The sequence below is a fragment of the Arthrobacter liuii genome (assembly GCF_014639275.1).
Lineage (GTDB): Bacteria > Actinomycetota > Actinomycetes > Actinomycetales > Micrococcaceae > Arthrobacter > Arthrobacter liuii.
This window is the reverse complement of record NZ_BMFW01000002.1, coordinates 338,719-394,743: the sequence shown is the minus strand read 5'-3', so window position 1 is coordinate 394,743 and position 56,025 is coordinate 338,719. Positions and strand designations below refer to the sequence as shown.

Here is a 56,025-nt window from a genome sequence, read left to right as displayed (position 1 = left end):
GGCTTTCTCATCGGCCGGTGCAGAATTGAGCCATGCCACCGACTCCGCGTTGCCCTTCACGAGGGCCTTGACGGTGTCCGGGTGGTCAGCGGCGAACTTCTGGTTCACGATCAGGATGGTGGTGGGAAACTCGCCCGGCTTGCCGGTGCCGGTTCCGTCCCAGAGGTCCTTCTCATCCACCAGCACCTTGGCTCCGGCCTGGAGCACCAGCCGTGACGCCCATGGCTCAGGCAACCACGCGCCGTCGAGCTTTCCGTCCTGGAACAGTTTCAGGGCCTGGGCGTTGTCCGTGGGGTTGATGGCGACATCGCCGCTGCCGTCCACGCTGGTCTTGTAGCCCTGCTTGGCGAGCCAGGCGCGGAGCGCTACGTCCTGGGTGCCGCCGAGCTGCGGCGTGGCCAGGGTCTTGCCCCTGAGGTCCGCTGCCGAGTTGATGCCGGGCTTGACCACCAGCTGGGCACCACCGGCAGCGGCGCCCGCAATCACGCGCACGGACTGGCCCTGGCTCTTGGCGAACGAGTTGATGGCCGGGTTGGGGCCGATGTAGGCGGCGTCGATGGCCCCGGCGTTCAGGGCTTCGATGGCGGCCGGGCCGGCGTTGAAGGTTTCGGTGCTGAGCTTGGTACTGCCCAGCGCATCCGCAAGGAAACCTTTCTTGATGCCCACCAGGGCCGGGGCGTGGGTGACGTTGCCGAAGTAGCCCAGCTTCAGCTCCGCAGCCGGGCTGGGCTCAGCGGCATGGGCCTCGCTGTTGCGGGAAATGTTCGAGGCCACAACGGCGCCGACGGCGATCAGCAGGACCAGCCCGATGGCCAGGGCAGCCTCGACGGCGCGCCTGCGCGTGGGAACCGCGCTTTCGCCTGCCACGATGCGGGTCATCCCGGGCTTGGAACTAGTCATTGTTTCACCATATGGAGTGGTCCGAACCCGTTCAATGAAGCGGAAACGGGGGGTCACGCACGTTCATCTGGCGTCACATTTGGCCGCTCTGCTGCCCGGTTCCGCAGATTCAGTTGCCTTTGACGTTGACCAACTGCCGCAGCTTGTGCCGCACGGTGACCAGGTCCGCAGCGTCCTGCATGACCTGGTCGATCGGTTTGTACGCGGCAGGAATTTCGTCGATGAAGGCCTCCGACGCCCGGAACTCGATCCCCCGCATGGCCCGCTTGAGTTCCGCCTGAGCTTCCCACGCCGCTGCCGGCTGCGGACGAATCGTTCGGAACCTTTGCGGTTAACGTGCGGCTGCCGCAACAACGCGAAATCGCCGGAACGCTGCCGGACAGCCGTAGCGTTACGGCGACCTGGCAGCGTTCCGGCGATTCCGGCGGGAACTCAGATGGAGTAGCGTTCGTCCTCGTGGTCGCCCGGGTGGTCCTTGACCAGGCCGGCGGCCAACGTGTTGCCGTCCAGCGGATCGATCACCAGGAATGCTCCGGTGCGGCGGTGGTGCAGGTAGTTCTCCAGCGGCAGCGGGGCCGCGAGTCGGAGCTGCGCGTGGCCGATGTCGTTGAGCTCCAGGCTGGAAGCGCCCTCGAGTTTGAAGGTTGCCAGGTCCAGCTTGCCGGCCACGCTGCGGACCATCGCCTGGACGGTGCGGGTGCCGTGCTTGACCAGCACCTTGGCGCCTTCGCGGAGCGGCTTGGGCGAGAGCCAGCACAGGGCCGCGTAGAGGTCGGCGGAGGCTTCGCGGACAGTGCCTGCGGCGGCGATGGTGTCACCGCGGGCGACGTCGAACTCATCTGCCAGCCGGATGGCCACAGACTGCGGCGCCGCGGCTTCCTCCATTGAGGCGCCGGCGAAATCGATGCCCACCACGGTGGTGGTCCGCGGCGACTGGCCCGGCGTCAGTACGGACACCTGGTCACCCACCTTCACGGACCCTTCGGTGATCTGGCCGGCATAGGCGCGGTAGTCGCGGTAGGCCTCCGCGTCCAGGCCAGCGGCCACGGCGTCGGGAGCAAGGGCGCCCTGCGGCCGGACGACCAGCTGCACCGGGAAGCGGAAGCTTTCCAGGTGGCTCTCAAGTTCGTCGGCGGCCGGGAGGGTTTCGAGGACCTCCAACAGCGCCGGGCCGGTGTACCAGGGGGTGCGCGCGGAGCGTTCCACCACATTGTCGCCATCCAGCGCGGAAACCGGGATGACCAGCAGGTCGGAAATGCCGTCCGAACCCAGGCCCAGCTCGCGGCCCACCTGCTGCACGTCGGCTTCGATCCCGCGGAACACGGGCTCGCTGAAGTCCACCAGGTCGATCTTGTTCACGGCCACGATCACGTGCGCCACGCGCAGCAGCTGCAGCACGGACAGGTGCCGGCGGGTCTGCTCCAGCACACCCTTGCGGGCGTCAATGAGTACGACGACGGCATCCGCGGTGGACGCACCCGTCACCGTGTTCTTGGTGTACTGAACGTGCCCGGGGCAGTCGGCCAGGATGAAGCTGCGCTGGTCGGTGGCGAAGTAGCGGTAGGCGACGTCGATGGTGATGCCCTGTTCACGCTCGGCGCGCAGGCCGTCGGTCAGGAGTGCCAGGTCGATGCCGCCCTTCTCGCCGCCGAAGCCGCGGTCCGCGGAGGTGCGGGCAACGGCGTCGAGCTGGTCAGCCAGGATGGCCTTGGAATCGTGAAGGAGGCGGCCCACCAAAGTGGACTTGCCGTCGTCGACCGATCCTGCGGTGGCGAACCGGAAAAGCGTGGTGGGCAGGGCTGTTTCCAGGTCCGCCGGGAGAACTGCTTCGGTGGTCATTAGAAATACCCGTCCTTCTTGCGGTCTTCCATGGCGGCCTCGGAGATGCGGTCATCTGCCCGGGTGGCGCCACGTTCGGTGAGGGTGGAGGCGGCGACTTCAACCACGACGTCGGACACCGTGTACGCGTTGGACTCCACGGCGCCCGTGCAGGACATGTCGCCTACGGTGCGGTAGCGGACAGTCTTGGTGATGACGTCCTCGCCCTCGCGCGGCTGGGAAACCTCGCCCACTGCACGCCACATGCCGTCGCGGGCGAAGACCTCGCGCTCGTGGGCGTAGTACAGGCCGGGCAGCTCGATGTTCTCGCGCTCGATGTAGCGCCAGATGTCCAGTTCGGTCCAGTTGCTGATGGGGAACGCGCGGACGTGCTGGCCCACCGTGTGGCGGCCGTTGTACAGGTTCCACAGTTCGGGGCGCTGGTTGCGCGGATCCCACTGTCCGAATTCGTCACGCAGGCTCAGGATGCGCTCCTTTGCGCGTGCCTTGTCCTCGTCGCGGCGGCCGCCACCGAACACGGCATCGAACTTGTTGGACTGGATGGCGTCCAGCAGCGGAACGGTCTGCAGCGGGTTACGGGTACCGTCGGCACGCTCGGCCAGCTCGCCGCGGTCGATGAACTCCTGCACTGAGCCGACAACCAGCTTCAGGCCCAGTCGCTCCACCGTGCGGTCACGGAAGTCGATGACCTCGGGGAAGTTGTGGCCGGTGTCCACGTGCAGCACGGGGAACGGAACCTTCCCCGGCCAGAAGGCCTTGGTGGCCAGGTGCAGCATCACCACGGAGTCCTTGCCGCCGGAGAACAGCAGCGCAGGCTTCTCGAACTCGGCCACGACCTCGCGGATGATGTGGATGGCCTCGGACTCGAGGGTGTCCAGCGACGAAAGGCGCGTTGAGATGGCGGACTCAGTCACCTGGGTCTCCTCGGTTAGTGAAGTGCTCATACGTGTAGCCCGCATTCTGTCTTGTCGGATCCTGCCCAGCGGCCGGCGCGGGGGTCTTCGCCGGGCGCCACCTTTCGGGTGCAGGGCTGGCAGCCAATCGAGGGGTAGCCCTGGGAAAGCAGCGGGTTGACGGGCAGGAGGTTGTCATCGGAGTACTGGACCAGCTGGTCGAACGTCCAGGCAGCCATCGGGTTGACCTTGACCAGGCCGTTCTTCTCGTCCCAGGTCACCAGCGGGGTGTTGGTCCGCGTGGGGGCTTCATCGCGGCGGACGCCGGTGAACCAGAGTTCGTAGCCGGCCAGCGTGCGCTGCAGCGGGGCCACCTTTCGCAGGGCGCAGCACTGGGCGGCGTCTCGGGCGAAGAGGTCCTTGCCGAGGAGCCGGTCCTGCTGCTCCACGGTGTTCTCGGGGAGCACGTCCACCACGTTGACGCGGAGGTTCGCGGCCACCTCGTCGCGCGTGGCGTAGGTCTCCGGGAAGTGGTAGCCGGTCTCCAGGAACAGGACGTCGACGCCAGGAATCTGGTCCGCGACCAGGGCCGGCAGGACGGCGTCGGCCATGGAGCAGGCGACGGCGACCGCGGGCAGCTCGAAGTTCCGCTCCACCCACGCGATGACGTCGCGGGCGGGAGCGTCCCAGCCGAGCTCGGCGGCGCCGGCTTCAGCGAGGGCCTTCAGCTCGTCCTTGGGGCGGATGGCAGGTACGGGCGCGGCGTGCTTACTCACTGGAGTGCCTCCTCGTCTGCTGCGTGGGCCCACTCGGCGAAGGTCTGGCCCTCGGCGCGGTCGGCAACGAACCGGCGGACCACGCGCTCCACGTAGTCGGGCAGGTCATCAACATAGACCTTGAGGCCGCGGACGGTGCGTCCCAGGCCCGCTTCCTCGCGGTCGTTGTTGGCCAGCCCGCCGCCCAGGTGGACCTGGAAACCCGGGGAGGGGTCGCCGTCGGGCGTTGGCAGCATCATGCCCTTGAGCCCGATGTCGGCCGTCTGGATGCGGGCGCAGGAGTTGGGGCAGCCGTTGATGTGGAGGGACAGTGCCGCGGGCAGCCGGCCCGAGTCGGCGAGGTCTGCCAGGCGGCGTTCCAGCTCGGCGACCGCACTTGCGGCGGTCATCTTGGTTTCCACGATGGCCAGCTTGCAGTACTCGATGCCGGTGCAGGCGATGGTGCCGCGGCGGAACACGGAGGGCCGGGCGGACAAGCCCAGGGCGTCCAGTTCGGCGATGAGCGGCTCCACGTGGTCCTTTTCGACGTCCAGCACCACGATCTTCTGGTGCGGGGTGGTGCGCAGCCGGTACGAGCCGCGTGCCTCCAGGGTGTCGGCGAGCTTGACCAGGCCGGAGCCGGACAGGCGGCCGCCCAGCGGGGTGGCACCGATGAAGAACTTGCCGTCCTTCTGTTCGTGCACGCCCACGTGGTCGCCGGGGGTGGCGGGCTTGGGCGCTGCGGGGCCGTCGGCCAGCTTGTAGCCCAGGTATTCGTCCTCCAGGACCTGGCGGAATTTCTCCGTGCCCCAGTCGGCCAGGAGGAATTTCAGGCGGGCCTTGGTGCGCATGCGGCGGTAACCGTAGTCGCGGAAGATGCTGGTGACGCCCAGCCACACGTCGGCGGCCTGGTCCGGCTGGACAAAGGCACCGAGGCGCTTGGCCAGCATCGGGTTGGTGGCCAGGGCGCCGCCAACCCACAGGTCGTAGCCGGCGCCCAGTTCGGGGTGGACCATCCCCACCAGGCCGAAGTCGTTGATTTCGTGGACCACGTCCTGGCTGGGGTGGCCGGTGATGGCGGTCTTGTACTTGCGCGGCAGGTTGGACAGGATCGGGTTGCCGATGAACCGTTCGCCCAGCTCTGCGATGAGCGGCGTGGGGTCGATGATCTCGTCCTTGGCGATGCCTGCCACGGGCGAGCCCAGGATCACTCGCGGAACGTCGCCGCAGGCTTCGGTGGTGGACAGGCCAACGGCTTCGAGGCGCCGCCAGATTTCGGGGACGTTCTCCACCTCGATCCAGTGCAGCTGGATGTTCTGGCGGTCGGTGACGTCGGCCGAATCGCGCGCGAAGTCCACAGAGATCTGGCCGATGACGCGCAACTGCTCCGTGGTGAGTGCGCCGCCGTCGATCCGCACGCGGAGCATGAAGTACTTGTCCTCCAGCTCATGCGGCTCAAGGGTGGCGGTCTTGCCGCCGTCGATCCCCTGTTTGCGCTGGGTGTACAGGCCCCACCAGCGGAACCGGCCGTGCAGGTCCTGGCTGGGGATGGCGTCGAAGCCTTCCTTGGCGTAGATGGACTCGATACGCTCGCGGACGTTCAGGCCGTCGTCTTCCTGCTTCCAGGTTTCGTTGGCGTTCAGCGGCGTTTTGCCGTCCACCTTCCACTGCCCGTGCGGCTTCGCGGCGGGGCGGGACGGGCGGGCGGGGCGCTTCGCGGCAGCGGAGTCCGCCGACGCTCCGGCTAGAGCTGTATCAGTCATGCATCGACTCTAGGGCGCCCCCGATTTGCGTCACAAAGGCCCGGAAACGCTAAGTCACCTAGGGAAATATTTCGTCACGAAACGCCGGACGGCCTTGAAGAACCCACCCTGCTGTGCATCGGCTGCCGCCTGCTCCCGCGCCTCGGCCGGCACTTCCGCGGGGCTTTGCGTTGGGGCCGCCCCGGGGGTTTCGTTCATCCCGGCGACGGCGGCGTCGTACCTGTCCAGCGCAATCTCCGCGAGCGTGGCCGACGGCAGCAGGGGTTCGGTGACGACGTCGGCGCCCGCCTTGGCCAGCTGGTCGTGGAAGAAGCCCGGCGCCAGGAGGTAGGAGGCAATCACCACCCGGCCGCCGACGTCGACCGCTCCCGCCGACTCCCCCGCCCCGGCACCCCCGGCGAGCTCCTCGCGAAGCATGGCGACGGCGTCGGGCACGGACGGCTGGGCGGAGGCACCATAGGCGGCCACTATCCGGTTGGACCGCAGCTCCTGCAGCTGGCCCAGCAGCTCCTCGACGCTGACGGCGGCGTTGGGGTTGGACGAGCCTGCGGCGGCCAGCACGATGACGTCATTGTCCGTGGTGCCGGCCTCGCGCAGCCGCTGGTCCAGGAGTCCTGCAAGGCGCGTGTCCGGGCCCAGCGGCGCGGCGGCGGCACTGCCCGGCCGGCTCTTCACGGCACGCGCAATGTCCACCTTCACGTGGTAGCCAACGCTCAGCAGCAGCGGGACCACCACCGCCGGCTCACCCTCCGGCAGGCCCGCCACCACGTCCACCAGATCCGGCTGCTGGACATCCACATAGGCCTCGCGGACATCAAGGCCCGGGCGCAGTTCCGCGATGGCGGCGCGCAGGGCGTTAACCTCCGCGGCCCCCTGCGCGTTGGACGTCCCATGGGCGCAGGCGATCATGATGGGGCTGTTCATAGGGGCTAGCGTAACGTTGGAGCCGCCCTGTCCGCCCTCTTTGAAATACCGGGACGCCCCATGACATTCGCCTTTGACAACTCCCCGGTGTGGCTGGACCTGTTGGGCGTTTTCTTCTTTGCGGTTTCGGGCTCGCTGCTGGCGGCGCGGAAGCAGATCGATATTGTGGGATCGCTGCTCCTCGCCTCCCTGGTGGGTCTTGGCGGCGGCGTGATCCGCGACGTCATCCTGGTTGTGGTCCCGGCGGCCTTCACCACCCCTGCCTACCTGGTTCCGCCGCTGCTGGCCACGGCGCTGGTGTACTTTCTGTTCTCCAGCGTCCAGCGCTACACGTCGCTGCTGGTCCTGTTCGACGCCGCCGGCCTGGCCCTGTTCTGTATGACGGGCACACTCAAGGCACTGGCCACGGGGTTGAATCCCGTGGCTTCGGTGCTGCTGGGGGTGACGACGGCGGTGGGCGGCGGACTGCTCCGGGACGTCACCGCCAATGAGGTTCCCGAACTCTTCAACCCCAAGGACATTTACGCGCTGCCGGCATTTTTGGGTTCCTCGCTGACAGCTGTGCTGTGGGTCCTGGGCGTGTTCAACGTGCTGACCGCAGCCGGCATCGCTGCACTGGTTTTCACATTCCGCGTCCTGGCGTGGCGGCGCTCCTGGCAGGCGCCGCTTGCCGTCCGCGGGTGGCACCGGCGGCCAAGCGATTCAGGGCTGTGACGTTGGTTTCCATGTCGTTTAGGGAGCGCCGCGATTAGCTAGGATATGAGCATGACTGACATGTTCCTCGAGAAGTTCCGCGCGCTTGTTCCGAAGTATCTCGAGGATGAATGGCAGGAAGCGGACGGCCTGACCACCGAAGAACTGGACAAGGCCCTCGCCGAGCACCAATTCGAGATCCCCCTTGTCCTGCGCGAGTTCTACCTCGCGCTGGGTGGCTGCGAGGACCTGATGGAGGCGTACCACTACTTCTGGGACCCCGAAGAGCTCGAAGTCGATGACGAGGGCTTCCTCATGTTCCTCGAGGATGAAGAAGAACAGTTCACCTGGGGCTTCCGCGTTGGCGACCTCAGCGTCCCGGACCCCATCGTGTACCGCCGCAACAATGCCCGCGGCCAGTGGAAGTCCGAGGAGGGCACCTTCTCCGAGTTCGTCTTCGACATGTTCGAGTGGGCGTTCGAGGAAGAAGAGGAAGAGTAAGCTCCCCTACTTGCTGGCGCCTCCGTGGGGCACTTTGACACGGACACGCCGTGACCCGAGCCGGTTGTCCTGTTCACGCGGCTCAAAGTGCCCCGCGACGGCGTGAATCACCTTGCGCTGAAGGCTCCACGCCTGCTCTGCTCCAGTACCGCCAAGACCTGGGCCACCATCTGCTCGGGATGATGGACCACATCCGCGTAGCCGAACCTTAGGCAGAGACGTCCGCCAACCACGGCGGCGTTGTTGCGTACGCGGTCCTTTTTGACCTGTTTTGCCTCCAAATGGGTGGTCCCGTCAGTTTCCACTACCAGGAGATCCTCGATCACGAAGTCCACCTCGCCCACGCCTTGGAGCTCCACATGCCGGCGGACATGGAGACCCGCCCTCCGGAAGTGGTAGTTGGCCAATACCTCCAGAATGGAGTCTGCCCGGACAACGACATAGTCCAGGACCGACCGGGCACGGGCGTTACGGTTCCCGGGAAGTTTGCGGCGGAGGAAGTCCACGGTGACATCTCCCCTCTGCGCCGCGCATTGCACCATGACCAGGGCCTCCAGCAGGGGCAGGCAGTGCAGGGCGTGGATCAGGACGTCCGCCAGGCCCGCTACCGGCAGCCACGGGTGGACCGGATGGACAATCCGGCCGTGGGTCAGCGTTCCCGGCACAGACTTCCTGTGTCCAGGGCTCAGGTGGACCAGGCCGGCGTTCTGCAGGGTCCCCACAACTGATAGGCGGGTGCAGCGGACAGGCAGGTCAGGAGCGCGTTGTGTCGCAGCGCCAGGCTCAGCGCGCCGGCCTCTTCCGGCAGGCTGTAGACACCCCGCCGGACCCTGACGATGCGCCCAGCGGCCAGTGCCTTGTCCAGCTGCGTCCGCGCGTGCCCGGCCTGGCGCAGGGTTGGTGTCCGGGCCATGCCTCCCCTGTGGCGGAGTAGGTTTTCGATTTCCATGGGTTCCACGGTGGCCCCACCCTTCGATGAACGGCAGGCCGGGGCTTTGTCATGTGGACAACGTGCCGCCGCCGGGCACTTCGACACGAACACGCCGTGCGATTGGCGCCGCAACCGGGAACAGTGCGGCAATGCGCCTCGCGAGTAGGCGGCCGGGACGTCGGTAAAACTGTTTGACAAGACAGCTAACAGAGGACTTGCGCATTGTGACAAATCTGTCATAAGCTATTCACGGATCCGCTAAACGCCTCCGGCGGGTCTGATGCGAACGGAGAGATAGCCCCGGTTCACAGCAGCTTCGGTTGTTGAGGACCGGGGCTATCCCGTTAACGCCAATCGATTGCTCCGTAACTGCCGTTATGGGACGTCAAAACGGCGGTTACGGAGCAATCGACTTAAGAAGGAGCCCGGCACCAAAAGGCACCGGGCTCCTGTACAAAAAGAGACTTGTCAGCTGGCGCGGTCCACCACGGCCAGGGCGAAATTGGACAGCGACTCCTTGACCACACCCTCGGGTAGCGGCGCCAGGGCAGCGATGGCCTCGTCAGCCCAGCGGCGGGCAACAATCCAGGACTCGGCGGTGACAGGGTGCTCGCGCAGCCCGGCAACAGCGGCAGCCAAGGCTTCGCCGGAGGACAAGTCACCGTCAATCAGCGTCAAAAGGTCGACGGCGGACTGGTCGCCGTCGGCGGCAGCCTTGCGCAGGAGCAGCACGGGAAGGGTGGGAACCCCTTCCCGCAGGTCCGTTCCGGGCGACTTGCCGGACTTGACCTTGACCCCGGTGACGTCAATGACGTCGTCGGCCAACTGGAAGGCCACCCCCACCTTCTCGCCGTATTCCACCAGGACGTCTTCGTACGCCTCATCGGCGCCGGAGAAGATGGCCCCGAACTGGCCGGAGGCGGCCACCAGCGAACCGGTCTTGTCGGCGATCACGGACAGGTAGTGCTCGATCGGGTCTTCGTCCGGCCTGGGGCCCACGGTCTCATGCAGCTGGCCCAGGCACAGCCGCTCGAAGGTCCGGGCCTGGATTCCCAGCGCACGGCCGCCCAGCTCGGACACCAGGATGGAGGCGCGGGCGAAGATCAGGTCGCCGGTGAGGACTGCTACGGAGTTGCCCCACACCTCGTGCGCCGTGGGGGCGCCACGGCGGAACGGGGCGGAGTCCATGACGTCGTCGTGGTACAGGGTTGCCAGGTGCGTCAGTTCCACCACGACGGCGGCCTGCACCACTGCGGGCAGGGACGCGTCACCGAGGTGCGCGCAGAGCAGGGTCAGCAGCGGCCGGATGCGCTTGCCGCCGGCCTCCACAAGGTGGCGCGACGTTGCGTCAGCCAGGGGATCCGAGTTGGCGATGGCTTCGCGGAGTTTCTTCTCCACCTTGGCAAGGTTGGTGGTGATGGCGGGGCCCAGTTCGGCGTCGCCGGCGATGGCCGCAAAGCCTGCCGGCAGCTGGAGTCCGGTGGCAATTGCCGTGGTGTTGAGGCTGGGTTCGGAGTCCGGCAGGCCGTGCCCGGCGTGCGTCCAGCTGTGGTCTGCGGATTTAGTCACGGGTTAACCCTAACTTTTTGTTGCGGATACCGCTGGTTCGGTGCTGGCGGGGCGTTGGATGTATTGGTTGTGGCCGGAACCAGCGATTCCAGGACGCGGATCACCCGGTCCTCGAAGCCCTTCGCGGCTGGGTCCGTGAGGTTGGCCAGGAGCCGGACCACGAACCGCATCAGCACGGGAATCGGCATGCCTGTGCGCAGCGCCAGTTTCATGACGGCCGGCTTCCCGATCAGCGCGGCAAATGCCCGCCCCAGGGTGAAATGCGATCCCCACTGGTCCCTCACATAGTCCGCGTACCGCGAAAGGTGCTCGTCGACGTCGTGCGTTCCGCCCGAGGAGGCAGCCCGTGAGGAGGCGTCGATGATGAACTCTGCCGCGAACCGCGCGGATTCCATCGCGTAGGAGATGCCTTCGCCGTTGAACGGGGAGACCATGCCGCCGGCGTCGCCCAGGAGCAGCAGCCCTGGAGAGTAGTGCGGGGTGCGGTTGAAGCCCATGGGCAGCGCCGCGCCGCGGATCTCGCCCACCTGGTTCTCGGGCGTGAAGCCCCATTCCGCGGGCATGCCGGCGGTCCATTCGCGCAGGACCTGCTTGTAGTCGAGCCTGCCGAATTCCTTGGAGGAGTTCAGGATGCCCAGGCCCACGTTGGAGGTGCCGTCGCCCACGCCGAAGATCCACCCGTAGCCGGGCAGCAGCTTGCCGTCGCGGCCGGGAAGCTCCAGCCAGCCCTCCATCCAGTCGTCGTCCGTGCGGGGGGAGGTGAAGTACGTGCGCACGGCCACGCCGAGGGGCCGGTCGTCGCGCTTTTGGATGCCCAGCGACACGGCGGTGCGGGTGGAGTTGCCGTCTGCGGCGAGGACGACGTCGGCGGGAAACTCGCGCGTCTCCCCCGTCTTGCGTCCGGACTCGTCAAGGAGCGCTGCGCGGACTCCGGTGACGCGGCCGTCGTCGTTCGTCAGGGCATCCGTGACGCTGTGCCGCTCGAGGACCGTGGCGCCGGCGGCCTGGGCATGCCGGGCGAGTTCCTCGTCGAAGCCCAGCCGGGTCCGGATCAGGCCGTATTGCGGGAAGTCGGACAGGTCGGGCCACGGCAACTCGATAGTGCGGCCGCCCGCGATCAAGCGCAGGCCCTTGTTCCGGCGCCAGCCGTCGTTCTCCGGGTGCGGCAGGCCGAGCTTCTGGATCTCGCGGACGGCCCGGGGCGTCAGTCCGTCGCCGCAGACCTTTTCCCGTGGAAACGACGTCTTTTCCAGGACCGTGACATCAAGGCCGGCCTTGGCGAGGTAGTACGCGGCGGTGGATCCGGCCGGACCTGCGCCGACAATCAGTACCTTCACGTGTCAGCGGACGATGTTGCGGCGCAGCTTGGCCACCGGGCCCTTGTGCGCGGCGATGGCGGCGGCGCCGTTGGATGGGGAGGCGGGCTTGAACGCCCGGTGCACCGCCACGATACCGCCGGTGAGGTTGCGGTAGGTGACCTTCTCCCAGCCGCTTTCCTGCAGCCACGCGGCCAGGTGGTCCTGGTCCGGCCACGCGCGGATTGATTCGGCCAGGTAGACGTACGCGTCCGGGTTGGAGGCGACCTTGACGGCGATGGCCGGGAGGGCCCGCATCAGGTATTCGGTGTACATGGTGCGCCAGAGCGGGACCACCGGCTGGGAGAACTCGGCGATAACCAGGCGGCCGCCGGGCTTGGTGACGCGCAGCATCTCTGCCAGCGCCTTCTTGGGCTCGTTCACGTTGCGCAGGCCGAAGGAAATGGTGGTGGCGTCGAAGGTGTTGTCAGCGAACGGCAGATTGGTGGCATCCCCTGCGATGAAGTCGATGTCCGGGCGGCGGCGCTTGCCCACCTTGAGCATTCCCAGGGAGAAATCGCAGGCCACCACATCTATGCCGGCATCGGCATATGGTTCGCTGGAGGTTCCGGTTCCGGCCGCGAGGTCGAGGACCCGCTGGCCTTTGGAGACTTCCATGGCGTCCACCACGATCTTCCGCCAGCGGCGGGTCTGCCCCATGGAGAGGACATCGTTGACGACGTCGTATTTCGGTGCGACGTCGTCAAACATCGTGGCTACTTCGTCCGGACGCTTATCCAAGGATGCTCGGTTCACCATGACATTGTCTCAAATGTTCCCGACGGTCCTGACCAGCCATGCCCTGTCTCCGCCGAAAGGTGTCCGGCGCCGAAAAAGCCCCGGGCCTACGCCGGAGTAGTGTTGTCTCATCATGACGAGCACGTTCCGCACCTTGACAGTCCCCCTGGATGGCAAAGCGTTCCCCGGGGGGCTGCCTTCGTTTCTGGTCCGGGACGACGTCCTCTGCTGGACCCGCCGTGAAGCAGGGCTGGCGGGTTTCGGCGAAATCGCACGCTTCACCGCCACCGGGCCGGACCGGTTCCTCGAGGCCGACATCTGGTGGCGGCACCTGGTCCTGGAGGCAGCTGTCACGGACTCCGTGGAGTTGCCCGGCACCGGCCCCGTGGCGTTCGGCTCCTTTGCTTTCTCCAAGACCTCAACCCACGAGTCGCGCCTGATCGTGCCGGAGATCGTGGTGGGCGTGCGGGACAACCAGGCCTGGCTCACGCAGTTGACGTTCGACGACGGCCGGCTCACCGAAGAAACAGCCCTCGCCGCGTTGGGCCGCTGGCTAAGCGGTGGTCCCGCGGGTGCCACGGGCGCGGAAGGCACGACGCCGGCCCCGGACTCCGCCGGGGACGCGTCCCTGGCTGCCGTACCCGGCTCGGGGGGTGGCGCCGTCGTCCGCCCCCTCCCCCTGGCTGCCGGCGCAACCCTGCATACCGGTTCCCTCAGCGAGGAAGCGTGGATGGACGCCGTGGCCGCCGGCGTTGCCGAGATCCGTACCGGAGCCCTGGAAAAGCTGGTGCTGGCACGGGATGTGGTTGCGACTGTTCCTTCCGGCGTACATGCAGCAGATGTGCTGCGCGAGCTGGCGGCGAGGTACCGCGAATGCTGGACCTACGGCGTGGACGGGCTGGTGGGGGCTACGCCCGAGATGCTGATCCAAGTGGAGGGGCGTACTGCCCAGGCGCGCGTGCTGGCCGGCACGCTGGACCGCCGCGACGCGCATGGCGAGGACGGACCCCCGCTTGATTACGCCACTCGGGTGCTTGCCGGATCCGAAAAGCAGCGACATGAACACGAGATCGCCATCCAGTCCCTGACCAGGCAACTGGCGCCGTTCTCGGAGGCGATGAATGCCCACGACGAGCCCTTCATCCTGGAACTGCCCAACGTCTGGCACCTGGCGTCGGACGTCAAGGCGGAGCTCACCGAGGTGGAAGGGCACGTCCCCACGTGCCTGGCGCTGATCAACGCCCTCCACCCGACGGCCGCCGTCTGCGGAACCCCGACGCTGGTGGCGGGAGAGCTGATCCGCAAGCTGGAGCACCTGGACCGCGGGCCGTATGCCGGACCGGTCGGCTGGCTGGACGCGGCCGGAAACGGCGAATGGGGCATTGCGCTGCGCGGCGCGGTCATCGAATCCCCCGAGACAGTGCGGCTTTATGCCGGCTGCGGCATAGTCGACGGCTCGCAGCCGCAGGCGGAGCTCGCCGAGACGTGGGCCAAGTTCCGCCCAATGCTGGAATCCCTGGGCATCAACAGCTGACGCCCCCTCCCCCAACTAGGTCGCAGTTAATGTCGTTTTCAGCCCCGAAAACGACATCTACTGCGACCTAGTTGGGTAGGAAGTCTGGGATGACAGACGGCCGCCGCTCGGAAAGGCTTGATTTTGCTCCCGTAATAGTTATCCAATAGTGAAACTTAGTTGCGTGTGACGTACCTCTCTTGTTGAGCGTTACACTATAAGCCGCGTTAGTACCTCATAGCCCCTGCAACAAAAGGTAAGAAATGCAGACTCCCCGTACCCTCCTGGGCACCTCCAAGCTGACCGCCGCCACTATGATCGCCATCAGCGCCCTGGCCCTCTCAGCATGCACCAATGCCTCGGAAACGGGTCCCTCCAGCGCGGCTACCTCGTCAGGCAGCGCCAGCGCCAGCTTTGATCCCACCACCGTCAAGAAGGACGACGCCCTGGCCGCCATGGTCCCGGACGCCATCAAGTCCAAGGGCACCATCACAATTGGTTCTGACACCAGCTACGCCCCGGCTGAATTCCTCGGTCCGGACGGCCAGACACCCGTGGGCTACGACGTGGACATCGCCAAGGCCATCGGCGCCACGCTGGGCCTCAAGGTCCAGGTCCAGACCGCGGAGTTCACCGGCATCCTCCCTGCCCTCGGCCCCAAGTACGACCTGGGTATCTCCTCGTTCACCATCAACCCCGAACGCCTGGGCGCGGTGAACATGGTCAGCTACTTCAACGCCGGCACCGCCTGGGCCGTGCAGAAGGGCAACCCCAAGAAGTTCTCCCTTGACGACGTCTGCGGCAAATCCATTGGCGTGCAGACCGGCACCGTCCAGGAAGATCCGGACCTTGCCGACCGCAACAAGAAGTGCGCCGCCGACGGCAAGAAGCCCATTGACATCGTCACCCTGAAGAACCAGACGGATGTCACCACCCGCCTGGTGAACGGCAGCATCGACGCCATGGCCGCCGACTCCCCCATCATCGGCTACGCACTCACGCAGACCAACGGCCAGCTCGAGAAGCTGGGCGACGTCTACGATTCCGCTCCGCAGGGCATCGCCGTGGCCAAGGCTGACACCGCCTGGGCCGACGTGATCCAGAAGACCGTCACCAAGCTGATGGCAGACGGCTCCTACAAGAAGATCCTGGACGGCTGGGGCAACTCCGAGGGCGCCATCACCAAGTCCGAGGTCAACCCGGCGGTTAAGTCTTGAGTTTTAGCGTTACCGACGACAAGTCAGGCGTGCACATGGAACACCATCAACACCCGGACGCACCGGTACTGAACAAGTCGGTGCCGGTGCGCCACCCCGGCCGGTGGATCAGCGCCATCATCATCCTCGCTTTCGTTGCGGTGTTCCTGCAGAGCCTGTTCACCAACCCCAATTTCCGCTGGGACATTGTTGGCACCTACATCCTGGACGTCAAAGTGGTCCAGGGCGTGGGCTGGACCCTGCTGCTGACCGTGGCATCGATGGTGCTGGCGATCGTCCTGGCCATCCTGCTGGCGTTCATGCGCCAGTCCGACAACCCCATATTCCGCTGGTCCAGCTGGGTGTGGGTGTGGTTCTTCCGCGGCACCCCTGTGTACACCCAGCTGGTGTTCTGGGGCCTCATTGCGGTTCTGTACCCGAAGATCAGCGCCGGTGTCCCCTTTGGGCCTGAATTCTTCAGCCTGGATACGGCTGCCATCGTCAATGCGACCGTCGCGGCAATCCTCGGCTTGGGCCTGAACGAGTCCGCCTACCTGGCGGAAATCTTCCGCGCCGGCCTCAAGTCCGTGGACAGGGGCCAGCAGGAAGCTGCCGAGGCCCTGGGCATGTCCAAGGGCAAGATCATGTGGCGCATCATCCTCCCCCAGGCCATGCGGGTCATCGTGCCACCTACGGGCAACGAAACCATCGGCATGTTGAAGACCACGTCGCTTGTCCTCGCGGTTCCGTTCACGCTGGACCTCACGTTTGCCACCAACGCGTTGGCCAACCGGACCTACTTGCCGGTGCCACTGCTGATCGTGGCCGCGATCTGGTACCTGGTGATCACCAGCATCCTGATGGTGGGCCAGCACTTCATCGAGGCGTATTACGGCAAGGGCGTGGACAACCTGGCCCCGGCAGCCGTCAACCCGGCCGCGGCCAAAGCGGCCGGCCCCGGCGCTGACGCCCAGCGGTCAATGAAGACGGACTTCCCCGAGGAGAGTGCACGATGACGGTCACCGCAGAAAAGCCGCTGGTCAAGATCGAAGGCCTGCACAAGTACTACGGGCACCACCATGTACTCCGCGGCATCGATATGACCGTCAACCAGGGCGAGGTATCGGTGGTGATCGGGCCCTCGGGGTCCGGCAAGTCCACCATGCTGCGCTGCGTGAACCTCCTGGAGAGCATCAGCGCCGGGCGGATCTCCGTGGGCGGCCAGCTGATCGGCTACCGCGAGGTCAACGGCAAGCTCCATGACCTCAAGACCAAGGAAATCGCCGCCCAGCGCCGCGAAATCGGCATGGTGTTCCAGCGGTTCAACCTGTTCCCGCACAAGACAGCACTCCAGAACGTCATGGAAGCGCCGGTGCACGTGAAGGGCCAGCCCAAGGCTGCCGCCCAGAAGTGGGCGCTTGAGCTGCTGGACCGGGTGGGGCTCGGCGACCGTGCCGGCCACTACCCGTCCCAGCTCTCCGGCGGCCAGCAGCAGCGCGTGGCCATTGCCCGGGCCCTGGCCATGGAGCCGGAGCTGATGCTCTTCGATGAGCCCACCTCTGCTTTGGACCCCGAGCTGGTGGGCGATGTCCTGAACGTGATGAAGGACCTGGCAAAGTCCGGCATGACCATGATCGTGGTGACCCACGAGATCGGCTTCGCTCGCGAGGTGGGCGATACCCTTACCTTCATGGACGGCGGTGTGGTGGTGGAATCCGGCGACCCCCGCGAGATCATCGCCAACCCCCAGCACGCCCGCACCAAAGAGTTCCTGGGCCGCGTGCTCTGAGGGACCTCTTGAAATAGCGAGTGCCGCTGCGTGGATTCACGCAGCGGCACTCGCTATTCGCGTTACCGGCATGTTTTGGTCATTGCCCGGAGAGCACGCCCTCCACGGCCGCGGACACAGCTTCCCTGATCCGGGCATGGAGCTGCCGCAGCGAGCGACGGTCCGTCCGGACTTCGACGATGGCGCGCCCCCGCACAGGCCGGCCCAGCGCCTCGGCGAGCCCCGCCGTCGTACTTACCAGTGAATGCCCGACGCCGTACGCTGCGGCAAGTGCCGCGATGTCCACGGCGTGCGGGGTGCCAAAGAGGCGTTCGACGGCATCCCCGTAGCGGCCGCCCTCCTCCACTCCCCCGTGCTCAAGGAGGCTGAAGATTGCACCGCCGGAGTCGTTCAGGACCACGATCCGCAGGTCCGGCTGTTCTTCCCCGGCGCCGAGGAGGAGGCCGCCGGCGTCGTGCAGGAAGGTGACGTCGCCCAGCAGCACGGTGGTCGCCTGCCGGCCGCCCAGGGCGATGCCGGTGGCGGTGGAAATGGTGCCGTCGATCCCGGCCAGCCCCCGGTTCGCGTATACGGTGGCGGCAGGATCATGGGCAGGAAGTCCGGCAAGGTCAACGTCCCGGATTCCGTTGGAGGAACCGAGCAGCAGCTGGCCGCGCGAGTGCTTCCAGACCAGGGCGGCCACGGACGGCCCGGTGGCGGCGGCCTCCGCGGACAGCACCTGGTCCAGCGAATGCTGCGCGGCCGAGCCGGCCAGCAGCCAGGTGTCCAGCCAGGAAGATGTCCCGCGGCCGGCAAATTCTGCGAGGTCCGTGAGGTTTTCAAGGGGCAGCTCGGTGCGGCGGCCAGGCTCGTACCAGGCAACCGGGACCGGTTGGTACAGGGCTGATTCAACATCGGCGCGGGCCAGGAGGGCAGCCACCGGGCGGGACAGAGTTGGCCGGCCGAACAGCACCACGCGCTCGATCGGCTGCGCCGAGCCGGGCCCGAAATGCTCCAGCAGCAGCCGGTAGGGGCCCACCGCGTTTGGTCCGAACCTGGAATTGGAGGACGGTTCGGCGAGCAGCGGCAGGTTGTGGGCACGGGCGAACGCCTCGGCCACCGGGCCGGCGTCGTGCCCTGCCAGCACCACGGTGCGCCGCTCCGGAAGATCCTCGGGCGCGGGCGGCAGGTTCATGACCAGCGGCTCGGCGCCCACCCGGTAGCGCTGCCGTTCCACCGGCTCCGGCAGCCCCTCCTCCGGTCCGGGAACCAGCGGGTCGCGGAACGCGAGGTTGAGCTGGACCGGTCCCGGCGGAAGGTCCGGGAACGCGCCGGTAGCAGCGGAAAGCCCGGTCTGGATGGCCCGCTGCGGGTTGCTGCCGGCGGGGATGTCCGCAGCGAACCGGACCTGCTCGCCGAACAGGTCCGGCTGGATGGTGGTCTGGTTGGCGCCGGTCCCGCGCAGCTCGTCGGGCCGGTCCGCTGACAGGACGATCAGCGGAACCGCGGCGTGGTTGGCCTCCATCACTGCGGGCATCAGGTTCCCGACGGCGGTCCCCGACGTGGTGAGGACGGCTGCGGGCGAACCGGTGGACAGGGCCAGGCCCAAAGCCGTGAACCCGGCGCACCGCTCGTCAATCCGGACCAGCAGGTCCATCCGGCCGGCAGCGGAGGCCTCGGCCAGGGCGTATGCCATGGGGGCCGACCGAGAACCGGGCGACACCACCACGTGCCGCACACCACCGTCGAACAAAACCTCGACGGCGATCCGCGCCGCAGCAAGCGCGCCCAGTTCAGGCACATCCAGCTCGGGGGTGTCAGGAGCAGATTCGTTCAGCGAAGTCACCCAACCAGTCTGCCACCCTCCAACGCCCCATCACCTCCTGCGCCAAATGAGGAAACGCCCCATCACCTCCTGCCTCGATAGGCCGAGAGGTGATGGGGCGTTTCCAAAAAGCGGGCGGAAAGTGGTGGCGCGTCCCAAGGTGAGCGGGCGTTGCGAAACTAGCCGCGGAACACCTGGACCACTGCCGGACGGGGCGCGCGCACCTGGCCGGCGACCGGCGTCGTACCTGCCGGGACGTAGTCCGGGAAGTAGGAGTGCGGCGCCTCGAAGGTGCCCTCTTCGCCCGGGTGCTGGACGGCAACGAAAACGGTGCGTTCGTCGTCGTGGATGATGGGTCCGCAGGTTTCGGCGTCGCGGGGCACGGCGAGGAACTGCTCCACCTTGCCGCGCTCGGCACCGTCAAGGGTGACCTTGAAGAGGCCGTCGTTGTAGCCGATGCCGGAGGATGCGCCGTCGGTGGAGATCCAGAGGTTGCCCACGGAGTCGAAGGCCACGTTGTCCGGGCACGAGATCGGCGAGACCTTGTCCACCGGGTAGCCGGAGAAGTAGGTGACGTCGCCCTGGGCCGGATCGCCGCAGACCATCAGGAGGGTCCAGTTGAACTTCGTGGAGATCTGATCGCCGGTTTCGGTGATTTCCACAATGTGGCCGTCACGGTTCTGGGTGCGCGGGTTGACCTCGGTGGCGCCTTCCTTGGTTCCGGTGCCGCGGTCCGAGTTGTTGGTGCAGACCACGTAGACCTTGCCGGTGTGCAGGCTGGGCTGGACGTCCTCGCAGCGGTCCATCTTGGTGGGGCCAACCTTGTCAGCGGCCAGGCGTGTGTACACCAGGACCTCTTCCACGGACATGCCCGGGACGGCCGACTTGCCGCCCACCACCAGGGGCAGCCATTCGCCGGTCCCGTCAAACGCGCCGTCAGAAGGCAGTGCTCCGGTGCCGGTGATCTCCGCGGCCGGTGAGTTGCCGGTGAACTTGGCAACGTAGAGGTCGCCCTCGGACAGCAGGTCCATGTTGTGCTTGCGGTCCCCCTCACGGTACTTCTCCGCAGAGACGAACTTGTAGAGGTAGTCGAACTTTTCGTCGTCGCCCATGTAGGCCACCACGTGGCCGGACTCGGCCACGATCACGTTGGCGCCCTCGTGCTTGAACCGGCCCATTGCGGAGCGCTTCTTGGGGGTGGAGGTGGGGTCGAACGGGTCAACCTCCACGATCCAGCCGAATCGGTTGGTCTCGTTCTCATAGCCGGCGTTGCGGGTGTCGAACCGGGGATCGTCCAGTTCCCACTTGCGTGCGGTGGGCTTGGCGGTGAGGCCATACCGCTTGTCGCTCGCGGAGGTGCCGGGAGCCACGAAGTACCCGTTGAAGTTTTCCTCGCCGGAGAGGATGGTGCCCCACGGGGTGGTGCCGCCGGAGCAGTTGCCGAACGTTCCCTTGATGGCGCGGCCGGAGGGATCGGCCACGGTTTTGACCAGTGCCGAGCCGGCAACCGGGCCGGTCAGTTCGTAGGTGGTGTCGGAGAGGTAGCGGCGGTTCAGCGGCGCGCCCTTGACGTAGCTCCACGGTTTGGTGGTGTTCTTGCGCTCGAGCTCAACCACGGCCAGGCCATGGGCGGCGCGGCCGATGGCACGAGTCTCCACCGGGTCGTAGCCAGCGGGCACCATGATGTTTTCGTTGGTGTACTCGTGGTTGGTGAACAGCACCGCGCGGCGGCCCTTGCTGCCGGGGATGTCAACGATGTCCGTGTAGTCGTTGTTGTAGCCAAACTGCCGCGCCTGCGCTGCCGCGGTCTGGTGGTTCAGGTCGAAGTCGGGGGAATCGTTGAACAGCGGGTCACCCCAGCGGATGATCGGCTGCCAGGTGAAGCCCTCCGGCACCGTGAACGCGTCAACAGCCTTGTCCACGGGCTTGATGGCGGTGAACTCCAGCTTGGAGTTGCCGAAGCCTTCCTTTGCGGCCTTGGACAAGCCCGCGGCGGAGGCGGGTTCGGCGGAAGTTACGGCGGACCCGAGGGCGACGGCGAGCGCTCCGGCGGCGCCCAGGCCCAGGGCGGCCCGGCGGGACAGGGTGGCGGAGGCTATGTCGCGGAAGTAGCTGTTGGAGCTGGTGTTGCAGACGTCGCCGGCGCAGGCGTTGTCGCATTTGAGTGCGCATGTCACAGGGCTGCGCTTGCCCTTCGTATGGCCGAGCATGGGCAGGAGGGTGAACTTGCGGGCTGTTTCAGACATGGGGAACCTTCCGAAGGAATGTCTCTGGGGTGCCCGCTCACCCTTCCAGCCCGTTCTGAAATGCCGACGGCCTGCAGATGAACCTGAGGTTAACCCGCAAAAAGGCTGAAAGAAACCTGTAAAAGACGGCCCTTCACTGGCCTCCTACGGCGTGAGGAGGGCGTGGACCCGCCGGAGGCGGCCCAGCCACCAGTCCCGGCGTTCGGCGGGAGCTGCAAAGCGCTCAAGCAGCCCCGCGTCGGCGGCCACGTCGCGGAGGCGGATGGCGCCGTCGTCGGCCACCAGGGGGTCCAGGGTGATGTCTGATTCAAAAAGCGACACCGTTCCCAGGCCGCACGCGTAGGGCAGCGCGGGCAGGGCGGCGGCGAGCGCCAGCCCCGCGCGGATCCCCACGGAGGTGTCCAGCGCGGAGCTGACGACGGCGGGGAGTCCGGCCTGTGCCACGATGTCCAGGGCGCGCCGCACTCCCCCAAGCGGCGCCACCTTAACCACCAGAAGGTCCGCCGCGCCGGCCCGGGCCACGCGGAGGGGGTCGGTTTCCTTGCGGACGCTTTCGTCGGCGGCTATGGGCACCGGCGTCCCGCCGTCCCGCAGCCGGGCCCGGACCTCTGCCAGGCCTTCGATCGAAGGCACCGGCTGCTCGGCGTACTCCAGTCCAAAGGACGCCAGCCGGGTCAACGCCTCCACGGCGCCCGGCACGTCCCAGCCGCCGTTGGCGTCCACCCGCACGGCAGCCGAAGGCAAAGCCGCGCGGACGGCGCGGACCCGGGCGGCGTCGTCGTCCAATGACTGCCCCTGCTCGGCCACTTTGACCTTCACGGCGTCCACCCGGCCGAACCGGGCCAGCACGTCCGGCACCTGGTCCGCGGGAACAGCGGGCACGGTGGCGTTGACCGGAACAGAGGCGCGCAGGGGGGCCGGGAAGCCCTGCCACCCCGCCTCGAGGGCGGCGGCCAGCCAGCGGGACGCCTCGGCGTCGCCGTACTCGGGGAAGGGGCAGAACTCGCCCCAGCCCGCGGGACCGCGGAGCAGGAGCGATTCGCGCTGCATGATGCCGCGGAACTTCACCCGCATGGGCAGGCTCACCACGTGGGCGGCGGCGAGCAGCTCCTCCAACGGCGGAACGGCCAGGCGGACATGAGCAGAGTCAGGCGAAAGGCCGGGGTTGGGCATGCCGTTTACTGTACGCGGGAGCGCAGGAGGCAAACGGCTACTCACGGACCACCCGGATGGTGCCCAGCGACGGATCCGCGGGATCGGGCAGGACCATGCCGGCCTTCAGCCCGGACTCCAGGTAGTCCAGGACGGCCTCGTTGATCCGCTCCCCCGGCACGATCACCGGGATGCCCGGCGGGTATGGGGTGATCTGCTCCGCCGCAACCCGCCCCACCGCCTCGCGTGCGGGAACATCCTCCCGCGGGCCGAAGAAGGCGTCCCGCGGAAGGGCCACCGTTTCCAGTTCCAGCCCCTGGGGTGAGGGCAGGTCCACCTTGGCAGGGGCGGGAAGCGCCGGAGCTGCTTCGATGAGGGCCTGCAGCCCGTCAAGGAGCCGCCGGGCGGAGGCGTCGTCGTCAGCCATGGACATGGTGGCCATGAGGCGGCGGTGGTCGCTGAGGCCCATGTCCAGGTGGCGGTTTTCCCGCAGCCAGTCGGCGGCCTGGTAGCCACTGATGCCCAGTCCCGTGACGTCCATCAGGATCTGCATGCGGTCCAGGTCGTGTGAGGATTCAACAGCCAGGAGCTCGTCCTCCACCACGTGGATCCCCGGGAGCGCGTCGATGTCCCGCCGCAGCCTCCGGGCGAGGTCAAGGGCGTTGCCCAGGAGCTCCGCCCCGTGCTGCACCATCTGCCGGCGCCAGCCGTCCATGGCCGAGTACAAAATGACGTTGGGGCTGGTGGTCATCAGCAGGTCCGCGCACTCGGACAGGTGCGCGGGATCCACCAGGTCGCCCTGGATGTGATAGACCGAGCCCTGCTCAAAACCGGCACCCATCTTGTGCACCGACACCACGCAGACATCGGCACCGGCACTCATCGCCCAGGTGGGGAGGCCCTCGTGGAAAGGCAGGTGTGCTCCCCATGCCTCATCCACGATGAGGGGCTTCCCCCGGTCGTGGCAGACCTTGGCGATGCCGGCGATGTCCGCGCAGGTCCCGTACGGGGTGGGGCTGACGATCAGCGCCCCCGCGGCGTCCGGGTACCGTTCCCACATCTCCTCCACGTCCGATGGCGCCGGCGGGTGCGCCAGGTGCAGCTTGGAGTCCCAGCGGGGCCGGATCCACCGCGGCTGGATGCCGGAAAACACCAGCCCGGCGGTGATGGATTTGTGGGCGTCGCGGCTGACCAGCAGGTCGCCTTTGCCGGCAGCCACCGCAATCACGGCGGCCTTCACAGACAGGGAGCTGCCGCAGGTGGAGAAGAAGGCCTGCTCCGCGCCCACAGCATCCGCCATGAGCTGCTCGGCCTTTTTCAGGTATCCGCCGGAAGACGATCGGTCATCCAGGCCCGCCGAGGCCAGGACGTCGGCGCGGAACGTATCGGCCCCGAGGATGTCCCGGACCCGCGGGTCGGCGCCGCGGCCCTGCCTGTGGCCGGGCGGGGTGAACCCGTAGCGGTCCAGCCGGTGGTACTGGTCCATGGCGTCCAGCAGGGGAGCTTCGTTGTGGTCCACGTTGTTCTCGCTCTCTCTATGGGTTGGTCAGCAGGGTCAGGGTACGGGTTTCAAAAAGCAGGGTGTACGACGCCGGCAGTACAGTCAGGTGGTCGGGCTAGCCTCCGGCTCCGGTCAGTGTGGTCCACACGCCGATGCTGCCTGCCACCACCATGACTGCCGCCGTGAACCAGCCCAGGGTGGCGGCAAGCCTGCCGTTGCGGTACTCGCCCATGATGGCCTTGTCCCGTGAAATCAGCATGGTGACCACCAGGAACGGGGCGGCGGCGATTCCGTTGACGGTGGCGCTGAAAACCAATAGCCCGATGGGGTCGGCGGAGAAGAAACTGATGAGGACGCCGGCGACCATTCCGACTCCAAGCAGCGTGTGGAACAACGGAGCGCGCCGTGGGCTGAGGTCCAGGCCCCAGTCCCTGCCGAGCAGTCCGGCCAGTCCCGCTGCGCCGGAGGCGGCGAGGACCGGGACCCCGAGGATGCCGGTGCCGATGAACCCGGCGGCGAACAGGAATGTGGCGGCCGGCCCCACAACCGGTTCCAGTGCCTTGGCCACGTCGGCAGCTGTTTCCACCTTGGTGCCGTCCCTGCCCAGGGTTGCCGCAGTGGCGGCCATGATCGAGAACATCACCAGGACGGAGAAGACCATGCCGATGAACACGTCGGCCCGGGCCTTACGGAGGGTATGGGCGGCGGCGGCCGCATCGGGCCGGTCCTTGAGCCCCACTGCCTCGTCCCCGCCGTGGTCCTCGGCGCGCAACTCCTGGACCCTGTGCGCGCTCTGCCAGAAGAACAGGTACGGCGAGATGGTGGTGCCCAGCACTGCAACGATCAAGCCAAGGTATTCCGGGGCGAAGCTGAACTTCATGCCCAGGACTCCTTCCAGGACGTCGGCCCAGTCGACGTTGGCGACGAACAGGACCGCAACATAGGCCAGGAGGGTGACGCACAGCCACTTGAAAACCTTGGCGATGACGGCAAACGAGCCGCTCATAAGCGCCACCGCGATACCGACCCCTGCAATGGCACTCCACAGGTGGTCGGGGCCGGCGCCGAGCATCTGCATGCCCTGCCCGATCGCCATCAGGTCTGCGGCGGCATTAAGGATGTTGCCCACCAGCAGGGCAACAATCAGCACCGCAATCACCACCCGTGGACGGCGGGAGAACTTGCGCCGGGCCAGCCTGCCCAGGCTTTCACCTGTGGCCAGTGCCGTGCGGTCACAGATTTCCTGGACGGCCATCATCATGGGCAGTGTCACCGGCGCAGCCCACAGCATGCCGTTGGAAAAGGTGGCACCGGCCTGCGCATAGGTGGCAATTCCTGAGGGGTCATCGTCCGCAGCACCTGTCACCAGGCCGGGGCCAAGGAGTGAACCGAAGCGGCGCAGGAGGGACTTCCGCCCAGCACCGGCCGCGTCGCCATCAATCCGGGGCCGCCCGGAAATTTCGGCCTTGCTCATCCAGTTCTCTCCACTCACCATCGACTGCTAAGCCGCCAAAGTACTAAGCAGGCTTATAATTTGTAGCCCATGGTAGGGCATGAAACTGGAAAGACCGCTTCAGGGAGAGCGGTTCAGATCCACTTGTTGTGCTTGAACGCCAGGTACAGGACCAGGCCCATCGCCACCATCAGGCCCAAGGCATAGGGGTAGCCGTAAGTCCATGCCAGCTCGGGCATATTGGTGAAGTTCATGCCGTAGATGGAGGCCACCAGCGTGGGAGCGAACAGGATGGCAGCCCACGACGAGATCCGCTTGACCTGCTCATTCTGTTCAAAGCTGGACTCCGTCATGCGCTGCATTTCATCGTTTTGCCGCTGGGCCACCAGGGCGGCGTTGACGGCGAGCGCGTTCTGGAGCAGTGCGCGGAAGGACGCCACCCGCTCGTTGAGCCGGATCACGTGGTCCAGGACGTCCCGGTAGTGGTCCCGAAGCTCAGTGGCCTGCTCATGATCCGGGGTTCCGGCGATCAAGGCCTGCAGGATACCGGCGAGTGGGCTGGTGGCGCGCTGGAACGTGATGACCTGGCGGGACAGTTCATAGATCCTGCGGGACACGTCGGGGTCCGCGCCGAACAGGTCGTCCTCGATTTCGTCAATGTCGTTTTCCAGGCCGGCCACCACCGGCTCATATTCGTCCACCACCTGGTCCAGGATCCCGTACAGCACAGCATCGGGCCCCAGCGCCAGGAACTCCGGCATGGACTCCATCCGGCGGCGGACCTTGGCCAGGTCCGGGGACTCGGCATGCCTCACGGTGACCACGTAGTCATCGCCCGCAAAGACGTGGATCTCGCCGAAGTCTACTTTCTCCACGTCATCGCGGTACCTGGCGGGCCGGAGCACCAGGAACAGGCACTCGTCATAATGCTCCAGCTTGGCCCGCTGGTGGCCGGCGAGCGCGTCCTCGATGGCCAGCCCATTGAGGTCGAACTCCTCGCCCACGGACTGCAGTTCCTCTGCGTCGGGCCGGTACAGGCCGATCCATGCCATTCCTTCCCGCTGCCGCAGCAGGAAGTACGTTTCGTCGAGGTCCGCCGGGTCCTCGGTGCGCAGCCCGTTGACGTATACCGCGTTGTCAATGATGGTCACTGCTCCGCCTCCCGTTCACGCTCCCAGTCGTCCAGCAGTGCGGGCATCCGGGAATTGAGGAACCGGTAGAACCGGGCCATCTCCCCCATCCGGGCCCGGGCCGCCGATCCTTCCGGAAGGGTTTCCGCCGTCGCATCGGTCAGGGCCGCAAGCTTTTCGTAGACCGGGCTGTTCCGCATGGACACCACGTACCACTCGTCCTTGTGCAGTGCGTAGAGGTCCCGGCGGCTGCCGGGCTGGGAGACCCGGTGCACGAAGCCCACGGTCTGCAGGTACCGCACCGCCCCGGAAACAGCCGCGGCACTGGCACCCAGCCGTTCCGCGAGCTCCGCAGCGGTGAGACTGCCCTGCTCCGATGACACGAGGGCCAGCAGCGTCCGTGCCGGCATCTTGGGGAACCCGGCCGCGGCGAAGGCGGCCGCAGTCCTTTCGGCAGCGGCTGCCGTCACGCCGTCGGGAACAACGACACCAGCAGGAACAACGACGCCGGCAGGGGCTGAAACCGAGGCATCGGCACTCATGCCGAGCCCACCTCCCTCCGTCGCATCACGGCAACGGCCAACCCGCCCGCAGCGGCGGCAATGGCAAGCATCCACCAGGCGCCGCTCCAGTCGGTGTCCGCTCCGTGCGGAACCGGCGTGTGGGTGAACGGGGACAGATTGCGCAGGCTCTGGTCCATGCCGAGCATGCCGCCGAAAATGCCCAGCATCACCCCCACTGCCAGCAACGCCCAGCTCGCGGCGATGGTCGCGGGAGGCCAGAGGACAAACACCAAGGCGGGAACGGCCAGATAGATCAGTGCCGCCGGCAGCTGGGCCAGGGCCGTTTGCCAGAGCGCATCCGCAGGCATGGACGCATCACCGGATCCGGTGAGCGTCACCCAAGCTCCCACTCCTGCCAGTCCGACCACCAGCACCACAGCCGCCGCGCCGAGCACCAGGTACCCGGAGAGCCACCGCACCCGGCCCACCGGCACGGCCAGCAGCAGCTCCGCGGTTCCTGCCGCTTCCTCCTGCCGCAGCCTGATCACGGCCTGCAGGGCACAAGCCGCCGCCAGGACCCCGGCCACGGAGAACAGTACGGAGACCATGAGCTGTGTCTGCGAGGTTCCCTGCGACTGGAGCATCTCCCTCATGACGGCAGTGATGTTGGTCTCCGGGGTATCGACGGCGGCAATCGCCTTTCCGAGCGATCCGGCGAGCAGGCCCAGGGCCAGGCCGCCGAGGCCCCAGCCGATGATCGATCCGGCCTGCAGCCGCAGTGCGAGCGCCGCGGGACTCCGAAGCCCCTGCCGGGCTGCGGCGCGTCCCGGCCGGGCTGCCCAGACGCTCGCTCCGCTGTCACGCACGCGGAGGATGGACCAGGCCGCCGCGAGGCAGGCGACGGCTAGTCCCAGCGGCAGCAGCAGCGGCCACGCGCGGTTCCCTGAGTAGGCATACGTTTGCTGGCCCCAGCCGATGGGCGAAAACCAGCTGGCCGCCCCTTCGGTCATGGTGGTCCCGCCAGCGCCGGGCGTCCCCGTGGCGTCCCCGATCCCGCGCAGGACGTATGCCAGGACAACCAGTGCGGCCGAGACGCCGTTTGCACCCCGTGACGTCCCCATAAACTGGGCCACCAGCAGTCCCACGCCCAGGAAGGCGAGCCCGACGGCGCCCGTTGCGGCTCCGGCGGTCAGGGAACCTTGCGGGTCCAGGCCCTGGGCAACAAAGCCGGCGAACACGGCAAGCGCCACGAGGATGTTCGCCGCGATGCCGTGCAGCAGGGTGGCGGCATTGGGGAGCAGGCGGCCGGCGGGTGTGGCGGCCACGAGTTCCGCGCCGCCGGTTTCCTCGTCGGCGCGCGAGTGCCGTACCGCCAGGAACGTGCTCATCAGGCCGGCCAACAGGGCCAGGAAGGCATAGATGAGGAAGAACGTGAAGGCCCCCTGGTCAACGCCCCGCGGCAGGCCGCGCAGCATCAGGACGGCGGGCGTTGCGATGGCCACCTGCAGGATTTCCGTGCGGCTGACCAGGTTGCCGTAAGTCTGGGTGACGGCGGCCGCGGCGAACAGCGCGAACGCCCCGATGGCCGCCACCCAGCTGACCAGCTGCCAGCGGTCCCGGCGCAGCCGCTGGCCCCAGAGAACCAGGAGGATGGCCATGTCAGTTCCGCCCCCTAGCGCCGAGCAGGTGGCGCCGGGCGCTGTGGCCCGTGTCAGCAGGTGCGGCCTCCGGCTCCGAAGGACCGGAAGCATCGCCGTAGTGCCGCAGGAAGAGCTCCTCCAGCGACGGCGGGACGATCGTCAGGCCCTGCACGCCCAGGGCGGCCAGCGCGGGTAGTACTTCGGAAATCCGGTCCGAGTCGGCGCTGAACCGGACCCGGCCGGCGTCGAGCGTCAGGTCATGCACTGCGCCCAGGCGGGCCAGCGCCTCCGCGTCCAGGCCGTCCGCCGCGAAGGAAACCTCCGACCTGGTGAGGTGCCGCAGGGAGTCCAGCGTGCCGCCGTCGACAATTTTTCCGGCGCGGATGATGCTCACCCGGTGGCACAGCACCTCCACCTCGGAGAGGATATGGCTGGAGAGCAGCACGGTGGCGCCGCGGTCGACGGCGGCGAGCAGCTCCCGCCGGAAGACCTCCTCCATGAGCGGGTCCAGGCCGCTGGTGGGCTCGTCCAGCAGGTAGAGCTCGGCTTCGGTGGCCAGGGCCGCAATCAGTGCAACCTTCTGCCGGTTGCCCTTGGAGTAGGCGCGGCCCTTCTTCGCAGGATCGAAGTCGAACTCCCGGCAGAGCCGGTCCTTCCGGCGGCGGTAGTCGGCTCCGTCCGCGGTGCCGCCGCGCAGCCGGGACAGCAGGTCGATGGTTTCGCCTCCCGACAGGTTGGGCCAGAGCCGGACATCGCCCGGAACGTAGGCCAGGCGCCGGTGCAGGTCGGCCGCCTGGGTCCAGGGTTCGAAGCCCAGGACGGTGGCGGAGCCGGAGGTTGCCCTGGCCAGGCCCAGGAGGATGCGCAGGGTGGTGGATTTCCCGGCGCCGTTGGGGCCCAGGAAGCCGTGGATCTCACCGCGCTGGACTTCCAGGTCCAGGCCGTCCAGGGCGTGGACGTGGCCAAAGTGCTTATGCAGGTCCATTGTCTGGACAACAGTGTTCATGATCCAAGTCTTTGGAGTTTTCACAAGTTTGTGAAGGCACTAAAGTCCCAATTATGAGCCCTGACAGTTCCCTGCCAAATGCGCAGGCCACCAGGTCGTTCACGGCACCCCTGTATGCGGCGGGTTTCGTCACGGCGTTCGGTGCCCACAGTATCGCGGCGGGGTTGGGCTCGCAGAGCGGAAACATCGGCCTGTCGCTGCTGAACCTCGGCATCCTGCTGGCCCTGTACGACGTGGCCGAGGTGTTCCTCAAGCCGGTTTTCGGCGCCCTCAGCGACCGCATTGGAGCCAAACCCGTCGTCGTCGGCGGCCTGTTCGCCTTCGCCGCACTGTCGCTGATCGGCCTCGGTGCTGCTGACCCGTTCATCCTTGCCCTGGCCCGGCTGGGACAGGGGGCTGCGGCGTCGGCGTTCTCGCCGGCGTCGTCCGCCATGGTGGCAAGGATGGCCCGCGGTGGAAAGGCGGGCACCTACTTTGGCCGGTACGGGTCCTGGAAGAGCCTGGGCTACATCATTGGTCCGCCGCTCGGCGCCGGCCTGATCCTGGCCGGCAGTTTCCCCCTGCTGTTCGGCACGCTTTCGGGGCTTGCCGCCGTCACAGCCGTGTGGGTGCTGGTGTCCGTGCCGCACCTGGAGCCACTGCCGCGGACGCGGTACACAGTGATGGACCTGGCGCGCCAGGTGGGCGAGCGACGTTTCATGGTTCCCACGCTGGTACTGGCCGCCTCCACCGGTGCGCTGGGCGCCGCCGTCGGCTTCCTCCCGGCACTGGCCGCGCGGCACGGTCTGGACGCCTTCGCCGGCACAGCCGCGGTGAGCGTGGTGGCGCTGGGCTCGATCCTGACCCAGCCGTGGATCGGCAGGCTGCGGGACCGCAATGCCGTGACCGACAACAAGGGCACGACGACGGGCCTGCTGCTGGTTGCCGCAGGCGTGGGTCTCGTTGCGGGCGCCCCGGGGGCGGTCACCATTTTCGTCGCTGCCGCGTGCATTGGGACGGGCATCGGCGTTGCCACCCCGCTCGGCTTCGCCCACCTGGCGGACACCACGCCGCCGGGGCGGATGGGACGGACCATGGGCTCGGCCGAACTGGGCCGCGAACTGGGCGACGCCGGCGGTCCCCTGCTAGTGGGCGGCATCGCCACGGCCACGGCACTGCCGTTCGGGCTCGGCGCACTGGCGGTGCTGGTGGCCGCGGCGAGCATCCCCCGGCTGGACCCGGTCAAACCCACGCCGGGCCCCTGAGCGGCCGCCCAGCTTTTTGTGTCACCCTTAACCGCGATGACTTCTTCACGGCAACTACCCACCAGGATTCCGGCGCGGCCTGCCCCGGGCTCGGCGTCCCTGTTCGTGCTGTCCACCTTGGCCTGCATTGCAGGGCTGGTTGCCACCTATTGCTTCTTCGTCCAGACCGCCACGGGCCAGTTCATTGACGAGTCGGCGCTGGCGGAAGCGGTGGAGATCCACGGGCCCGCAGGCAAGGCCGCCACCCAATTCCTGGATCTGCTGCCCACCATCTCATTGGTGATGGCCGCCGTCGTGGTCCTGTTTGTCACCGTCATCCGGCGGCACTGGGCGGAAGCCGGAATCGCTGTGGCCGCGTGCGTCAGTGCCAACGTGGCAACCCAGGTGCTGAAGGACCTGCTGCCGCCGCGCCCGGACAAAGGCGTTTTGACGCTGGAACTGAATTCGCTGCCGTCCGGGCACACCACGTTGGCGGCGTCCGCCGCCGCGGCCGTGTTCCTGATGGCGTCCCCGCGCTGGCGGCCCATGGCCGGCTTCATCGGCGGCAGCTTTGCCATCGCGTCCGGTGTGTCCACGCTGATCAACCAATGGCACCGGCCCGCCGACGTGGTGGCTGCGTTCCTGCTGGTGGGCGCGTTCATGATTCCGGCGGGCTGGCTGATCCTCCGCCGCGGGTCATGGAACGAATGGGACGGGTTCGATGAACACGTCGGTTCGGCCCGGATCTGGCTCACGCTGCCGGTGCTGATCGGACTGGCCTCGGCAGGGGTTGCGGTGTATTCGCTGATCCGGATAGCGCCCAGCCCGTGGCAGGAGGCGAGCACCACCAACTACTTCTGGGCGGGAATCTCGCTGATTGTCATCGCGGGTTACCTGGCCACGGTGGCCACCACGTCCCTGTTCGCGTTCGCCGCACGACGGCGGGACGCACCCCTGCGCTGACTGGTCACGCGGGTGCCACTCCCCCAACTAGGTAGCAGCAGGTGTCGTTTTGGGGCGTCAAAACGACATTAACTGCTACCTAGTTGGGTCCCGGGTTAGTCCTGGGTGTTGAGGCGGGCCAGGAGCAGGGCCTCTGCCACGATGGCGTTTTCGAAGTCGCCCAGGTGGATGGACTCGTTGGCCCCGTGCGCGCGGGAGTCAGGGTCCTCGGCGCCGGTAATCAGGATGTCCGCCTCCGGGAACAGCCTGTTGAGGATGTTGACGGCGGGAATGGATCCGCCCACTCCCATGGAAACCGCCGGCACACCCCAGGTGTCCTCCATGGCCGCCAGCATCAGGCGCGACACAGGCGACGACGCGTCCCCCGCAAACCCCTCGGTCCGCCCGCCAGGCGTGAACACCACTTCGGCGCCGAACGGCACATGATTCTCCACGTGCCGGCGGACAGCTTCCATGGCGGCGGCGGTGTCGGACGCCGCTGCAAGGCTGAGGCTGAACCTGGCCCGGGCCGCCGGCTGCAGCGTATCGGTGGACAGCGCCACGGACGGCGCGTCGATCCCGATGATGGCCATGGCCGGCTTGGTCCACAGCCGTGAGGTGATACTTCCCGAGCCCGCCAAGGGCACCCCCGGACGGACGCGCGAATCGGCCCGGAACTCGGCGTCTGACAACGGCGGACCCGGTTCTTCCGAAGCCGGCAGGCCCTCCACCGCCACGCTGCCGTCGTCGTGATGGAACGATGCGATAAGGCGGGACAGTGCGGCCACCGCATCCACCAGCGGGCCGCCGTAGCTCCCGGAGTGCAGGGCGTGATCCAGCACCCGCACCTCGACGGTGCCCAGGATCAGCCCGCGCAGGCTGGTGGTCAGCGCCGGCACGCCCACCTTCCAGTTGCCGGAGTCGGCCACCACCAGCACGTCCGCCCGCAGGAGGTCGGCGTGCTGCTGGAGGAGCAGGGGCAGCGACGGCGACCCGGCTTCCTCCTCGCCGTCGATGAATACCGTGATCCCCACACCCAGACGGCCGTCCAGGACCCGGAGCGCGTTGCGGACGGCGGCCACATGCAGCAGTACCCCGGCCTTGTTGTCCGCCACTCCCCTGCCCCACAGCCGGCCGCCGCGTTCCACTGCTTCGAACGGCGGGCTCTCCCAGAGCTCCAGTTGGCCGGCGGGCTGGACGTCGTAGTGCGCGTACAGCAGAATGGTGGGTTTGCCGGGCTGGGCTGGCCGCCGCCCCACCACGGCCGGTGCGCCGGGCGTGCCGTCCGGCCGCGGCGCCTGCAGGATGTCGACGTCGGGCAGGCCGGCACCGCGGACCAGCCCCGCCGCCTGCTGCGCGGCCTGGTCCAGCTGGGAGGGGTCGAAGGATTCCCAGGCCATGGCGGGAATCCGGACCAGCGCTGAGAGTTGGTCCACGGCGGCGGAAAAGTCGCCGCGGACGGCCTGGCGGAGGTCCGCCAGCACGTCCCCCGACTGGGGAAACAGAGATGCCACGGGCTACCCCACCCCGTGGCGCTGCAGCCACATTTCCAGCAGTGCGACCTGCCACAGGACGTTGCTCTTCACCGGGGTCCGCCGGCCGTTGGGGTCGGCCAGCAACCCGTCGATGTAGTCCGGCCGGAACAACCCCCGCTGCTTGGCCTCGGGGGCGTGCAGGGCATCGGTGACCATGGTGATGAACGGTTCCTCCAGGTGCCGCAGCGCCGGGACCGGGAAGTACCCCTTGGGCCTGTCGATCACGGCCGCCGGCAGCAACTGCCGGCCCAGGTCCTTCAGGATGCCCTTTCCGCCCTGCGCTGCCTTGAGTTCCGGCGGGCAGGAGGCGGCCAACTCCACCAGTTCGTGGTCCAGAAACGGGACCCGGGCCTCGAGCCCCCAGGCCATGCTCATGTTGTCCAGCCGCTTCACCGGATCATCCACCATCAGCAGGTGGGTATCGAGCCGGAGGACGGCGTCCAGCGCCGTTTCAGCTCCGGGGGTGGCCAGGTGGTCCGCCAGGACGCGGCGGCTGACATCGGAGCCCGGCAGCCACTCCGGCTCCAGGATCCCCAGGAGCTCCTCGTGGCTGTGGTCAACGAAGGACGCCGTGAACGCCGCCAGAGCCTGGCCCCGCGGCACCCCGGCCAGCGGCTGGTGGTAGCCGTAGCCGCCGAACACCTCGTCGGCGCCCTGCCCGCACTGCACCACCTTCAAACGCCGGGAGACGGTATCGGAGAGCAGGTGGAAGGCGGTGACGTCGTGGCTGGCCATGGGCTCGGACATGGCGCCCAGGGCGTCGCCGATCGAGGGCGCAAAATCAGCCGTGGGCACGTGGAGCCGCTCATGCCGGGTCCCGAATTGACGCGCCACCAGGTCTGAGTACTCGAACTCGTTCCCCGCGTCCCCGCCGGCGCCGTCGTCGAACCCGATGCTGAACGTGGACAGTCCGTGCTGGCCTTCGTCGGCGAGCAGGGCAACCAGGAGGCTCGAATCCAGTCCCCCGGACAAAAGGACACCCACCGGCACGTCCGCCACCATCCGGCGTCGTACTGCCGTCCGCAGCGCATCCCGCACCGCATCCTGCCAGTCGGCGGCGGACCAGTCCGTGTGCTCCGGCTTCCGGGTGTAGTCGGGCCGCCAGTATTCGCGGTCCTGCCAGGTGCCGTCCGGACGGATGGTGCGGATGGTGGCGGCCGGCAGCTTCTGCACGCCGCGCAGGATGGTGCGCGGGGCCGGGACGATCGAATGCCAGCTCAGGTAGTGGTGCAGCGCCACCTCGTCGACGTCGGTGTCGATCCCGCCGGCAGCCACCAGCGCCGGCAACGTGGACGCGAAGCGCATCTTCCCCGGCAGGTGGGAGACGTACAGCGGCTTGATGCCCAGCCGGTCGCGGACAAGGAGGACTTCCTCCCGCTGCGGATCGTAAATGGCGATCGCGAACATGCCCGCCAGGTGGTGGACAAAGCCGTCCCCCCATTTGCGGTATGCCTTGAGGATCACTTCGGTGTCGCTGGTGGAGCGGAACCCGAACTCGGGCTCCAGTGCCCGGCGCAACTCCTGGTAGTTGTAGATGCAGCCGTTGAAGGCGATGGTCAGGCCGCCGTCGTCCTCCATGGGCTGGGCACCTGCATGGGAGAGGTCGATGATGCTCAGCCGCCGGTGCCCCAATGCAACCCAGCCGCCGTTCCAGCTTCCCCTTCCGTCCGGTCCCCGGGAGGCCATGGCCCCCATGATCTTCAGAACTGCGTCCCCCGATGCCGCCCTGCCGTTGAATGCGATTTCGCCGGCTATGCCACACATGATGTTTTCCTTGCTGTTTACTGCGGTTTCCAGGGTCCTAATGCTGCGGCTTATGCGGTTCCTCCCGTACCACGCGGATGGTCTTCAGTGACGGGTCGGCGGGATCAGGCAGGACCATGCCCGCCTCCACGCCGCTCCGGAGGTAGTCGATCGCTGGCTTGTTGATCCGCTCGCCGGGCAGCAGCAGCGGCACGCCGGGAGGGTACGGGGTGGCCATTTCCGCGGCGATCCGGCCGGGCGCTTCCTTCACCGGGACCACTTCCACGGGGCCAAAGAAGGCGTCGCGGGGCAGCGTCACGGTTTCCAGGAAGAGGTCCTCCTCATCAGGGATGACGACGGCGGGCGGCCGGGGCAGGGAGGGCGCGGCATCTACCAGCGCGCGCAGGCCGTCGAGCAGCCGTTCCGCCGTGCCGTCGTCGTCGGACACGGACATAACTGCCTCGACGCGCCGGTGGTCGTCGGTGCCCAGGTCGATCCGGCAGTTCCCGCGCAGCCAGTCCGTGGCCTGGTAGCCGCTGATGCCAAGCTGCGAGACGTCGATCAGGACATGCAGGATGTCCAGGTCGTGGGAAGCTTCCTGGTGGACCAGCTCATCCTCCAGGACGTGCAGTCCCGGGATCTCCTCGATGTCCGTGCGGACGCGGCGGGCCAGGTCCAGGGCCTTGCCGATCATGGCCTTGCCCTCCTGCACCATCTGCCGCCGCCGGCCGTCCATGGCAACCGTAGATGAGGGTGTCGGCTGCAGGCCGGACAGCACCAGGCCGGACACCACCGACTTGTGCGCGTCACGGCTGATCAGGAGTTCCCCTTCGCCGCGCGTCACGGCCGGGATGGCGGCCTTGACGGAGAGGGAACTGCCACAGGTGGTGAAGAAGGCCTTGTCCGCTCCGACGGCGTCCGCCAACAGCTGTTCGGCGGTGGCCAGGTAGCCGTTGGAGGATTTCCGGTCATCCAGGCCCGAGGAGGCAACGACGTCGGCCTTGAAGCTTTGTTCGCCCAGCACCGCCAGCACGCGGGGGTCCACTACGCGGCCTTGACGGTGTGCCGGAGGGGTGAAGCCGTACCGTTTCAGCCGTTGGTGTTCGGCCAGTGCGTCGATGACGGGGGCCTGGCTCTGATCCATTTTGCGCGACATTGCACACTTCCACGCCACGCGGTCCCGCAATCGGCACCCACCCAAATGCAGTCACGAAAGCGCTTTTACGGAAGCCAGCCGGAAGGGTCCCTGGGGGCGGAAACCCGTCCGCGCTTGCTTCACCTTACCCCCACATAGTAAGCATGCTTATTTATCATCCGCAAGGATGCCTGACGCTGCAACGCAGCCATTGACGGTGTTTCCGCAGGTCAGAAGGCTTCGGGATGGACCGAGATCGCCGGCGTCGTTCCCGGCAGGAAGGAAGCGGGCGAGTCGGCAACGGACGGCGGCGTTGCCGGGCGCAGGCGGGACAGGTATGTGGCGCGGGCTGCTTCGACGAAACCCTGGAACAGCCCGTAATCCTCAGAGAGTTCCTCGGGGTGCCACTGAATGCCCATGGTGAAGGTGGCTGCCGGATATTCGATTGCCTCCACCACGTGTTCTTCCGTCCACGCGGACGCCACCAGGCCGTCGCCCAGCTTGTCCACTGCCTGGTGGTGGGCCACCGGAACCATTTGGACATCGGAACCGATCAGCTGCGCGAGCTGCGACTCAGGGCGCACCTCCACCGGGATCCGGTTGTACTGGAAGCTGCCCAGCTGGTGCTCGCTGTGGCCCACGACGTCAGGAAGATGTTGGTGCAGGGTGCCGCCGAGGGTGACGTTGAGCAGCTGCTCGCCCCGGCAGATGCAGAGCAGGGGGACGTCCTGGCGGATGGCTTCGCGGATGAGGGCCTGTTCCCAGGCATCGCGTTCGGGCCGCGGCTGGTCGGTGCTTGGGTGGAGCTCCTGTCCGTAGAGTGCAGGGTCCACGTCCCAGCCGCCCGGGATCAGCAGGCCGTCCAGCCGACTCACCAGGACCTCGATCACACCCTGTGCCACGGGCTGCGGAGGAAGCAGGGTGGGGATGCCGCCGGCGGCGATGATGGGGGCAAGGTAGGTCTCCGGCAGGAACGCGGCACTGACGGCACCACAGCCGGCGGTGTCCGCCTGCTCGAGGTAGGTGCTGAGCCCGATGACGGGCTTCACGACGGTGTCCGTGGTTTCCATCTGCTGGTGGTTTCCTTCCCTGAAAATGTGCTGCACTAAGGGTATAAGAGCACGGGCCCCGGTGAGTTTCGTTCGGATCGAAATCACATGTTATTGGCGTCACCAAGGTCCCTGGCGTCGCGTCCCATGCTTTCCCCCATGGCGGCCGCAAGCTCGATGTCGTCGAGGTATCGGGCGGCGGGGCGCCCGGTCGCATTGGCCAGCTTCCTGAGGGTAGCCAGGTGCTGGCGTGCCAGCTCGATGGCCAGCTCCTCAATCATGCTGGGGCCGTTCCGCACCACCAAATCGCTGAGGTATGCCTGGATGCGGCCGGCGGGTTGTCCCTTGGTTTTGGCTTCGGCAGCGACGAGCCTGGTAAGGGCCGCTGCGGCCACGGCGGGTTTGTCGCTGAAAAGTTCCACGTCATCCCCCCGGTAGCAATGGGCCATGTTGAAGCAGGCAACGCTAATCTAGCCTTTCCGTGCCCGGCCCGTAAGAGGCTGCGCGCCCTTATTTACAGGCAGGTCCGGGGCTCCGCCGCTTCGGGCCTCCAGGCCGACCCGCTGCCGGAGGCTTTCATACCTGTGTCAAAGGACTTTGTTGTGTGAATTCCCCAGAACCGGCCGTCCCTGGGCGGGCACGCCGCCCCACGTCTCACACTCGGGCACGTTGTGCATCACAGCCGAACTCACCTCTATGTGCGCATAGTCCCCTACCGTCAACCCGTCCCCGATGCCTGCGTTCATGCCGAGTTGCGCGCCCGGCCGATCCGCGCGCCCTCCCCGACCGAGACACGGGGGGACAGTGTGGCGAAGTCCCCCACACGAACGCTGCAGCCCACATTCACCAAGGGTTTCAAAAGGACATGGCGGCCAACTTCGGCCTGCGGGGCGATGGTGGCGTTCCGCATCACAATGCTCCCGGGGCCAATCACGGCATCCCTGGGTACCCGGACATTGGGGTCCACCACCGTGGCGTACCGGTCGTCATCCAGGCCCAGCAGCGAGAGCCGGCCAACCAGGGCTTCCCTGTCCTGCCCGGAGGGGAGGCACGCAGCAAACAAGGCGTGCCCGAACGCGGGTGCGTCGGAGATTGCGCCCATCACCACGGTGCCGTCAATGGAGGTGCCCAGGAGCCCGGGGTCATCGTCCAGGATTCCCAGGACGTCGTATTGGCCGCTGTGCCGGACCGCCGCAAGTAATTCCCGCGCCAACCCGTTCATGGTCAGCAACATCAACTCGCTCAAGGTGCGCCTCTTCCAGTCCCTGCAAATCGTGCAGGACATCATGCGGCCCGTTCACCTGCTGCTTGATAACTGGCTGTCTCCAAACCCTATGCCCGCCACGCACGGCAGGAAAGGCTGCCGGGCGCTAAGATTCGCGAGGCGGGTCCGGGCTTAGCACAGCCAGGGCTTTCTTGGGCATGTCTTGATTGAACCTTGAGGATTAGGGGGCCCTAGCTTGAGGCGGGCACTGAATAGTTGAAGGTGCCTGGCCGGCGTCTTGAAGTGGGCGCCGCCAGGTTTCTCATCTCAGGGATCGAGCCGCTTGCGCAGGAGGCAGAACTCGTTTCCTTCGGGGTCCTGCAGGACGTGCCATTGCTCCTCGCCGGTCTGCCCGACGTCGGCCCGCCGCGCTCCAGGGCCAGCAACCGTTCCAGCTCGGCGTCCTGGTCCCGGTCCACCGGGTTGACGTCGATGTGCAGCGGGAGCCTCCCCACCCGCGGATTGCTGCTCGGGCTCAGGAAGATAGTGGGCTGCAGCCCGCCGAAGCCGGCCGGCGGCCCGATCTCAATCGCCCCGTCCTCCCGGTCAGGCTCCACATAACCAAGGACGCCACGCCAGAACCGCGCGAGCAGTTCGGGGTCGGCGCAGTTCAGGACCAGTTCGCTGATACGGCATGACATGGTGCCAGTGTACGGACCGCCCGGATGCCGGGGGCGGGACGCGCAGGCGAATGGACGACGTCGGCCTCCGCCTTCGACTCGCGAATTGCCTTGCCCGAACACCAGGGGCGAAAAACGTTGCTGCGCGTCGGCGGGGATTGAAAGTCCAACCGGGGCCTGACCTGCTCTTTCATCCGGAATCCGACACGGCCGGCAGCAGGGGGCGGTATCCAGGGAAACGCTAGGAAATGGTGTAGGAGTTCAGCGGCCGTCCGGTGCTGCCATAAGTGAGGTCCAGGACCAGGAGTCCCTTGCGTTCCAGGGTGCTCAAGTACCGTTGCGCTGTGGGCCTGCTGACCCCAAGCTGCTCGGCGATTTGCGCAGCGTTGACCAGGCCGCGGGCTGCCCGGACGGCGTCGAACACTTTCTGCATGGTGGGTTGCAGGCGCGGTGCCGGGGCTGCTGCCTTGATCCCTGCCAGCCGCGCCTTGTACAAATTGTCAATGGTTGCCTGGTTTGCCAGGGATACCGACTCCAGCTCCTCCCGCCACCTCCGGTAGGCCTCCAGCTGCGTTCGGAGCCGGTCGAAGCCAAAGGGTTTGACCAGGTAGTACACGGCTCCGCTGGTCATCGCGGACTTGACGGTGGCCAGGTCCTGGGCGGCTGTGATCACGATGCAGTCAACCTGCGTTCCGGCGGCCTGCAACGACCGCAGGAGGGACAGTCCGTCCTCGTCCGGCAGATGGATGTCCAGCAGGAGCAGGTCCGGGTCCAGCCGCGCAATGGCCTCGCGCGCGGCAGCCGCGCTGTACACCTGGCCGACGCATTCGAACCCGTCCACCCGGGCAACCCGGGCTGCATGGATGCCCGCGACCCGGAAATCGTCGTCCACGACCAGCGTCTTGATCAAACGCCTACGCTCCTGTCTTCAACCGCTGCCTGCGCCGTTGCCGGCAGCCATACCTCAAAGTTACCGCCGGGCCCCGGGAACACATCCAGCGTTCCGCCTGCCCTGCGCACAATCCGGCTCACCAGGGCCAGCCCGATCCCGCGCCGCATACCCGGCCGCGGGTCCTTCGTGGAGTAGCCGTCCACCATCACCTGGTCGATCTTGTCCGCCGGGACGCCTGGCCCGTTGTCCCGGACGGCGATGAAGACACCGTCCGCGTCGTCGAACTGTACCGTGACAATGCGCGGCCGCGGCGTATTGGCGAGCGCGTCCACGGCGTTGTCCAGGAGGTTGCCCACGATGGTCACCAATTCGGTGTGGTCCACCTCGGGATGGTCCAACCGGGAGTCCGCGGTCACCTCCATCTGCACGTCCTGCTCGGCGGCAACCGCTACTTTGGCCAGCACCAATGCAGCCAGTTCCGGCGGGGCAATCGTGGCCCGCAGCCGTTCACCGAGCGACCTGGACATGGCGGACACCTGGGAGACATACCTCTTGGCCTGCTCCAGGTCCCCCATCTCCAGCAGGCCGTCAACGATGTGCAGCCGGTTGGCGTATTCGTGTTCCAGGGCACGCATCGCCTCCATCAGGCCTTGGATGGAGTGCAGGTCGCGCACCAGGCTTTCAATTTCCGTGCGGTCCCGCAGGGTGACTACGGATCCAATGCTGCGGCCCGCCGTGGACACGGGCATCCGGTTGACAACCAGCAGGGCGTCGTCGGTCAGCGCCACCTGGTCGGCTCCCGGGAGCCGGCCGGCGAGCAGGTCCCGCAGCCGGCCGTGCGGCAGCAGTTCGGCAATGGGCCGCCCCAAAACTTCCCCTTCCAGGTGGAGGAGGCGCCGCGCTTCCTCGTTGATCACTGTCACCTTGCCGCGGTCATCGAGTCCGACGACGGCCTCCCGGATTCCGTGCAGCAGCGCCTCCCGTTCCTGCAGCAGGGAGGCAATCTCGGCCGGCTCCAGGTCGAAGGTGACACGTTTAATCCGGCGGGACAGGAGCAGCGAACCGACCACGCCCAGGGCCAGGACCAGCACGGAAAACCCGGTAATCAGCCAGATGTTCTGCATCTGGTTGCTCAGCACCTCGGTGTCCTCGATTCCCACCGACACCTGGCCAATCACGGAACCGTCAGCCCCGAAGATGGGGGCCTTGGCGTTGGCGGACCGGCCAAGGCTTCCGGGGTCGAAGCCTACGTGGGTCTGGCCGTCCAGGACGGCCACCGGCTCCTCCAGCCGCCGGCCGATCAACGCCGGGTCCGGGTGGGAGAACCGCATGCCTTCCTTGTCGCTGACCACAACATAGTCAGGCTGGGCAGCGGCCATGACCTGATGGGCGATTCCATCGATGACATGGCCTGGGTCCCCGGCCGCCAGGGCGGAGCGGACCTCGGACATCTGCGCCGCGGTGGTCGCGATGCCCAAGGCTCGCAGCTGGTACTGCTGGTCCAGGGTCTGGTTGCTGATCATCGAAAAGAGGAACCCGCCCAGGGCCACCGTGAAGACCAGCAGCGACAGCGAGGCCAGGAGGATCTGGGCGGTCAGCGTTGAAAACCGGTGGCGGCCCCGGAGCCGCTGCATCACCGATCCCAGCTTCACCGGGTGCCCGGCTGCACGAGTTTTGCCGGGGAGCAGAAAACGCACAAAACGTGCACTTTTGCGGCTAAAGCACACATCTTACGGAAGTCTTTCTGGCCGGATTGATCACTTCCTAAGCTTCACACAGTTCCCGTGATCTCCATCACGAACGAACTTCATAAACAGAAGACAGCGAGGTCTTGCAGTGAAAAGCACTCACACCCCCAGGCCGCCGGACCATCCCGATGCATCCGCCGCCGGAGCCCGGATCGAGGTCTCCGGACTGACCAAGCGCTACCTCACGCCGAAGGGCGAAACCTTTACGGCCATCCGGGATGTGACCGTGGCGGTCGAAGCCGGGCAGTTCTGCTCCATCGTCGGCCCCACGGGCTGCGGCAAATCCACCACCCTGGCCCAGGTCTCAGGCCTGGAGCACCCAAGCGCAGGCTCGGTCAGCGTAGGCGGCAACCTGGTGGAAGGCATCACCAGCGGCGTGAGCTACATGTTCCAGGCGGACGCATTGTTCCCCTGGAAGAGCGTGCTCAGCAACATCATGATGGGGCCCGTCCTGCTAGGGATGCCGAAGCGGCAGGCCACCGACCTTGCCCGCGACTGGCTCCGCCGGGTTGGCCTCGCCGGGTTCGAGGACCGCTATCCCCACCAGCTCTCGGGCGGCATGCGCAAACGGGTGGCCATGGCGGCTGCCCTGATCAACAATCCGCGGATCCTCCTCATGGATGAGCCGTTCGGGGCCCTGGATGTGCAGACCAAGGCCATCATGCAGAACGAACTCCTGAAGCTTTGGGAGGAACTGCGCCCCTCGGTCCTGTTCATCACCCACGACCTGGACGAGGCCGTGGCACTTTCGGACCGCGTGGTGATCATGACCAGCAGCCCAGGCTCAGTCAAGGACGTCTTCGACATCGACCTTCCTCGGCCCCGCGGCAACGTCCAGGAAATCCGGCACGAGGAGCGGTTCCTGGAACTCCAGGGCCGGATCTGGGAATCCCTCAAGGATGAAGTCACCCGCGCGTACGCCCTGACGGCAGGTGCGGCATGACGGCCCTTACCCACAGTGAAACCCGCCAAAGCGAGAAGCCAGTGGACACAGAAACAGCTGTAAAGAACGCAGGCCGGATCAAGGCCCGGCGCCGCTCCACGTCCATCTGGATCGGCCGGATCGTCCTGGCAGTCGCCGTCGTGGGCGGCTGGCAGTGGTTCACCGCCGTGGGATGGGTGGATAAGTTCTTTTTCGGCCAGCCATCGGAGATCTGGGACAGCCTGGTCAAGCTCTTCACGGAAGGGACGGCCTTCGGGACCATCTGGGAGAACCTGGGAGTCACGGCGCAGGAAGCGTTCCTGGGCTTCCTGCTCGGAACGCTCGTGGGCGTGGTGCTCGGCATCCTGCTGGGCTCCAATAAATACCTGTCGGCCGTCGTCGGGCCCTACATCCGGATCGTGAATTCGATTCCGCGCATAGTCTTGGGCTCCATCTTCATCGTTGCATTCGGCTTGGGGGTCTTCCCCAAGATCCTGCTCGCAGCCGTGCTGGTCTTCTTCGTCGTGTTCTTCAACGCGTTCCAGGGCGTCCGCGAGGTGGACCAGAACCTGGTGGCGAACGTCCGGGTGCTCGGGGCTTCGCCGTACCAGGTGGCGATGCACGTGACCATCCCGTCAGCCATGACGTGGATCATCGCGAGCCTTCACACGGCGTTCGGCTTCGCGATCATCGGCGCCCTCGTGGCCGAGGTGCTTGGAGCGCAGAAGGGAATCGGCTTGATCATCAGCCAGGCGCAGGGAACGTTCGACCCCAATACGGTCTTCGCCTGCATGGTGATCATCGCCGTCGTCACGCTCTTTGCTGAGTCCTTGATCAACCTGCTGGAGCACAGGCTCCTCAAGTGGCGCCCGCCAAACCGGTCCGAGGCCCAGGCAATCTGAGCCGGCCAACCAGCTTTTCCACCCGTAACACCCACAACCATGTCCCACCCGGGACGAACCAAAGGAAGCGTAAAACAATGATGATGAAGCGCCCCGTCCTTGCCGCCGCAACTGCCGGCGTCGTTGCCCTCAGCCTCGCAGCGTGCGGCAACAGCTCCACCCCCGCAGCCAGCGGCAGTGCTGCCGCGGACACCAGCTCAATGCCCACCGTGAAGATGATGGTGGGCGGCATCGACAAGCAGATCTACCTTCCGTACCAGCTGGCGCAACAGCTGGGCTACTACGAGAAGTACGGGGTCAAGATGGAACTCTCCACCGAGCAGCAGGGCGGCGTCGGGGCCGAGGAAGCCATGGCGTCCGGTCAGGTGGACATGGCCGGGGCGTGGTACATCCACACCGTGGATTTCCAGGCCAAAGGCAAGAATGTCACCAACCTCATCCAGCTCTCCGGCGCACCGGGCGAGCGCATCATGTGCAGCCCCAACGCCAACGTCCACTCCGGTGCCGATCTCAAGGGCAAGACGGTCGGCGTGACGGACCTCGGCTCAGGCACGGATGAGCTCACCCAGTTCATCGCGTCCAAGGCCGGGCTGTCCAAGAACGATTACCACACGATCGCCGTGGGCGCCGGCGCCACCGCCATCGCCGCCATCCAGCGCGGCTCGGCCGACTGCGTAATGACCACCCAGCCAACGGTGGGCGCGCTGGAATCCAAGAACCTGGCGGTCCCGGCCATTGACCTCGCCTCGGCGGATGGCGCCAAGTCGGCCCTGGGCAGCACCCTGCCGTCTGCCGGCCTGCTCGCCCAGACGGCCTGGGTGAACAGCCACCAGGATGAAGTGCAGAAGGTGGTGGACGCGCTGGTGGACACCATGCACTGGATCAGCACCCACTCGGCGCAGGAGATTGCGGACAAGCTACCGCCGGCCTTTGTCCAGAACAGCACCATCAGCAAGGACGACTACGTCAAGGCACTGGACCAGGACAAGGGTCAGTTCCTCCCGGATGGCATCATGCCCGCGGGCGGCCCCAAGACGGTCTTTGATGAGGAGAAGACCATTGGAGTGGACACGTCCAAGGTCAACATCGCCGACACGTTCGACCAGAAGTACGCCCAGGCGGCGTTGAAGCTTGAGGGCTACGCGGCCACGACGACGCCGGCGGGTGCCGACGGCTGAGAACGCCCCGGACAAATTGGTTAAGTCCCCCCGCAACGCCCACCACGGCTTAGCGGGGGGCTTTGGCGTTTAGGGACGGACAACGTCAGGCCGGAAGGTTCAGCTGCTCCACAATGAGCCGGGCAGTCGCGGGATCGCCAAGGATCTTGAAGTGCCCCGCCGCCGGCAGTTCGATGTTGGTGGCCCCGGGCAGGACGCTCCCTTCGGGAATGTGCGGATCGAACGGCCCATAGATGGACGTGATGCGGCTGTTGATGGCCAGCTCGCGGGACATCTGGAGGGTCAGGGCGTTCCGCGGAGAGAAGATCCGCAGGCTGGGCAGCAGCATGTACCGGGCGTAGCGCGAGCCGGAAAACGGTGCGCACACGGCAATCATCCGCTCGATCCGGTGCTCGGGATCAAGGGACAGCATGGTGTATTTACCGATCAGCCCGCCCTTGCTGTGCGCCACCAGGATGGCATCGCGCAGGCCCGCCTCTTCGAGGTGCTGGGCCACCAGCTTGGCAGCGTCCGGAACCTTCAGTTTGTTGCGCTGGAGCACCGTGACCACGTGGACGGGATGGCCGGCGTCGTGGATGGCCTGGATGAGCGGCATCATGAACTGCCAGTTTTCGTACACGCCAGGAATGATCACCACGGGAGCGCGGGTCCCATTGCGGAAGGACGCCGGCTGCACGCGCGACAGGAAGCCGCGGACCTGCCAGCCCGCGGCGTACACATAGTCCTGCGCCCACCACACGGCCTTCTGCAGCGGGCTGATGCGGGCGTCGGCGCCGGGATCCCTCATGTGTCGAGAATATCCTCGCAAGGCGCGCTACCCACCAAAACGTCCCGCAAACACGGTCAGTAGTTGCGCCGGTGCTTCAGGCGGGGAATCACGACGGCGAACACGGCCGCCGCCGCGAACCCCAGGATGCCCGTGGCTGAGATCCCCGGGCCCAGGGAGGCCAGCGCCGTCACCGCGGAGAGGATGACGGGGCCTCCGGTGGACCCGGCGTCCGCCATGAACCGCCAGAGGCCCAGGAACTGGCCGCGGCCGCGGTCCGGCGAGAAGTCGGCACCGAGGGTCATCACCAGTCCGGAACTGATGCCGTTGCCGAAGCCGATCAGCAGCGCGGCCAGCAGCAGTCCCACGAAGGACCCGGTGAGCGGAATCAGGAGCAGCGCGGAGCCCATGATCAGCGTCGATGGAACCGCCACCCACAGCCGTCCCTTGCGGTCCATCAGCCGTCCGGCGGGATAGAACACCAGCATGTCGATCGCGCCGGACAGCCCGTAGATAAGGGATGCGGACGTGGCGTCCATGCCCAGGTGGTCGGACCAGAGCGGGATCACCACCTGGCGGGAGGACCGCAGCGCGCTGAGCAGCAGGATGCCCATGCCCAGCGACAGGAACACGCCCGCGTGCGAGACCGCGACGCTGCGCAGCGTGGGCTGGGGGCCCGCGTCCCCGCCCACGGGGATATCCGGCGTCGTAAGGTCCGGGATGGTGAGGGACAGCAGCGCGGCGGCCGCCATGGCCACCACACCCACCCAGTAGGCGCCGGCGATGCCGAAGAACTGCATCACCCCTGCCCCAGCGAACGGGCCGATGAACACGCCAATCCGGTTCACGCCGCCCAGCGTGGACAGCGCCCGGGCGCGGAACCCCACGGGGACCGCCTCCGTGAGGTACTTCTGGCGTGCAAGGCCAAATACCGCTCCTGACATCCCGACGACGGCCATCGCCGCGGCGAGCAGCCACAGTCCGTTCGGGGCCAGGGCTGAGGTGGCGGCGGCCGCCAGGGCGAGGCCGGCAGCGAGGGCGGCGCCCACGATGGACCAGCGTTCGCCGAAACGCAGGGTCACCAGGGATGCCGGCAGGTTGAAGAACCAGGAACCCAGGCCGATCAGGGTGACGATCAGGGCTGCCACCGCCACCGAGGCCCCCAGTTCCCGGGCGGACAAGGCCACCACCGGAAGGATAGCGCCCTGCCCGATACCGAAAAGCAGGGTGGGGCCGAAAGCGGCCACTGCAATACTGCGCAGGCTGAAGGGCTCGGGGTCATCCGGGGAAGTCATCGGATTTATCCTATGGCCCGCGGGTTTGGCCCCCTGCATTGGAAAGGGGGCCCGGTGCGGGGGTTCCTCCGCGGCCCTGCATCCTAAGATTTCCGTAATCAGCACATTGGGGGAAGATGCCGCATGGAGGAGAAACCCGGAGCTCCGCGCCAGGAAGGAATCGTGGAGCACCTCCAGGACCTTGTCCTGAAAAGCCCGGACATGGCCGAACTCCTCCACGAACTGGTGACTTTCTCCGCGGCAGCGCTCTCGGTCCACAGCAGGTTGCTCTGTGGTGTGACCATGGTGCGGAAGAAGAGACCGGCAACTGTCGCCACCAGCCACCCCCGAGTCAAGGCCATGGACGAGTTGCAGTACGCCTACGGCGACGGCCCGTGCCTGACCGCACTCAGGGACATTGCCACCGTCTACATCCCCACGCTGCACGATGAAAGCCGCTGGCCCCACTACTGTTCCACTGCCTGGTCAGAAGGGATCCGCTCGATTCTCTCCGTTCCTCTTCCGCTGGAGGGCGAAGCAAGCGCGGCGCTGAACCTGTACGCGGCGCAGACCCACGCGTTCAGCGCCGAGGCCATCCAGAGGGCGGAAGCGCACGCCGGTCAGGCCTCGAAGGCGCTGCGCCTAGCCGTGCGCATTGCCCAACTGCGGGAAGACCGCGAAAACCTGGCCGCGGCGTTGGAGTCCAGGACCATCATCGACCTGGCAACCGGCATCATCATGGCACAGAACCAGTGCAACCAGGACACTGCCGTGCGGATCCTGCGGAGTGCCTCCAATACGCGCAACCGCAAGCTGCGGGAGGTCGCGGCAATGTTGGTTGCGTCCGTGGGCAAGGATCCCAACGTCATCACGCACTTCGACTGATGGGTCGAATTATCGGGCCCGCGGCTCGAAGCCGGCCAAGGAGCGGAACAGGTTGATGATTTCCACCACGGCGCCGATGATCGAGCCCACGATGCCGAGCGCCAGGAACACGCGCACCACCAGGGGCCAGCCGGACCAACTGGTGCCGAAGTCGAAGGGGAAGACTTCCCAGAGACGCAGCAGGGCGGCCAGGCCGATGCCGAGGACCACCAGGTTTCCCAGTGCCATGAGCGCCCGGGCACGGATCACGACGAACACCAGGTTGACCACGATGCCTGCGATCAGGGATGCATTGATGAGGTCCAGCACCCGGGTCATGTCGGAAGTCAGGAAGGGCAGCACCTGCCACCCGGGCCAGATGTTGATCCCGTAAAGCAGCAAGGCGTTGACCACCACGGAGCCAACGTTTCCGCTCCGGGTGGTGGTTGTTGTCCGGTCCGGCATTTATCCTCCAGCCGTGTGCTCAAGATGTCTTTTGAATCCGTTCCAGATCCGCAGCTCATTGCGACGTCCCATCGCAGCCAAGACGGGCGCTGCAAGCTTCAGCAGCCCTTTCGGCTTCAAGTCCCAGGACCAGTCCATCCTTGTTCCGTCATCAATGGCCTGAAAGGTCAGTGCACCCTGGATATCGAGTGTTCCCGTTCGGGTAAGGGATTCCAGCCGGAAGGGCCGGACGTAGTCAATGACCTCCACGTCGAATGACGCCGCCCTGCCGGGTTGGTCAATCGTGGTCCGCCAGACAGTGCCAGCCCCAACGGGTCCTGGCGTGATCTTCTCAACACTTTTCATCTGCGGGTTGTAGGCCGGTTCGTTTCTCTCGTCGGCCGCAAAATCAAAGACTTCCTCCACAGGCCGCCGTATAACGATGGAGCCATGAATGGTAACCATCCCGACCCCCTTGGCTCGCGCGTTCCCGGCACCCCTGCACAGCAACAGACTCCCCCGGAACGATCACGGCCAGAAGTGCCGAAGGTCCCCCAGGACCTTCAGTTTGCGTAAGGCGTCCAGAAGGTGAATATGCCGTTTGGCCCTGTTCCTGCGACGGACGCAACAACGACGCTGGCTGCAGGAGGTGGTGGGACATGTTCACTCTTCGCACCCTCGGCGGGATCGCCCTCTTGATGGCGGGGAGCAGCTGGCTGTGGCTGACCCCCACGTTCGCTACGCGGGGCGTGGACGTGTCAGGCATCTGGTGGAGCATCACCATGGTGCTTTCGCTGTTGACGGTCCTGGGCTTCCTTGTGGCGACGTGGGGACTGTTCGCCCGCTGGGGCTGGTGGGAGTATGCGGCCCTTGCTTCTTCGGCGCTTGGGCTGGTGGCCTTGGTGCCATTTTGGGTCGCCGCCACCGGCGGAGGCGAGACAGTGGGAACCACGGCGTGGAACGTGTTCGTTCACGTCCTGATGGTGGCCGGCATCGCGGTGCTGCTGCTGGTACCCCCGCTTGAGCGGTGGGTTAACCAGCAGGTGATGGGCTAGCCGGAGATCAGTACCCCGCCAGGATTTCCTGGGCCTTGCCGTTGGCCGCTGCCTCGACCAGTTCTTCTGCCACGATGTGCAACTTGGTGTTGGCGTGCTGGCTTCTGGTGGCCAGGACCTGGAACGCTGCCGCCCCGTCCACACCCTTCAGCACCATGACAATGCCCTTGGCCTGTTCAATAAGGGCTTTGTGCCCGTAAACGCCCTCGATCGCATCCGATGCGGCGTGCTGGGACTCGATGCGCAGGCTCTGGGTCACGTCCACCATGAATCCGCGGACGTACTCCACCTGCCCGGACGGCTCAGCCTCCGCCTGGAGTGCCGAAAAAACGCGGCGCTCCTTCCCCCGGACGTCGAGCACCCGGTGCAGCAGCGCACCTTGGCCGCCGCCGTCCAGGAGGTCTGCCCAGATGGCGCCTACCGGTTCACGGTCCAGGGGGTGTTTGTGGGCCATGAACAGGTCGAAGGTGGGCACCACAGCGCCCTTTCCCAGCCCGTGGATGCCAAACATGCCTTCGGACCACTCCATCTTCCCGGAGGGGACGTGCAGCTTGAAGGTCCCCGAGGGGCAGTCCGTGGAGGGCCGGAGCGGAAAGAGATACGTATCAAGCTTCGACCACATACATTCCTCCCAACGTCAGGTGCGGCCCGGCGGACCAACGGCACCACAATAACCAACGCCATCCGCCATTTTCCTGTTACGGCCGTGCCAGCGGTAACAGGAAAATTGCAGGGGTCACAAAAGGCCTGTGGAGGAGTAGCGTTCGCCGTATGGGGCGCTGATCCGCGCCCACAGCCAAGGGGAGGTCATTCATGGGTGAAGTGTGGATCCGCACGCTGGGCAATGGGCTGGTCCGGGCAGATCGAGTCACCGAGATTTCATCCACGCGCGGGTCCCTGCATGAGGACCGCGGGTATTCATTGAAGGTCATTGTGGACGGCAAGGGCCATGTGCTGGTTGACGACGGCGGGCTGGAAGGTTCCCTGCCCGAGCGGCTGGAATATGCCAGGCACATGGAGGACGCCCTGCTGCTGGCCATCGACGAGGCGCGCGAGAGCGACGCGTCCATGGTGATCTCATACGAGCCGGAACGCGAGCGCTGGTCATCGGCTCCCGTCTCTGTATTAACGGGCAGGCTCCCCGAAGTCGTCTGACCTGGGGACCGCCCGGCCCAACTAGGTCGCAGTTGTTGTCGTTTTGACTGCTCAGAACGACAACAATTGCGACCCAGTTGGGTGGTGGCTCAGACCTAGTTGTGGGTCGGCTCTTCCACCAGCGCCGTGGCGATGCTGGCGGCGTCTTCCAGCGCGGCGAGGAAGCGTTCGGCGTCCAGGGCAGCGGCGCAGCCGGTACCCGCGGCCGTGATGGCCTGCCGGTAACGGTGGTCCACGGCATCGCCGCACGCAAATACACCCGGCAGGTTGGTGCACGTAGTGGGCGCATCAACCTTGATGTAGCCCTCCCCGTCCAGGTCCACCTGCCCGGCCACCAACTCGGTCCGCGGCACATGCCCGATCGCCACGAAAATCCCCGTCGCATCCTGCCGCCGGGCCTCCCCCGTGCGGGTATCCGTCAGGGTCACACCGGAGACCTTCCCGTCACCATGGATGGCGGTCACGGCGGAGTTCCAGGCGAAGCGGATCTTGGGGTTGTCCTTGGCCCGCTGCGCCATGATCCGGGACGCCCGCAACTCGCCCTTGCGCACCACCACGGTCACGGACTTCCCGAAGCGGGTCAGGAACGTCGCCTCCTCCATGGCCGAGTCACCGCCGCCCACCACGATTATGTCCTGCTCCCGGAAGAAGAACCCATCACAGGTGGCGCACCAGGACACCCCATGGCCGCTGAACTTCTTCTCCTCCGCCAACCCGAGCTCCTTATACGCGGAACCAGTGGCCAGGATCACCGCCGGGGCCTCATAAGTCTCACCGGCACCGGTGACCACCCGCTTAACCGGACCCTTCAGCTCAACCGACGTGGCGTCGTCGAACACCACCTTGGCGCCGAACTTCTCTGCCTGCTGCTGCAGCCCGTCCATCAACTCCGGACCCTGCACACCACCCGGGAACCCAGGGAAGTTCTCCACCTCCGTAGTGTTCATCAACGCACCCCCGGCCGTGACGGACCCCGCCACCACCAACGGCGCCAAGCCGGCACGGGCGGCGTAGATGGCCGCGGTGTAGCCCGACGGTCCGGACCCGATGATGATCAGCTGTTCTTTACTCATGAAAAGTCCTCCGGTGGCGGTATTGGGCAGACGTCGTTCCTTGATCCCATCATGGATCGGCGATGCGGGCCCAGCGCTACCTTCGATGTAATAAACTTCACCATGTTGCGCGCATCACATTGTTTCCCTAATCTGGTTGAGGCTTAAGCAAACAGGCCATGCAAGAAGCTGCAGCGTCGCAGCCAATGCCGGGGAAGGCTTTACAACTTGAACTCAAAGCTAAACATCGTGGTCCGGGTAGATCTGGACCACGGCAAGGCCCAGGTGATTGCAAAGGGGCATATCACCATCCACAGCGTCAAAGCACTTTATGTAGTGGCAAAGCGTGCCAACTCCCTCAAGGGAGGCCTTGACCTGGAGCTCGACGTCTCCAGCGCCTGGGTGGATGAGGAGGCGTTGGACATGCTCCGCACCGCTTCCGAAACAAGGCACCTGCCCGCGATGATCGATCCGGATCAGGCACCCTGCACCATCGGCGTGCTGGCCGACCGCCGCCTTCCACGGAAGACGGCACCCGGCCTGGCCGCGTAAATCTCCCGGCCACTCGCCGCGCCCATGTCTCGGGCCAGAGCAGGCCGACCACCGCTTCTCTTTTCCGCTCCAAACGACCCGAAGTGCAGCTGCATCTGAACAGACGGATGGCTGCACTTCGGGGCCGGCGGAGCTTTGGGGTCCCACGACTTTACATCGATGGGGCGCTGCCACCCAGGAATTCCTGCAGCTCCACTTCGGTCAGCCCCGCGGCCCTGCCCAACTCCTTCTGGTCCGCGCCGAGCCGCGAAGCGTTCCGGAGTGCGTTCTCGAACTGTTCCTGCGCCGCATCCAGCTCCCACTGAACGCTCTCCGCCCTGGCCGAGGCTAGGCGCACGGCCTCCAGCGGATCACCAGCGGGCACGACGTCCATCCTGTAACCGCAGGTGCAGGACCATTCCGGTGAGCCGAGCTCAAGCGGGGCCCATCCGAGGGAGATTATCGGTACCGGCCCGGCCGTCATCGCTGACCCGCAGTGAAAGGGCGCCGGATCATCCAGTGCCAGGGGCACTGCCGGCCAGGGTTGAAGTCCATCGCAAACCTCGGCGTACATGGACTGTTCCGGCGCCTGAGGTTCAAGTACTGCAGTCATTCAATCCGCCGTCCGATAGTTAACCAACAATGTAGCTAGTCTAACTAGGATTACGCGATTGTCTACTATGCGGTAATACGAGGTCCCGAACTGACGGCGTCCACTGCCTCGCGCATGCACTCCAGGAAGTGCATTACCGCTTTGATCTCCTCGGCAGACAGGGATTCGGCGGCTTCAAGCATGCGTGTGTGCATCTGGTTGAGGTTATGCCGGACCTCGTCAGCGGCGCCCGGAGTTGGCCTGAGGATGACGGCGCGCCGGTCCGAAGGGTGGGGTTCGCGGGTCACGTGGCCGCCGGCAACCAAACGGTCAACAAGGCTGGTCATCGACGCCGAGGTAATCGCCAAGCGGGCGGCAAGTTCAGTGGGACGGATTCCGGCGCCGGCAGCCTCCGCGTCGATGAGGTAGCGGAGGGCCAGCAGGTCGGTCTCCCCCATGGTGGCGGAAGAACGGGTCCGCCTTCTCATGGCGCTTTCTGAGGTCCGAAACTCCCTGAGGGCGTTGATCACGTCAACAGCTCCGGGCTGGGCGCCCTCCACGGGTGGGTACCAGTAGCCTTCGCTTGCACCATGCGGGTTCATGCGAAATCCTTCGATATCCTACTTGCTTGGCTGTCTAACAAACCAATGTTAGCCCACTTGCTGCCACCCCACCTCCACAACGTTGAAAAGCGGGGACAAGAAACGGCAATTAGGAGCCGCCGAAGCGGCCCGCGTACGTGGACAAACGGGGTCAAGGCAGGTACCTGCGCAGTCGGCGGGGAAAAGTAGAGTACCCGCTACTCGTGCCGCTGCCCCGCCGGCCCAATAAGTTTCAATGAAAGCCCCGGCAGCATGGCCAAGGGACTTGACGTAGACGGGAGTGCAGGGTGGCTGTTGGCCCGGCAAACAACAAGGGGCCGGAGCGGCAAGGGTTCCTGCTGGACTTGGTGACAGGAGCTGGCGGCGACGCCGAGTCCCTCCAGAAGCTCACCGACGCTGCCGCCCGCTGGATCAGTACCACGGCAGGCACGGCGATCGAATGCGCCGCCGTGCTGCACCGGCAGCGCTCCTGTCCCGCCACCGCGGGAAGCACGCCGGACGCGGCCGGCATCGCAGCATCAGAGGACCAGCACGGGGACGGCCCCACCGCGCTGGGTTCGGCACTGGCTGCTCCGACAGTGATCAGCCAGGCCGGCTCACGCTGGCAGGCGTACCGGAGACGTCTGCTGGACAGTGGTTTCGGCTCCGCCCTGGCCGTCCCCCTGGAACTGCTGCCGGGTTCGGCCGGCACCCTCGTCTTCCTGGGGCCGGCCCATTACGGTTTCAACGCCAGGGTCATCAATGAAGCAGCGTGGTTTGGCGAGGTGGCGTCGCACAGCCTGAAACTGGCCCTCGACGTGCATGGCGTCATCCGTGCAGGGGACAACCTGAAGCAGGTGCTGGAGAGCAGGACCAGCATCGACGTTGCCTGCGGAGTACTCATGGCGCAGAACCGCTGTTCCTACGCGGAGGCATTCAGCAAGCTCGCCGGCACCTCCAGGAACCGCAACCTCAAAGTCCGCAGCGTCGCGGACAGCATTTTGAAGGCGATGCCCAGCGGCGCGCCGGGAACGCGGTTCGAGCCCCCGGCGATCGCCTAGAGGCTGACGGGAAAAGTCCTAGTGCCGCGCCCGTGCCCGGATGAGGCCGGCGGCCAAGAGCCCTGCACACCCGAGTGAAGCCAGCATGCCGCCGAGAGCCGCGAAGTAATCGGTGATGGTCATTGTCCTGCGCTCCTTCCGTACTGCCTGAGGTACTGCCCGATGTACTGCCTGATGAGCCCAAGCTACGCGGCGAAACTCAGCGTTCCCTGAAGGATCGCCAGCTGGTTTGGTCAAGATCCGGTTAAGGAAAACTGCGGGCATCCACATAGTTTTACCCGTGATCTTCTCTTTATCGGGGCGCTCCGTATTATTCATGCATGTGGACTAAACAAAGCCAGAGCTTCTGCCCCACCTGCGGCAGGACCACCAATCACGTCACCCATTTCCAAAAGGACGACGCCGGGTCCCTGGTTGCGGACGTCCGGTGCGTTGAGTGCCCCCAGGCCGCGGGAGCGGTCGCCTAGTTGGTCCGGCTCCCGGAAGACGGCATGTTTCCGCTGCCGGCACCGGGAGCGTGGGGACGGACGACGGCGAAGACCACCAGGGCGGCTGCCTGGACTATTGTGACGGTAACGGCCAGGGCAAGAACTGATTGCTCGTAGAGCAGGCCGATCAGGAAGCTCCCGGCCAGCCACGCAAGGCCGTAGCAGGCAGTGAACATCCCGTAGGCACTCCCCCGCCTGGCCGGCGGAGCCAGCCCCGCCACACCCGCACGCATGGTACTTTCCTGCACGCCCATCGCTGCTCCCCAGACCAGGGCTCCCGTCACCGCGAGCGCCGTGTTGTTGCTGAAGCCCAGCCACGGCACCGCGGCGGCCAGCACCGGAAGGACCACGAGGACCTTCAACCCCACCCGGTCAAAGAGCCAGCCGGAAACCAGCGCGGCCACGGCGTCCACACCCATGGCGGCCGCGTAGAGGACCGGGACAAGCGCCGGCGGAAGGAGTCCTGTGGCCACCAGGTGGAATGAGAGCAGCCCGAACGTTGCATAGCCAAACATGGTCAGGCTGCTGAACGCCGCGTAGAGCCAGAACTGGCGCGGCATTGGAACGGCAGTGCCGGAAACCGGGGTGGCGGTGGCTGGCTGCACGGCTGCGGGCTCGTAAACAGCAGGGTCCGGAACCTTGCGCTTCAGCCAGAACAGGATCAGCATGGCCGCAAGCCCCGGAACAGCCAGCAGCAGGAACCCCGGCCCGTAGCTGCCGGAAAGCGCCAGGGCCACGCCCACCAGGAGCGGCCCCGCCAGCGCCCCGGCCTGGTCCAGTGCCTCGTGCAGCGCGAACGCCTTGCCCTGGCCCAGAGCCGAACCTGCCTCGGCCAGCATGGTGTCCTTCGCCGGGCTCCGCACCGCCTTGCCCAATCGCTCGGCCAGGACCAGCACGCAGGCAATCCACAGCGCGTCCGTGATGCCCAGCAGAGGCACAGAAAAAGCGGTCAACGCGTAACCGCTGATGGCGAGCACCCACCGCTGCCCCGGTTTGTCAGCCAGCCGCCCGAACACCAGCCGGAGGACCAGGGCCACGGCCTCACCGGCACCGGTAACCACGCTGACTAAGAGGGCGGACGCACCCAGCGCTCCGAGATACGGCCCGGAGACGCTCCGGGCGCCCTCGTACACCATGTCCATCAGCGCGCTGACAATCCCGAAGACCAGGATGAAGCGGATGGCAGTCATGGGCGCCGCGGGTGCTGCAGGACCA

Annotated in this window: 54 protein-coding genes and 2 pseudogenes (2 of these 56 cut by a window edge); 17 read left to right on the top strand and 39 right to left on the bottom strand. The window is 66.5% G+C overall.

Annotation, left to right across the window (positions count from 1 at the left end; genetic code table 11):
* The 7 genes and pseudogenes from IEW19_RS03840 to IEW19_RS03810 form a co-directional block, all read right to left on the bottom strand.
* A protein-coding gene (locus tag IEW19_RS03840; RefSeq protein ID WP_188570400.1) for an ABC transporter substrate-binding protein crosses the window boundary here: on the bottom strand, positions 1–879 show its 5' portion. 249 nt of this gene lie to the left of the window's left edge; 879 of the gene's 1,128 nt are visible here — the first part of the coding sequence; the start codon lies at positions 877–879; its stop codon lies beyond the left edge, outside the window.
* Positions 880–1,009: 130 nt separating this feature from the next.
* Positions 1,010–1,174, bottom strand: a pseudogene (locus tag IEW19_RS03835) (RtcB family protein); the annotation flags it as partial.
* Positions 1,175–1,332: 158 nt separating this feature from the next.
* Entirely contained in the window at positions 1,333–2,739 is a 1,407-nt protein-coding gene (locus IEW19_RS03830; protein WP_188570340.1) for a sulfate adenylyltransferase subunit 1, read from the bottom strand.
* Positions 2,739–3,683, bottom strand: a complete 945-nt coding sequence (gene cysD / locus IEW19_RS03825) for a sulfate adenylyltransferase subunit CysD (RefSeq protein ID WP_188570339.1) — start codon at positions 3,681–3,683, stop codon at positions 2,739–2,741. Before cysD ends, IEW19_RS03830 begins: the two co-directional genes overlap by 1 nt.
* Positions 3,680–4,408 carry a phosphoadenylyl-sulfate reductase gene (locus tag IEW19_RS03820; RefSeq protein WP_188570338.1) on the bottom strand — a complete coding sequence of 243 codons (729 nt, stop codon included), beginning with the start codon at positions 4,406–4,408 and terminating at the stop codon, positions 3,680–3,682. Before IEW19_RS03820 ends, cysD begins: the two co-directional genes overlap by 4 nt.
* A complete protein-coding gene (locus tag IEW19_RS03815) occupies positions 4,405–6,150 on the bottom strand; it encodes a nitrite/sulfite reductase (protein ID WP_188570337.1) in 1,746 nt (581 codons plus the stop codon). Before IEW19_RS03815 ends, IEW19_RS03820 begins: the two co-directional genes overlap by 4 nt.
* A gap of 54 nt (positions 6,151–6,204) precedes the next feature.
* Complete coding sequence (locus tag IEW19_RS03810; RefSeq protein ID WP_188570336.1) at positions 6,205–7,074, bottom strand: sirohydrochlorin chelatase; 870 nt, start codon at positions 7,072–7,074, stop codon at positions 6,205–6,207.
* 60 nt (positions 7,075–7,134) lie between these two features.
* Here IEW19_RS03810 and IEW19_RS03805 point away from each other — a divergent pair, with 60 nt between their 5' ends.
* Both IEW19_RS03805 and IEW19_RS03800 read left to right on the top strand, forming a co-directional pair.
* Positions 7,135–7,788, top strand: a complete 654-nt coding sequence (locus IEW19_RS03805) for a trimeric intracellular cation channel family protein (RefSeq protein ID WP_188570335.1) — start codon at positions 7,135–7,137, stop codon at positions 7,786–7,788.
* 51 nt (positions 7,789–7,839) lie between these two features.
* Positions 7,840–8,268 (top strand): hypothetical protein, encoded by a 429-nt coding sequence (locus IEW19_RS03800; protein ID WP_188570334.1) that lies wholly within the window; start codon positions 7,840–7,842, stop codon positions 8,266–8,268.
* A gap of 107 nt (positions 8,269–8,375) precedes the next feature.
* Here the strand turns inward: IEW19_RS03800 and IEW19_RS03795 are convergent, their stop codons facing one another.
* The 5 genes from IEW19_RS03795 to IEW19_RS03780 form a co-directional block, all read right to left on the bottom strand.
* Positions 8,376–8,933, bottom strand: a complete 558-nt coding sequence (locus IEW19_RS03795) for an endonuclease domain-containing protein (RefSeq protein WP_229748308.1) — start codon at positions 8,931–8,933, stop codon at positions 8,376–8,378.
* Positions 8,934–8,953: 20 nt separating this feature from the next.
* Positions 8,954–9,217: a type IV toxin-antitoxin system AbiEi family antitoxin domain-containing protein gene (locus IEW19_RS23370; RefSeq protein ID WP_229748307.1), complete on the bottom strand. Its 264-nt coding sequence runs from the start codon at positions 9,215–9,217 to the stop codon at positions 8,954–8,956.
* A 450-nt stretch (positions 9,218–9,667) separates the two neighbouring features.
* Positions 9,668–10,768, bottom strand: a complete 1,101-nt coding sequence (locus tag IEW19_RS03790) for a polyprenyl synthetase family protein (RefSeq protein WP_188570333.1) — start codon at positions 10,766–10,768, stop codon at positions 9,668–9,670.
* A complete protein-coding gene (locus IEW19_RS03785; protein WP_188570332.1) occupies positions 10,765–12,105 on the bottom strand; it encodes a geranylgeranyl reductase family protein in 1,341 nt (446 codons plus the stop codon). The genes IEW19_RS03790 and IEW19_RS03785 overlap by 4 nt, the downstream gene beginning before the upstream one ends.
* 3 nt (positions 12,106–12,108) lie before the next feature.
* Positions 12,109–12,879: a demethylmenaquinone methyltransferase gene (locus tag IEW19_RS03780; RefSeq protein WP_229748306.1), complete on the bottom strand. Its 771-nt coding sequence runs from the start codon at positions 12,877–12,879 to the stop codon at positions 12,109–12,111.
* 115 nt (positions 12,880–12,994) lie between these two features.
* On the opposite strand from IEW19_RS03780, the gene IEW19_RS03775 reads away from it, so the two are divergent.
* The 4 genes from IEW19_RS03775 to IEW19_RS03760 all read left to right on the top strand — a co-directional run bounded on the left by IEW19_RS03775 (position 12,995) and on the right by IEW19_RS03760 (position 17,359).
* Positions 12,995–14,395 carry an isochorismate synthase gene (locus IEW19_RS03775; RefSeq protein ID WP_188570330.1) on the top strand — a complete coding sequence of 467 codons (1,401 nt, stop codon included), beginning with the start codon at positions 12,995–12,997 and terminating at the stop codon, positions 14,393–14,395.
* Between the two features lie 242 nt (positions 14,396–14,637).
* Positions 14,638–15,591: an ABC transporter substrate-binding protein gene (locus tag IEW19_RS03770; RefSeq protein ID WP_188570329.1), complete on the top strand. Its 954-nt coding sequence runs from the start codon at positions 14,638–14,640 to the stop codon at positions 15,589–15,591.
* Positions 15,592–15,626: 35 nt separating this feature from the next.
* On the top strand, positions 15,627–16,586 hold the full coding sequence (locus tag IEW19_RS03765; RefSeq protein WP_188570328.1) for an amino acid ABC transporter permease: 960 nt from the start codon (positions 15,627–15,629) through the stop codon (positions 16,584–16,586).
* Complete coding sequence (locus tag IEW19_RS03760; RefSeq protein WP_308419971.1) at positions 16,583–17,359, top strand: amino acid ABC transporter ATP-binding protein; 777 nt, start codon at positions 16,583–16,585, stop codon at positions 17,357–17,359. The genes IEW19_RS03765 and IEW19_RS03760 overlap by 4 nt, the downstream gene beginning before the upstream one ends.
* A gap of 79 nt (positions 17,360–17,438) precedes the next feature.
* On the opposite strand, the gene menD is transcribed toward IEW19_RS03760, so the two are convergent.
* The 9 genes from menD to IEW19_RS03715 all read right to left on the bottom strand — a co-directional run bounded on the left by menD (position 17,439) and on the right by IEW19_RS03715 (position 29,794).
* A complete protein-coding gene (gene menD / locus IEW19_RS03755; protein WP_188570327.1) occupies positions 17,439–19,184 on the bottom strand; it encodes a 2-succinyl-5-enolpyruvyl-6-hydroxy-3-cyclohexene-1-carboxylic-acid synthase in 1,746 nt (581 codons plus the stop codon).
* 158 nt (positions 19,185–19,342) lie between these two features.
* Entirely contained in the window at positions 19,343–21,409 is a 2,067-nt protein-coding gene (locus IEW19_RS03750) for a PhoX family protein (protein WP_188570326.1), read from the bottom strand.
* Between the two features lie 144 nt (positions 21,410–21,553).
* Positions 21,554–22,582 carry an o-succinylbenzoate synthase gene (locus tag IEW19_RS03745; RefSeq protein ID WP_188570325.1) on the bottom strand — a complete coding sequence of 343 codons (1,029 nt, stop codon included), beginning with the start codon at positions 22,580–22,582 and terminating at the stop codon, positions 21,554–21,556.
* Between the two features lie 37 nt (positions 22,583–22,619).
* The gene (locus tag IEW19_RS24090; RefSeq protein WP_188570324.1) at positions 22,620–24,080 is read right to left on the bottom strand and encodes an aminotransferase class I/II-fold pyridoxal phosphate-dependent enzyme; all 1,461 of its coding nucleotides are present in this window, start codon (positions 24,078–24,080) and stop codon (positions 22,620–22,622) included.
* Between the two features lie 97 nt (positions 24,081–24,177).
* A complete protein-coding gene (locus IEW19_RS03735) occupies positions 24,178–25,536 on the bottom strand; it encodes an Nramp family divalent metal transporter (RefSeq protein WP_188570323.1) in 1,359 nt (452 codons plus the stop codon).
* A gap of 113 nt (positions 25,537–25,649) precedes the next feature.
* Entirely contained in the window at positions 25,650–26,666 is a 1,017-nt protein-coding gene (locus IEW19_RS03730) for a magnesium and cobalt transport protein CorA (protein WP_188570322.1), read from the bottom strand.
* Entirely contained in the window at positions 26,663–27,187 is a 525-nt protein-coding gene (locus tag IEW19_RS03725; RefSeq protein WP_229748305.1) for a GbsR/MarR family transcriptional regulator, read from the bottom strand. Before IEW19_RS03725 ends, IEW19_RS03730 begins: the two co-directional genes overlap by 4 nt.
* Positions 27,184–28,806, bottom strand: coding sequence for an ABC transporter permease (locus IEW19_RS03720; protein ID WP_229748304.1), 1,623 nt, complete (start codon positions 28,804–28,806; stop codon positions 27,184–27,186). Before IEW19_RS03720 ends, IEW19_RS03725 begins: the two co-directional genes overlap by 4 nt.
* A 1-nt stretch (position 28,807) precedes the next feature.
* Complete coding sequence (locus IEW19_RS03715; protein WP_188570320.1) at positions 28,808–29,794, bottom strand: ABC transporter ATP-binding protein; 987 nt, start codon at positions 29,792–29,794, stop codon at positions 28,808–28,810.
* 53 nt (positions 29,795–29,847) lie between these two features.
* On the opposite strand from IEW19_RS03715, the gene IEW19_RS03710 reads away from it, so the two are divergent.
* Together IEW19_RS03710 and IEW19_RS03705 are read left to right on the top strand one after the other, a co-directional pair.
* On the top strand, positions 29,848–31,038 hold the full coding sequence (locus IEW19_RS03710; RefSeq protein WP_188570319.1) for an MFS transporter: 1,191 nt from the start codon (positions 29,848–29,850) through the stop codon (positions 31,036–31,038).
* 36 nt (positions 31,039–31,074) lie between these two features.
* Positions 31,075–31,980 (top strand): phosphatase PAP2 family protein, encoded by a 906-nt coding sequence (locus IEW19_RS03705; protein WP_188570318.1) that lies wholly within the window; start codon positions 31,075–31,077, stop codon positions 31,978–31,980.
* Between the two features lie 95 nt (positions 31,981–32,075).
* Here the strand turns inward: IEW19_RS03705 and IEW19_RS03700 are convergent, their stop codons facing one another.
* The 9 genes and pseudogenes from IEW19_RS03700 to IEW19_RS03660 all read right to left on the bottom strand — a co-directional run bounded on the left by IEW19_RS03700 (position 32,076) and on the right by IEW19_RS03660 (position 41,894).
* Positions 32,076–33,473 (bottom strand): M20/M25/M40 family metallo-hydrolase, encoded by a 1,398-nt coding sequence (locus IEW19_RS03700; RefSeq protein WP_188570317.1) that lies wholly within the window; start codon positions 33,471–33,473, stop codon positions 32,076–32,078.
* A 3-nt stretch (positions 33,474–33,476) separates the two neighbouring features.
* The gene (locus tag IEW19_RS03695; protein ID WP_188570316.1) at positions 33,477–35,258 is read right to left on the bottom strand and encodes an N-acetylglutaminylglutamine amidotransferase; all 1,782 of its coding nucleotides are present in this window, start codon (positions 35,256–35,258) and stop codon (positions 33,477–33,479) included.
* 37 nt (positions 35,259–35,295) lie between these two features.
* Positions 35,296–36,393 (bottom strand): aminotransferase class I/II-fold pyridoxal phosphate-dependent enzyme, encoded by a 1,098-nt coding sequence (locus IEW19_RS24085; RefSeq protein ID WP_308419970.1) that lies wholly within the window; start codon positions 36,391–36,393, stop codon positions 35,296–35,298.
* Positions 36,394–36,602: 209 nt separating this feature from the next.
* On the bottom strand, positions 36,603–37,442 hold the full coding sequence (locus tag IEW19_RS03685; RefSeq protein WP_188570315.1) for a gamma-glutamyl-gamma-aminobutyrate hydrolase family protein: 840 nt from the start codon (positions 37,440–37,442) through the stop codon (positions 36,603–36,605).
* 83 nt (positions 37,443–37,525) lie between these two features.
* Positions 37,526–37,843 carry a hypothetical protein gene (locus IEW19_RS03680; protein ID WP_188570314.1) on the bottom strand — a complete coding sequence of 106 codons (318 nt, stop codon included), beginning with the start codon at positions 37,841–37,843 and terminating at the stop codon, positions 37,526–37,528.
* A 320-nt stretch (positions 37,844–38,163) separates the two neighbouring features.
* A complete protein-coding gene (locus IEW19_RS03675) occupies positions 38,164–38,667 on the bottom strand; it encodes an LbetaH domain-containing protein (protein WP_188570313.1) in 504 nt (167 codons plus the stop codon).
* Between the two features lie 285 nt (positions 38,668–38,952).
* Positions 38,953–39,326: pseudogene (locus IEW19_RS03670) on the bottom strand (VOC family protein).
* A gap of 220 nt (positions 39,327–39,546) precedes the next feature.
* The gene (locus IEW19_RS03665; RefSeq protein WP_188570312.1) at positions 39,547–40,215 is read right to left on the bottom strand and encodes a response regulator; all 669 of its coding nucleotides are present in this window, start codon (positions 40,213–40,215) and stop codon (positions 39,547–39,549) included.
* Entirely contained in the window at positions 40,212–41,894 is a 1,683-nt protein-coding gene (locus IEW19_RS03660) for an ATP-binding protein (RefSeq protein ID WP_229748303.1), read from the bottom strand. Before IEW19_RS03660 ends, IEW19_RS03665 begins: the two co-directional genes overlap by 4 nt.
* A 139-nt stretch (positions 41,895–42,033) precedes the next feature.
* Between IEW19_RS03660 and IEW19_RS03655 the strand changes: the two genes are divergently transcribed.
* From IEW19_RS03655 to IEW19_RS03645, 3 genes are all read left to right on the top strand, one after another.
* Positions 42,034–42,888 (top strand): ABC transporter ATP-binding protein, encoded by an 855-nt coding sequence (locus IEW19_RS03655; RefSeq protein WP_229748302.1) that lies wholly within the window; start codon positions 42,034–42,036, stop codon positions 42,886–42,888.
* Positions 42,885–43,769: an ABC transporter permease gene (locus IEW19_RS03650; protein WP_188570311.1), complete on the top strand. Its 885-nt coding sequence runs from the start codon at positions 42,885–42,887 to the stop codon at positions 43,767–43,769. The genes IEW19_RS03655 and IEW19_RS03650 overlap by 4 nt, the downstream gene beginning before the upstream one ends.
* Positions 43,770–43,846: 77 nt before the next feature.
* Positions 43,847–44,947, top strand: coding sequence for an ABC transporter substrate-binding protein (locus IEW19_RS03645; protein ID WP_188570310.1), 1,101 nt, complete (start codon positions 43,847–43,849; stop codon positions 44,945–44,947).
* A gap of 85 nt (positions 44,948–45,032) precedes the next feature.
* On the opposite strand, the gene IEW19_RS03640 is transcribed toward IEW19_RS03645, so the two are convergent.
* Positions 45,033–45,734: an esterase/lipase family protein gene (locus IEW19_RS03640; protein ID WP_188570309.1), complete on the bottom strand. Its 702-nt coding sequence runs from the start codon at positions 45,732–45,734 to the stop codon at positions 45,033–45,035.
* A 56-nt stretch (positions 45,735–45,790) separates the two neighbouring features.
* Positions 45,791–47,008, bottom strand: coding sequence for an MFS transporter (locus tag IEW19_RS03635; RefSeq protein ID WP_188570308.1), 1,218 nt, complete (start codon positions 47,006–47,008; stop codon positions 45,791–45,793).
* 123 nt (positions 47,009–47,131) lie between these two features.
* On the opposite strand from IEW19_RS03635, the gene IEW19_RS03630 reads away from it, so the two are divergent.
* Entirely contained in the window at positions 47,132–47,872 is a 741-nt protein-coding gene (locus tag IEW19_RS03630; RefSeq protein ID WP_188570307.1) for a GAF and ANTAR domain-containing protein, read from the top strand.
* Positions 47,873–47,881: 9 nt separating this feature from the next.
* Here the strand turns inward: IEW19_RS03630 and IEW19_RS03625 are convergent, their stop codons facing one another.
* Together IEW19_RS03625 and IEW19_RS03620 are read right to left on the bottom strand one after the other, a co-directional pair.
* Positions 47,882–48,316, bottom strand: a complete 435-nt coding sequence (locus IEW19_RS03625) for a hypothetical protein (RefSeq protein ID WP_188570306.1) — start codon at positions 48,314–48,316, stop codon at positions 47,882–47,884.
* Positions 48,317–48,760, bottom strand: coding sequence for an SRPBCC family protein (locus IEW19_RS03620; RefSeq protein ID WP_268236234.1), 444 nt, complete (start codon positions 48,758–48,760; stop codon positions 48,317–48,319).
* Positions 48,761–48,954: 194 nt separating this feature from the next.
* Between IEW19_RS03620 and IEW19_RS03615 the strand changes: the two genes are divergently transcribed.
* A complete protein-coding gene (locus IEW19_RS03615; RefSeq protein ID WP_188570304.1) occupies positions 48,955–49,350 on the top strand; it encodes a hypothetical protein in 396 nt (131 codons plus the stop codon).
* 7 nt (positions 49,351–49,357) lie between these two features.
* Here IEW19_RS03615 and IEW19_RS03610 read toward each other — a convergent pair whose 3' ends face one another.
* Complete coding sequence (locus IEW19_RS03610) at positions 49,358–49,972, bottom strand: ANTAR domain-containing protein (protein WP_188570303.1); 615 nt, start codon at positions 49,970–49,972, stop codon at positions 49,358–49,360.
* Between the two features lie 191 nt (positions 49,973–50,163).
* On the opposite strand from IEW19_RS03610, the gene IEW19_RS03605 reads away from it, so the two are divergent.
* Positions 50,164–50,505, top strand: a complete 342-nt coding sequence (locus tag IEW19_RS03605; RefSeq protein ID WP_188570302.1) for a hypothetical protein — start codon at positions 50,164–50,166, stop codon at positions 50,503–50,505.
* 95 nt (positions 50,506–50,600) lie between these two features.
* Here IEW19_RS03605 and trxB read toward each other — a convergent pair whose 3' ends face one another.
* A complete protein-coding gene (gene trxB / locus IEW19_RS03600; protein WP_188570301.1) occupies positions 50,601–51,578 on the bottom strand; it encodes a thioredoxin-disulfide reductase in 978 nt (325 codons plus the stop codon).
* Positions 51,579–51,785: 207 nt separating this feature from the next.
* On the opposite strand from trxB, the gene IEW19_RS03595 reads away from it, so the two are divergent.
* Positions 51,786–52,109 carry a hypothetical protein gene (locus IEW19_RS03595; protein ID WP_188570300.1) on the top strand — a complete coding sequence of 108 codons (324 nt, stop codon included), beginning with the start codon at positions 51,786–51,788 and terminating at the stop codon, positions 52,107–52,109.
* Between the two features lie 151 nt (positions 52,110–52,260).
* On the opposite strand, the gene IEW19_RS03590 is transcribed toward IEW19_RS03595, so the two are convergent.
* Complete coding sequence (locus IEW19_RS03590; RefSeq protein WP_229748317.1) at positions 52,261–52,482, bottom strand: hypothetical protein; 222 nt, start codon at positions 52,480–52,482, stop codon at positions 52,261–52,263.
* 284 nt (positions 52,483–52,766) lie between these two features.
* Positions 52,767–53,282, bottom strand: coding sequence for a MarR family winged helix-turn-helix transcriptional regulator (locus IEW19_RS03585; RefSeq protein ID WP_188570299.1), 516 nt, complete (start codon positions 53,280–53,282; stop codon positions 52,767–52,769).
* Between the two features lie 287 nt (positions 53,283–53,569).
* Between IEW19_RS03585 and IEW19_RS03580 the strand changes: the two genes are divergently transcribed.
* Positions 53,570–54,322, top strand: coding sequence for an ANTAR domain-containing protein (locus IEW19_RS03580; RefSeq protein WP_188570298.1), 753 nt, complete (start codon positions 53,570–53,572; stop codon positions 54,320–54,322).
* Positions 54,323–54,642: 320 nt separating this feature from the next.
* Entirely contained in the window at positions 54,643–54,789 is a 147-nt protein-coding gene (locus IEW19_RS03575; protein WP_188570297.1) for a hypothetical protein, read from the top strand.
* Here the strand turns inward: IEW19_RS03575 and IEW19_RS03570 are convergent.
* On the bottom strand, positions 54,786–56,025 hold the 3' portion of the coding sequence (locus IEW19_RS03570) for an MFS transporter (RefSeq protein WP_229748301.1). 29 nt of this gene lie beyond the right edge of the window; 1,240 of the gene's 1,269 nt are visible here — the last part of the coding sequence; its start codon lies off the right edge, out of view; it ends in the stop codon at positions 54,786–54,788. The genes IEW19_RS03575 and IEW19_RS03570 overlap by 4 nt on opposite strands.

Excerpts from the sequence above, each read along its gene's own strand:
- IEW19_RS03645 (WP_188570310.1), top strand. The coding sequence starts at position 43,847 with ATGATGATGAAGCGCCCCGTCCTTGCCGCCGCAACTGCCGGCGTCGTT.
- IEW19_RS03770 (WP_188570329.1), top strand. The coding sequence starts at position 14,638 with ATGCAGACTCCCCGTACCCTCCTGGGCACCTCCAAGCTGACCGCCGCC.
- IEW19_RS03710 (WP_188570319.1), top strand. The coding sequence starts at position 29,848 with ATGAGCCCTGACAGTTCCCTGCCAAATGCGCAGGCCACCAGGTCGTTC.
- IEW19_RS03765 (WP_188570328.1), top strand. The coding sequence starts at position 15,627 with ATGGAACACCATCAACACCCGGACGCACCGGTACTGAACAAGTCGGTG.
- IEW19_RS03725 (WP_229748305.1), bottom strand. The coding sequence starts at position 27,187 with ATGAGTGCCGATGCCTCGGTTTCAGCCCCTGCCGGCGTCGTTGTTCCT.
- IEW19_RS03590 (WP_229748317.1), bottom strand. The coding sequence starts at position 52,482 with ATGGACGTCGTGCCCGCTGGTGATCCGCTGGAGGCCGTGCGCCTAGCC.
- IEW19_RS03750 (WP_188570326.1), bottom strand. The coding sequence starts at position 21,409 with ATGTCTGAAACAGCCCGCAAGTTCACCCTCCTGCCCATGCTCGGCCAT.
- IEW19_RS03620 (WP_268236234.1), bottom strand. The coding sequence starts at position 48,760 with ATGGTTACCATTCATGGCTCCATCGTTATACGGCGGCCTGTGGAGGAA.
- IEW19_RS03695 (WP_188570316.1), bottom strand. The coding sequence starts at position 35,258 with ATGTGTGGCATAGCCGGCGAAATCGCATTCAACGGCAGGGCGGCATCG.
- IEW19_RS03640 (WP_188570309.1), bottom strand. The coding sequence starts at position 45,734 with ATGAGGGATCCCGGCGCCGACGCCCGCATCAGCCCGCTGCAGAAGGCC.
- IEW19_RS03830 (WP_188570340.1), bottom strand. The coding sequence starts at position 2,739 with ATGACCACCGAAGCAGTTCTCCCGGCGGACCTGGAAACAGCCCTGCCC.
- IEW19_RS03685 (WP_188570315.1), bottom strand. The coding sequence starts at position 37,442 with ATGGAAACCACGGACACCGTCGTGAAGCCCGTCATCGGGCTCAGCACC.
- IEW19_RS03605 (WP_188570302.1), top strand. The coding sequence starts at position 50,164 with ATGGGTGAAGTGTGGATCCGCACGCTGGGCAATGGGCTGGTCCGGGCA.
- IEW19_RS03610 (WP_188570303.1), bottom strand. The coding sequence starts at position 49,972 with ATGTGGTCGAAGCTTGATACGTATCTCTTTCCGCTCCGGCCCTCCACG.
- IEW19_RS03745 (WP_188570325.1), bottom strand. The coding sequence starts at position 22,582 with ATGCCCAACCCCGGCCTTTCGCCTGACTCTGCTCATGTCCGCCTGGCC.
- IEW19_RS03810 (WP_188570336.1), bottom strand. The coding sequence starts at position 7,074 with ATGAACAGCCCCATCATGATCGCCTGCGCCCATGGGACGTCCAACGCG.
- IEW19_RS03650 (WP_188570311.1), top strand. The coding sequence starts at position 42,885 with ATGACGGCCCTTACCCACAGTGAAACCCGCCAAAGCGAGAAGCCAGTG.
- IEW19_RS03735 (WP_188570323.1), bottom strand. The coding sequence starts at position 25,536 with ATGAGCAAGGCCGAAATTTCCGGGCGGCCCCGGATTGATGGCGACGCG.
- IEW19_RS03625 (WP_188570306.1), bottom strand. The coding sequence starts at position 48,316 with ATGCCGGACCGGACAACAACCACCACCCGGAGCGGAAACGTTGGCTCC.
- IEW19_RS03720 (WP_229748304.1), bottom strand. The coding sequence starts at position 28,806 with ATGGCCATCCTCCTGGTTCTCTGGGGCCAGCGGCTGCGCCGGGACCGC.
- IEW19_RS03615 (WP_188570304.1), top strand. The coding sequence starts at position 48,955 with ATGTTCACTCTTCGCACCCTCGGCGGGATCGCCCTCTTGATGGCGGGG.
- IEW19_RS03760 (WP_308419971.1), top strand. The coding sequence starts at position 16,583 with ATGACGGTCACCGCAGAAAAGCCGCTGGTCAAGATCGAAGGCCTGCAC.
- IEW19_RS03800 (WP_188570334.1), top strand. The coding sequence starts at position 7,840 with ATGACTGACATGTTCCTCGAGAAGTTCCGCGCGCTTGTTCCGAAGTAT.
- IEW19_RS03635 (WP_188570308.1), bottom strand. The coding sequence starts at position 47,008 with ATGACTTCCCCGGATGACCCCGAGCCCTTCAGCCTGCGCAGTATTGCA.
- IEW19_RS03775 (WP_188570330.1), top strand. The coding sequence starts at position 12,995 with ATGACGAGCACGTTCCGCACCTTGACAGTCCCCCTGGATGGCAAAGCG.
- cysD (WP_188570339.1), bottom strand. The coding sequence starts at position 3,683 with ATGAGCACTTCACTAACCGAGGAGACCCAGGTGACTGAGTCCGCCATC.
- IEW19_RS03585 (WP_188570299.1), bottom strand. The coding sequence starts at position 53,282 with ATGAACCCGCATGGTGCAAGCGAAGGCTACTGGTACCCACCCGTGGAG.
- trxB (WP_188570301.1), bottom strand. The coding sequence starts at position 51,578 with ATGAGTAAAGAACAGCTGATCATCATCGGGTCCGGACCGTCGGGCTAC.
- IEW19_RS03815 (WP_188570337.1), bottom strand. The coding sequence starts at position 6,150 with ATGACTGATACAGCTCTAGCCGGAGCGTCGGCGGACTCCGCTGCCGCG.
- IEW19_RS03805 (WP_188570335.1), top strand. The coding sequence starts at position 7,135 with ATGACATTCGCCTTTGACAACTCCCCGGTGTGGCTGGACCTGTTGGGC.
- IEW19_RS24085 (WP_308419970.1), bottom strand. The coding sequence starts at position 36,393 with ATGTCGCGCAAAATGGATCAGAGCCAGGCCCCCGTCATCGACGCACTG.
- IEW19_RS03705 (WP_188570318.1), top strand. The coding sequence starts at position 31,075 with ATGACTTCTTCACGGCAACTACCCACCAGGATTCCGGCGCGGCCTGCC.
- IEW19_RS03715 (WP_188570320.1), bottom strand. The coding sequence starts at position 29,794 with ATGAACACTGTTGTCCAGACAATGGACCTGCATAAGCACTTTGGCCAC.
- IEW19_RS23370 (WP_229748307.1), bottom strand. The coding sequence starts at position 9,217 with ATGGAAATCGAAAACCTACTCCGCCACAGGGGAGGCATGGCCCGGACA.
- IEW19_RS03630 (WP_188570307.1), top strand. The coding sequence starts at position 47,132 with ATGGAGGAGAAACCCGGAGCTCCGCGCCAGGAAGGAATCGTGGAGCAC.
- IEW19_RS03575 (WP_188570297.1), top strand. The coding sequence starts at position 54,643 with ATGTGGACTAAACAAAGCCAGAGCTTCTGCCCCACCTGCGGCAGGACC.